Origin of the sequence: uncultured Nocardioides sp., assembly GCF_947488025.1 — a bacterium.
GTDB lineage: Bacteria > Actinomycetota > Actinomycetes > Propionibacteriales > Nocardioidaceae > Nocardioides.
Map to the genome: position 1 here is coordinate 54,427 of NZ_CANKYS010000008.1, position 56,963 is coordinate 111,389.

The 56,963-nt window shown below is 71.4% G+C and carries 50 protein-coding genes (2 of these 50 only partly in view); 16 read left to right on the top strand and 34 right to left on the bottom strand.

Features of this window, described 5'->3' with window-relative positions:
* Positions 1 to 877, bottom strand: the 5' end (the start) of a protein-coding gene (locus tag Q1B24_RS14015; RefSeq protein ID WP_299929726.1) for a DNA topoisomerase IV subunit B. Its footprint begins 1,262 nt before the window's first position; the window shows 877 of its 2,139 coding nt (coding positions 1–877); it begins with the start codon at positions 875 to 877; its stop codon lies beyond the left edge, outside the window.
* A gap of 170 nt (positions 878 to 1,047) precedes the next feature.
* On the opposite strand from Q1B24_RS14015, the gene Q1B24_RS14020 reads away from it, so the two are divergent.
* Both Q1B24_RS14020 and Q1B24_RS14025 read left to right on the top strand, forming a co-directional pair.
* The gene (locus tag Q1B24_RS14020; RefSeq protein WP_299929729.1) at positions 1,048 to 1,293 is read left to right on the top strand and encodes a hypothetical protein; all 246 of its coding nucleotides are present in this window, start codon (positions 1,048 to 1,050) and stop codon (positions 1,291 to 1,293) included.
* A 96-nt stretch (positions 1,294 to 1,389) separates the two neighbouring features.
* Positions 1,390 to 1,866, top strand: a complete 477-nt coding sequence (locus tag Q1B24_RS14025) for a DUF456 domain-containing protein (protein ID WP_299929732.1) — start codon at positions 1,390 to 1,392, stop codon at positions 1,864 to 1,866.
* Between the two features lie 30 nt (positions 1,867 to 1,896).
* Here the strand turns inward: Q1B24_RS14025 and Q1B24_RS14030 are convergent, their stop codons facing one another.
* Positions 1,897 to 2,442 (bottom strand): hypothetical protein, encoded by a 546-nt coding sequence (locus Q1B24_RS14030; protein WP_299929735.1) that lies wholly within the window; start codon positions 2,440 to 2,442, stop codon positions 1,897 to 1,899.
* An 81-nt stretch (positions 2,443 to 2,523) separates the two neighbouring features.
* Here Q1B24_RS14030 and Q1B24_RS14035 point away from each other — a divergent pair, with 81 nt between their 5' ends.
* Positions 2,524 to 3,657: a CapA family protein gene (locus tag Q1B24_RS14035; RefSeq protein WP_299929738.1), complete on the top strand. Its 1,134-nt coding sequence runs from the start codon at positions 2,524 to 2,526 to the stop codon at positions 3,655 to 3,657.
* A 6-nt stretch (positions 3,658 to 3,663) separates the two neighbouring features.
* On the opposite strand, the gene Q1B24_RS14040 is transcribed toward Q1B24_RS14035, so the two are convergent.
* The 4 genes from Q1B24_RS14040 to Q1B24_RS14055 form a co-directional block, all read right to left on the bottom strand.
* Positions 3,664 to 4,668 (bottom strand): M28 family peptidase, encoded by a 1,005-nt coding sequence (locus Q1B24_RS14040; protein WP_299929741.1) that lies wholly within the window; start codon positions 4,666 to 4,668, stop codon positions 3,664 to 3,666.
* Positions 4,669 to 4,803: 135 nt separating this feature from the next.
* A complete protein-coding gene (locus Q1B24_RS14045) occupies positions 4,804 to 6,081 on the bottom strand; it encodes an RNA polymerase sigma factor (protein ID WP_299930203.1) in 1,278 nt (425 codons plus the stop codon).
* A 367-nt stretch (positions 6,082 to 6,448) separates the two neighbouring features.
* Positions 6,449 to 7,015, bottom strand: coding sequence for an HhH-GPD-type base excision DNA repair protein (locus Q1B24_RS14050; protein WP_299929744.1), 567 nt, complete (start codon positions 7,013 to 7,015; stop codon positions 6,449 to 6,451).
* A gap of 73 nt (positions 7,016 to 7,088) precedes the next feature.
* The gene (locus tag Q1B24_RS14055) at positions 7,089 to 7,490 is read right to left on the bottom strand and encodes a universal stress protein (protein WP_299929747.1); all 402 of its coding nucleotides are present in this window, start codon (positions 7,488 to 7,490) and stop codon (positions 7,089 to 7,091) included.
* A 124-nt stretch (positions 7,491 to 7,614) separates the two neighbouring features.
* Between Q1B24_RS14055 and Q1B24_RS14060 the strand changes: the two genes are divergently transcribed.
* Positions 7,615 to 8,070 (top strand): hypothetical protein, encoded by a 456-nt coding sequence (locus Q1B24_RS14060; RefSeq protein ID WP_299929749.1) that lies wholly within the window; start codon positions 7,615 to 7,617, stop codon positions 8,068 to 8,070.
* Positions 8,071 to 8,088: 18 nt separating this feature from the next.
* Here Q1B24_RS14060 and Q1B24_RS14065 read toward each other — a convergent pair whose 3' ends face one another.
* Both Q1B24_RS14065 and Q1B24_RS14070 read right to left on the bottom strand, forming a co-directional pair.
* Positions 8,089 to 9,552 (bottom strand): glutamate-cysteine ligase family protein, encoded by a 1,464-nt coding sequence (locus Q1B24_RS14065; protein WP_299929752.1) that lies wholly within the window; start codon positions 9,550 to 9,552, stop codon positions 8,089 to 8,091.
* A 53-nt stretch (positions 9,553 to 9,605) separates the two neighbouring features.
* Entirely contained in the window at positions 9,606 to 10,610 is a 1,005-nt protein-coding gene (locus Q1B24_RS14070; protein WP_299929755.1) for a DUF4192 domain-containing protein, read from the bottom strand.
* A gap of 191 nt (positions 10,611 to 10,801) precedes the next feature.
* Between Q1B24_RS14070 and Q1B24_RS14075 the strand changes: the two genes are divergently transcribed.
* On the top strand, positions 10,802 to 12,103 hold the full coding sequence (locus tag Q1B24_RS14075) for a DNA polymerase IV (protein ID WP_299929758.1): 1,302 nt from the start codon (positions 10,802 to 10,804) through the stop codon (positions 12,101 to 12,103).
* A 660-nt stretch (positions 12,104 to 12,763) separates the two neighbouring features.
* On the top strand, positions 12,764 to 13,726 hold the full coding sequence (locus Q1B24_RS14080) for a sigma-70 family RNA polymerase sigma factor (protein ID WP_299929760.1): 963 nt from the start codon (positions 12,764 to 12,766) through the stop codon (positions 13,724 to 13,726).
* Between the two features lie 265 nt (positions 13,727 to 13,991).
* On the opposite strand, the gene Q1B24_RS14085 is transcribed toward Q1B24_RS14080, so the two are convergent.
* The 3 genes from Q1B24_RS14085 to Q1B24_RS14095 are packed head-to-tail and all read right to left on the bottom strand — an operon-like array spanning position 13,992 to position 16,379.
* Positions 13,992 to 15,314, bottom strand: a complete 1,323-nt coding sequence (locus tag Q1B24_RS14085; protein ID WP_299929763.1) for a glycoside hydrolase family 3 N-terminal domain-containing protein — start codon at positions 15,312 to 15,314, stop codon at positions 13,992 to 13,994.
* 40 nt (positions 15,315 to 15,354) lie between these two features.
* Entirely contained in the window at positions 15,355 to 15,945 is a 591-nt protein-coding gene (coaE, locus tag Q1B24_RS14090; RefSeq protein WP_299930206.1) for a dephospho-CoA kinase, read from the bottom strand.
* Between the two features lie 2 nt (positions 15,946 to 15,947).
* A complete protein-coding gene (locus tag Q1B24_RS14095) occupies positions 15,948 to 16,379 on the bottom strand; it encodes a MarR family transcriptional regulator (protein WP_299929766.1) in 432 nt (143 codons plus the stop codon).
* Between the two features lie 83 nt (positions 16,380 to 16,462).
* On the opposite strand from Q1B24_RS14095, the gene Q1B24_RS14100 reads away from it, so the two are divergent.
* On the top strand, positions 16,463 to 18,307 hold the full coding sequence (locus Q1B24_RS14100) for an ABC transporter ATP-binding protein (RefSeq protein ID WP_299929769.1): 1,845 nt from the start codon (positions 16,463 to 16,465) through the stop codon (positions 18,305 to 18,307).
* A gap of 56 nt (positions 18,308 to 18,363) precedes the next feature.
* On the opposite strand, the gene Q1B24_RS14105 is transcribed toward Q1B24_RS14100, so the two are convergent.
* Both Q1B24_RS14105 and Q1B24_RS14110 read right to left on the bottom strand, forming a co-directional pair.
* Positions 18,364 to 19,647: an aminotransferase class I/II-fold pyridoxal phosphate-dependent enzyme gene (locus tag Q1B24_RS14105; RefSeq protein WP_299929772.1), complete on the bottom strand. Its 1,284-nt coding sequence runs from the start codon at positions 19,645 to 19,647 to the stop codon at positions 18,364 to 18,366.
* Positions 19,648 to 19,719: 72 nt separating this feature from the next.
* The gene (locus Q1B24_RS14110) at positions 19,720 to 20,670 is read right to left on the bottom strand and encodes a helix-turn-helix domain-containing protein (protein WP_299929775.1); all 951 of its coding nucleotides are present in this window, start codon (positions 20,668 to 20,670) and stop codon (positions 19,720 to 19,722) included.
* 94 nt (positions 20,671 to 20,764) lie between these two features.
* On the opposite strand from Q1B24_RS14110, the gene Q1B24_RS14115 reads away from it, so the two are divergent.
* Positions 20,765 to 20,923, top strand: a complete 159-nt coding sequence (locus tag Q1B24_RS14115) for a hypothetical protein (RefSeq protein WP_299929778.1) — start codon at positions 20,765 to 20,767, stop codon at positions 20,921 to 20,923.
* A gap of 37 nt (positions 20,924 to 20,960) precedes the next feature.
* A complete protein-coding gene (locus Q1B24_RS14120; RefSeq protein ID WP_299929781.1) occupies positions 20,961 to 22,235 on the top strand; it encodes a class I adenylate-forming enzyme family protein in 1,275 nt (424 codons plus the stop codon).
* 4 nt (positions 22,236 to 22,239) lie between these two features.
* Here Q1B24_RS14120 and Q1B24_RS14125 read toward each other — a convergent pair whose 3' ends face one another.
* The 3 genes from Q1B24_RS14125 to Q1B24_RS14135 form a co-directional block, all read right to left on the bottom strand.
* The gene (locus Q1B24_RS14125; RefSeq protein WP_299929785.1) at positions 22,240 to 23,082 is read right to left on the bottom strand and encodes a patatin-like phospholipase family protein; all 843 of its coding nucleotides are present in this window, start codon (positions 23,080 to 23,082) and stop codon (positions 22,240 to 22,242) included.
* Positions 23,083 to 23,198: 116 nt separating this feature from the next.
* Entirely contained in the window at positions 23,199 to 24,686 is a 1,488-nt protein-coding gene (gene rpsA / locus Q1B24_RS14130) for a 30S ribosomal protein S1 (RefSeq protein ID WP_299929788.1), read from the bottom strand.
* 218 nt (positions 24,687 to 24,904) lie between these two features.
* Entirely contained in the window at positions 24,905 to 25,807 is a 903-nt protein-coding gene (locus Q1B24_RS14135; RefSeq protein ID WP_299929791.1) for an aminoglycoside phosphotransferase family protein, read from the bottom strand.
* 59 nt (positions 25,808 to 25,866) lie between these two features.
* On the opposite strand from Q1B24_RS14135, the gene Q1B24_RS14140 reads away from it, so the two are divergent.
* Positions 25,867 to 26,685 (top strand): class I SAM-dependent methyltransferase, encoded by an 819-nt coding sequence (locus Q1B24_RS14140; RefSeq protein WP_299929794.1) that lies wholly within the window; start codon positions 25,867 to 25,869, stop codon positions 26,683 to 26,685.
* Here Q1B24_RS14140 and Q1B24_RS14145 read toward each other — a convergent pair.
* Genes Q1B24_RS14145 through Q1B24_RS14160 form a run of 4 tightly spaced genes read right to left on the bottom strand, consistent with a single transcriptional unit; the run spans position 26,623 to position 31,892 of the window.
* Positions 26,623 to 28,824 carry a transglutaminase-like domain-containing protein gene (locus Q1B24_RS14145; RefSeq protein ID WP_299929797.1) on the bottom strand — a complete coding sequence of 734 codons (2,202 nt, stop codon included), beginning with the start codon at positions 28,822 to 28,824 and terminating at the stop codon, positions 26,623 to 26,625. The genes Q1B24_RS14140 and Q1B24_RS14145 overlap by 63 nt on opposite strands.
* Positions 28,821 to 30,002: a DUF58 domain-containing protein gene (locus Q1B24_RS14150; RefSeq protein ID WP_299929799.1), complete on the bottom strand. Its 1,182-nt coding sequence runs from the start codon at positions 30,000 to 30,002 to the stop codon at positions 28,821 to 28,823. Before Q1B24_RS14150 ends, Q1B24_RS14145 begins: the two co-directional genes overlap by 4 nt.
* Positions 29,999 to 30,976 carry a MoxR family ATPase gene (locus Q1B24_RS14155; RefSeq protein ID WP_299929802.1) on the bottom strand — a complete coding sequence of 326 codons (978 nt, stop codon included), beginning with the start codon at positions 30,974 to 30,976 and terminating at the stop codon, positions 29,999 to 30,001. The genes Q1B24_RS14150 and Q1B24_RS14155 overlap by 4 nt, the downstream gene beginning before the upstream one ends.
* A gap of 25 nt (positions 30,977 to 31,001) precedes the next feature.
* A complete protein-coding gene (locus Q1B24_RS14160; RefSeq protein ID WP_299929805.1) occupies positions 31,002 to 31,892 on the bottom strand; it encodes a DUF3068 domain-containing protein in 891 nt (296 codons plus the stop codon).
* Between the two features lie 148 nt (positions 31,893 to 32,040).
* Here Q1B24_RS14160 and Q1B24_RS14165 point away from each other — a divergent pair, with 148 nt between their 5' ends.
* Positions 32,041 to 32,718 carry a class I SAM-dependent methyltransferase gene (locus Q1B24_RS14165; protein WP_299929807.1) on the top strand — a complete coding sequence of 226 codons (678 nt, stop codon included), beginning with the start codon at positions 32,041 to 32,043 and terminating at the stop codon, positions 32,716 to 32,718.
* A gap of 4 nt (positions 32,719 to 32,722) precedes the next feature.
* Here the strand turns inward: Q1B24_RS14165 and Q1B24_RS14170 are convergent, their stop codons facing one another.
* Genes Q1B24_RS14170 through Q1B24_RS14180 form a run of 3 tightly spaced genes read right to left on the bottom strand, consistent with a single transcriptional unit; the run spans position 32,723 to position 35,702 of the window.
* Entirely contained in the window at positions 32,723 to 33,745 is a 1,023-nt protein-coding gene (locus Q1B24_RS14170; RefSeq protein ID WP_299929810.1) for an NAD(P)-dependent oxidoreductase, read from the bottom strand.
* Positions 33,742 to 34,512 carry a glycosyltransferase family 2 protein gene (locus Q1B24_RS14175; RefSeq protein ID WP_299929813.1) on the bottom strand — a complete coding sequence of 257 codons (771 nt, stop codon included), beginning with the start codon at positions 34,510 to 34,512 and terminating at the stop codon, positions 33,742 to 33,744. The genes Q1B24_RS14170 and Q1B24_RS14175 overlap by 4 nt, the downstream gene beginning before the upstream one ends.
* Positions 34,509 to 35,702 carry a nucleotide sugar dehydrogenase gene (locus Q1B24_RS14180; protein WP_299929816.1) on the bottom strand — a complete coding sequence of 398 codons (1,194 nt, stop codon included), beginning with the start codon at positions 35,700 to 35,702 and terminating at the stop codon, positions 34,509 to 34,511. The genes Q1B24_RS14175 and Q1B24_RS14180 overlap by 4 nt, the downstream gene beginning before the upstream one ends.
* A 133-nt stretch (positions 35,703 to 35,835) precedes the next feature.
* On the opposite strand from Q1B24_RS14180, the gene Q1B24_RS14185 reads away from it, so the two are divergent.
* Positions 35,836 to 37,692, top strand: a complete 1,857-nt coding sequence (locus Q1B24_RS14185; protein ID WP_299929819.1) for a hypothetical protein — start codon at positions 35,836 to 35,838, stop codon at positions 37,690 to 37,692.
* A complete protein-coding gene (locus tag Q1B24_RS14190; protein WP_299929822.1) occupies positions 37,689 to 38,897 on the top strand; it encodes an acyltransferase in 1,209 nt (402 codons plus the stop codon). Before Q1B24_RS14185 ends, Q1B24_RS14190 begins: the two co-directional genes overlap by 4 nt.
* Here Q1B24_RS14190 and Q1B24_RS14195 read toward each other — a convergent pair.
* Entirely contained in the window at positions 38,786 to 42,829 is a 4,044-nt protein-coding gene (locus tag Q1B24_RS14195; RefSeq protein WP_299929825.1) for an alpha-(1->3)-arabinofuranosyltransferase, read from the bottom strand. The genes Q1B24_RS14190 and Q1B24_RS14195 overlap by 112 nt on opposite strands.
* Positions 42,830 to 42,870: 41 nt before the next feature.
* Complete coding sequence (locus Q1B24_RS14200) at positions 42,871 to 43,611, bottom strand: class I SAM-dependent methyltransferase (protein ID WP_299929828.1); 741 nt, start codon at positions 43,609 to 43,611, stop codon at positions 42,871 to 42,873.
* Between the two features lie 46 nt (positions 43,612 to 43,657).
* Here Q1B24_RS14200 and Q1B24_RS14205 point away from each other — a divergent pair, with 46 nt between their 5' ends.
* A complete protein-coding gene (locus Q1B24_RS14205; protein WP_299929831.1) occupies positions 43,658 to 44,815 on the top strand; it encodes a glycosyltransferase family 4 protein in 1,158 nt (385 codons plus the stop codon).
* A gap of 31 nt (positions 44,816 to 44,846) precedes the next feature.
* On the opposite strand, the gene Q1B24_RS14210 is transcribed toward Q1B24_RS14205, so the two are convergent.
* Together Q1B24_RS14210 and Q1B24_RS14215 are read right to left on the bottom strand one after the other, a co-directional pair.
* Entirely contained in the window at positions 44,847 to 45,002 is a 156-nt protein-coding gene (locus tag Q1B24_RS14210; RefSeq protein ID WP_299929834.1) for a hypothetical protein, read from the bottom strand.
* A 61-nt stretch (positions 45,003 to 45,063) separates the two neighbouring features.
* A complete protein-coding gene (locus Q1B24_RS14215; protein ID WP_299929836.1) occupies positions 45,064 to 46,737 on the bottom strand; it encodes a hypothetical protein in 1,674 nt (557 codons plus the stop codon).
* 58 nt (positions 46,738 to 46,795) lie between these two features.
* On the opposite strand from Q1B24_RS14215, the gene Q1B24_RS14220 reads away from it, so the two are divergent.
* Entirely contained in the window at positions 46,796 to 48,064 is a 1,269-nt protein-coding gene (locus Q1B24_RS14220; protein WP_299929839.1) for a polysaccharide biosynthesis protein, read from the top strand.
* Here the strand turns inward: Q1B24_RS14220 and polA are convergent.
* Positions 48,058 to 50,760, bottom strand: a complete 2,703-nt coding sequence (gene polA / locus Q1B24_RS14225) for a DNA polymerase I (protein WP_299929842.1) — start codon at positions 50,758 to 50,760, stop codon at positions 48,058 to 48,060. The two genes, Q1B24_RS14220 and polA, sit on opposite strands and share 7 nt — an antisense overlap.
* Positions 50,761 to 50,802: 42 nt before the next feature.
* Between polA and Q1B24_RS14230 the strand changes: the two genes are divergently transcribed.
* The gene (locus tag Q1B24_RS14230) at positions 50,803 to 51,243 is read left to right on the top strand and encodes a hotdog fold thioesterase (protein ID WP_299929844.1); all 441 of its coding nucleotides are present in this window, start codon (positions 50,803 to 50,805) and stop codon (positions 51,241 to 51,243) included.
* A 22-nt stretch (positions 51,244 to 51,265) separates the two neighbouring features.
* On the opposite strand, the gene Q1B24_RS14235 is transcribed toward Q1B24_RS14230, so the two are convergent.
* The 6 genes from Q1B24_RS14235 to Q1B24_RS14260 all read right to left on the bottom strand — a co-directional run.
* Positions 51,266 to 51,835, bottom strand: a complete 570-nt coding sequence (locus Q1B24_RS14235; protein WP_299929847.1) for a GNAT family N-acetyltransferase — start codon at positions 51,833 to 51,835, stop codon at positions 51,266 to 51,268.
* Between the two features lie 91 nt (positions 51,836 to 51,926).
* On the bottom strand, positions 51,927 to 52,634 hold the full coding sequence (locus Q1B24_RS14240) for an ABC transporter ATP-binding protein (RefSeq protein WP_366916511.1): 708 nt from the start codon (positions 52,632 to 52,634) through the stop codon (positions 51,927 to 51,929).
* The gene (locus tag Q1B24_RS14245) at positions 52,627 to 53,580 is read right to left on the bottom strand and encodes an ABC transporter ATP-binding protein (RefSeq protein WP_299929853.1); all 954 of its coding nucleotides are present in this window, start codon (positions 53,578 to 53,580) and stop codon (positions 52,627 to 52,629) included. Before Q1B24_RS14245 ends, Q1B24_RS14240 begins: the two co-directional genes overlap by 8 nt.
* Positions 53,573 to 54,712: a branched-chain amino acid ABC transporter permease gene (locus Q1B24_RS14250; protein WP_299929855.1), complete on the bottom strand. Its 1,140-nt coding sequence runs from the start codon at positions 54,710 to 54,712 to the stop codon at positions 53,573 to 53,575. Before Q1B24_RS14250 ends, Q1B24_RS14245 begins: the two co-directional genes overlap by 8 nt.
* Before the next feature lie 61 nt (positions 54,713 to 54,773).
* Entirely contained in the window at positions 54,774 to 55,745 is a 972-nt protein-coding gene (locus Q1B24_RS14255; RefSeq protein ID WP_299929857.1) for a branched-chain amino acid ABC transporter permease, read from the bottom strand.
* Between the two features lie 105 nt (positions 55,746 to 55,850).
* Positions 55,851 to 56,963, bottom strand: the 3' portion of a protein-coding gene (locus Q1B24_RS14260) for a branched-chain amino acid ABC transporter substrate-binding protein (protein ID WP_299929859.1). 36 nt of this gene lie beyond the right edge of the window; 1,113 of the gene's 1,149 nt are visible here — the last part of the coding sequence; its start codon lies beyond the right edge, outside the window — the gene reads right to left on this strand; its stop codon occupies positions 55,851 to 55,853.

Sequence of the window (56,963 nt, forward strand, 5' to 3'; positions counted from 1 at the left end):
CGGTGAAGGTGTCGGTGCCCTGCAGGCGCAGGATGTCGGTGACCGGCTCGCCGTGCGAGAGGAACTCGACGAACTCCGCGATGCCACCGTCGTGGCGGAACTTCTCCTCGACCATCTCCTCGGTGCGCTGGTCGCGGATGACGAGCTCGAGGCCGGGGACGATGTAGGACGTCTGGCGGGCGCGCCCGATCAGGCCGTCCATCTCGAACCGTGCGTCCTTGGTGAAGATCTGCCGGTCGGGCCAGAAGCGGATCCGGGTGCCGGTCTTCCCCTTGGCGACCCGCTTGCCCTTGCGGGACAGGCCGGACTGCGGCGTGAACGACGCACCGGGCCCGTCGCCGTCGAAGACGCCGGGCACGCCCCGTTGGAAGGACAGGCCCTGCTGGCAGGGCGAGCGGTCGACGTCGATGTCCATCCGGGCAGACAGCGCGTTGACCACCGAGAGGCCCACGCCGTGCAGGCCACCCGTGGCGACGTAGGAACCGCCGCCGAACTTGCCGCCGGCGTGGAGCTTGGTGGCGACCACCTCGACGCCCGACAGGCCTGTCTTGGGCTCCTTGTCGGTCGGGATGCCGCGCCCGTCGTCGTACACCTCGACGGAGCCGTCGTCGTGGAGCGTGACCTCGACGCGGTGCGCGACCCCGGCCAGGGCCTCGTCCACGCCGTTGTCGATGATCTCCCAGAGGCAGTGCATCAGCCCGCGCGTGTCGGTCGAGCCGATGTACATGCCCGGTCGCTTGCGGACCGCGTCGAGCCCCTCGAGGACGAGGAGGTGTGCGGCGTTGTAGGTGTTGTCTGCCGGTGCTGCCACAAGGGAAGAACCTACCTGCGACACGCCGGACGCCGACGGAGGCACGCCTTGCCCAGAGCCGTGCATGCACAGGTCTAGCGTGGGGCACCGGACAGGTATCACTTCCGCAACGGCTCGTCCACGCTTGAGGACAACGCCAGCGAGGGAGAGTGTGACGTGATTGACTTGATGAGTTCTCGTACCTGAAACAGCAGCAGGGAATCTTTGCCCCACTGGCTACGTTGGGCCAGACACCGATGAACAGAAATGAGGCTGACGTGACCACTGCCACCGCACCCACCCAGGCCGTCCTGACGGCTGGTGACCGCTGCGACCGCTGCGGCGCCCAGGCCTACCTGCGGGTGGAGCTCCAGACCGGCGGCGAGCTGCTGTTCTGCGCCCACCACGCTCGTGAGCACGGCGAGAAGCTCCGCGAGGTCGCTGCGACCGTCCACGACGAGACGCACAAGCTCGACACCCCGTCCGCGGGTAGCGAGGCCTGAGGCACCACCGACTCCCGAACGGCCCCGGACACGCTCTCCGGGGCCGTTCTGCGTCCCCGCCCGTCCCCGCGTACGCCGTCTGGGAGGCTGTGCCCCGTGAGCGCCCTCGAGATCCTCGTCGCCCTCGCGATCGCCGTCGGCATCGCAGGCATCATCGTCCCCGTCCTGCCGGGCACGATCCTGGTGCTCGGCGCGATCCTGGTGTGGGCCCTCGAGATCGGTACGTCGACCGGCTGGGCGGTGTTCGCCGTCGCCACGCTGTTCCTCGTCGTCGGGTCGGTCGTGAAGTACCTCGTCCCCGGACGTCACCTCAAGGCCGCCGGCGTGCCGACGCGGACGCTCGTCGCGGGGGGCGTGCTGGCCTTCGTCGGCTTCTTCGTCGTCCCGGTCATCGGGATGTTCATCGGGTTCGTCCTCGGCGTCTACGTCGCGGAGCGGGCGCGCGTCGGCGGCGCGCTGGCGTGGCCCTCGACCAAGGGGGCGCTGCGCGCCGTGGGCGTGTCGATCATGATCGAGCTCGTCGCGGCCTTCCTCGCCGCGGTCGCGTGGGCGGCCGGCGTCGCCGCCACCTGAGGGCCGGGGCGCGGCCGCCGGTCCTCGCGATCAGACGCCGAGGCCCGACTCGATCGGCAGGCTCCACCTGCGGCGTTCGGGGGACCAGTCGACGACCGGGTGGGAGCCATCAGCCTGGTCGATCATCTTGACCGACACCCGCACCGAGTCGGGCTTGTCCAGGCACTCCCGGCTGATGCGCACGCGGAACGTGTTCTTGGCGCCCCACCGCAGCCGCGCGTCGTAGGGGCAGTCGACCCGCTCGTCGCTTCCGCGCCACCCTCGCGCTTCGGTGAGGACGTAGTCGGTGCCGTCGTTGAGCCCGCTGCTGAGGACGTACTCAGGACCCTTGGTGCCGCGGTCGGTGTCGAGGAAGACCGACACCGCTGCAGCGCTCGAGCGCGTCAGGTCGCGGAAGCGCACCTTGACCAGCACGTTGGCGGCTCCGTGCTTCGCACGCAGCGCACGGATGTCGGTGAGCGAGGCACTCGCGTCGGCCGGGTCGCTGGTGCTGTAGTACTCCGCGTGCGCCGGAGCGGCCGTCAGGGCGCCGAGCGCGAGGGCAGGGACGGCGATGAGTGAGATCCGAGTTCTCATGCATCGAGTGTGTCACCGTCCACCCCTGTCGCGTCCACCTACTTCCGGAGGTGGCCGGGTCTCCGGTGGCACGATGGCACCATGATCGCGGCCGGGCGCAGGAGCGTACGCCGCTCCGGCACGGTGCTGGTGCTCCTCGCGTGCTCCGTCCTCGCGGGCTGCAGCCGATCGGAGGCACCGCCCCCGCCGCCGCAGTCCCGGGCCCCGACGGGATCGGCTCCCGAGACCTCGACCGCTCCGACCCCGCGCGAGCGGCGTCCCTCCCCGGTGCGCCTCGCGGTCGCCGGCGACATCCACTTCGAGGGGGTGCTCGCCCCGCGCCTGCGCGACCCGGCCACCGCTCTGGCGCCCGCGTCCCCGGCGCTGGCCGAGGCGGACCTGGCGATCGTCAACCTCGAGACCTCCGTCGGCTCGGGCGGGCGTCCCGAAGCGGGGAAGCGGTTCACGTTCTCCGCCGGTGCGTCGGCGTTCACGGCCCTCGCCGCAGCAGGCATCGACGTGGCGAGCATGGCCAACAACCACGCGGTCGACTTCGGCCGGGACCGGCTTGCCTCGACGCTGCGGGCGGCCCGTCGCGCAGCCGCCGCGGACCCGCCGCTGGCCGTGGTCGGGATCGGTGCCGACGAGGACGAGGCCTTCACCCCGGCGGTCACCGACGTGGACGGCACGCGGGTGGCCGTCCTGGCCGCGTCAGCGGCCGACCAGGACCCGACCGCGGACCCCACTGCTGGATGGAATGCAGGTCCGGACACGTCCGGCGTCGCCGGTGCGCTGGACCCCCGACGCCTGCTTCGCGAGGTCCGCCGGGCCGACCGCACCGCCGACGTCGTGGTCGTCCACCTCCACTGGGGCGTGCAGGGCGAGCGGTGCCCGTCCGCCGACCAGCGCCTGCTGGCGCGTCGGCTCGTCGGGGCCGGCGCCGACGTCGTGGCGGGCAGCCATGCCCACGAGCTCCAGGGCGACGGTCGGCTCGGACCCGGCTACGTCGCCTACGGGCTGGGCAACTTCGCCTGGTACTCCCCCGGGCCCACGGGCGTGCTCACCCTCACGGTCCGTCCGCCGCGCGCGCCGGCAGGACGGGCGGAGGTCACCGCATCCCGCTGGTGGCCCGCGACCATCGGCGCGGACGGGCTCGCCGCGCCCGACAGCGGTGCGGCAGCGGCGGCGTCACGCGATCAGCGGGTGGCGCTGCGGGAGTGCGCCGGGCTGGGCTGACGGGCCTCAGCGCGGAGCCAGCCACGCAGCGACGATCCGGCCCACCCGCTCGAGCTGCGCCGCTGACACGACCGCGGGCACGTCGCCGGCCGAGTGGTAGCCGGCGTACGGCGTCGACCCGAGCCGCGCGCCCGGCAGGCCGGCACGGACGAAGGACCAGTGGTCGCTGCTGCGCTGGCCGCCCTCCGCCACGGTCGCGGCGCCCGCACGGCGGGCCGCTGCCAGCAGCGCCTGCTGCACCGGGTCGGTGTCGTACGCGGAGCCGACGGGGACCCGGTCGCCCACACCGACCCGGTCCAGCGACACCATGGCCCGCACCGCGCGACGCTCGGCGGGCTGCATCGCGGCGACGTAGCGCCGCGACCCGTAGTGGTGGTCCTCCGGAGCGCCGCGAGGCTCCTCGGCACCGAAGGCGACGTACACCGTCGGGAGGCGGGTGGTGCGCTGCGAGGCCGCCTCGGCGACTGAGAGCATCGCCCCGACACCCGAGGCGTTGTCCTCCGCACCCGGCGCCTGCGGCACCGTGTCGAGGTGGGCGCCGACGACGAGGTGCGGCTCGGTCGGGTCGAAGCCGGGCGGGGTGGCGACCACGTTGACCGAACGCCCGGCCGGGACGGCGACGCCCCACGACTCCCCCGCCGGCACGTCCACCCGCTGCTGCTCGACCTCGTAGCCGAGCCGCGACAGCTCCGCGGAGACCCAGCGGGCAGCTCGCGCGTACGCCTCCCCCGTTGCCTCGCGCGGACCGATCCGCCCGGCGAGGTGGCGCACCGCCCGCACCGCGACCGTCCGGTCGACGTCGTCCGCGGACAGCGGCTCGTCTGCGGTCTCCTCGGGCGTCTCCGGCGCCGACGGGGGCGATCCGGTCGGCTCCTCACCTGGCTCGTCGGCCGGCTCCTCGGGCGGCGTGGTCCCCCCGCCCGCGCCGTCGGCCGCCGCTCCGGGCTCCTCAGGCTCCGGCTGCTCCGTCGAGCACCCGCCCGTCACCAGCAGCGCGAAGGCTGCAGCCACCGCCCACCGTCGACCAGCGCGCCCCGTCGTCACGCCCCCACCCTGCCAGCCCGGCCACGGCCGGCGACGTCGAAATGACGAGCAGCGCCGCCCCGGAGGGCGACGCTGCTCGTGACGTGCGAGGTGAGCGAGCGCTCAGTCGAGGTAGTCGCGCAGGACCTGCGACCGGCTCGGGTGGCGCAGCTTGGACATCGTCTTCGACTCGATCTGACGGATCCGCTCGCGGGTCACGCCGTAGACCTTGCCGATCTCGTCGAGGGTCTTCGGCTGGCCGTCGGTGAGGCCGAACCGCATCGAGACCACGCCGGCCTCGCGCTCGGAGAGGGTGTCGAGCACCGCGTGCAGCTGCTCCTGGAGCAGCGTGAACGACACCGCGTCCGCGGGGACGATGGCCTCGGAGTCCTCGATGAGGTCACCGAACTCGGAGTCCCCGTCCTCGCCGAGCGGGGTGTGGAGCGAGATCGGCTCACGGCCGTACTTCTGGACCTCGATGACCTTCTCGGGGGTCATGTCGAGCTCCTTGGCGAGCTCCTCCGGGGTGGGCTCACGGCCCAGGTCCTGGAGCATCTGCCGCTGGACGCGAGCGAGCTTGTTGATGACCTCGACCATGTGCACCGGGATGCGGATGGTGCGGGCCTGGTCGGCCATCGCGCGGGTGATGGCCTGACGGATCCACCACGTCGCGTAGGTCGAGAACTTGTAGCCCTTGGTGTAGTCGAACTTCTCGACCGCACGGATCAGGCCGAGGTTGCCCTCCTGGATCAGGTCGAGGAAGAGCATGCCGCGACCGGTGTAGCGCTTGGCCAGCGAGACGACGAGTCGCAGGTTGGCCTCGAGCAGGTGGTTCTTCGCCCGGCGCCCGTCCTCGGCGATCCACTCGTACTCCTCGAGCATCTTCGGGCTGATCCGGCCGCCCTTGGCGAGCTTCTCCTCCGAGAACAGGCCGGCCTCGATCCGCTTGGCGAGCTCGACCTCCATCTCGGCGTTGAGGAGCGGGACCTTGCCGATCTGCTTGAGGTAGTCCTTGACCGGGTCGGCGGTCGCACCGGCGACCATGACCTGCTGCTCCGGCTCGTCGGTCTCGTCGGCCGCGGAGACGGTGAAGGCCTGCTTCTCGTCCTCCTTGATCGTCGGGTCCTTGGCGACGTCCTTCTCGAACTCGGCGTCGGGGATGTCGGGCAGGACCTTCTTGCCGTCCGGGCCGATCACCGGTGCCTCGACGGTGCCGAGGTCGACGACCTCGTCGCCGGTGGACGACGCAGCCTTCTTGGCAGCCGCCTTCTTCGCCGGTGCCGCGGTCTTGGCGGCGGCGGGAGCGGCGGTGGCCTTCTTGGCGGCCGCCTTCTTCGCCGGGGCCTTCTTCGCAGCGGACGACGTCGCGGCCCGCTTGCTCGTGGCGGCGACCGCGCGCATGCCTGCGGCGTCGATCTGCACCGAGATCCCGAGGCCGCTGAGGTGCACCAGCAGCGCCTTCAGGTGCCGGGGCTCGACCCCGGCCTCCTCACTGGCGCGCCGTACGTCCTCGGGGGACACGGTGCCGGTGGGGGCAGCGCCGGCGACCAGGGCAGCGATGGAGGGGTGCGTGAGCACCTCTGCGGGGAGCAACTTGCGTGCGTGTGAGGACACGAACACCTCTCGTCGAACAGCTTCGGGGCGCGGCGAGGCCCGGTGACGTCAAGAGCCGCGCGGTCATTCTGCCACGGCCGTCCAGATGGTCCGACATCCGGCTCCCCTCGGCGCGTGTCCACGACCGTCGGCACGCCCGGGCGACACCTCGAGGTCAGTCCGTGGCCTTCGCGGCGGCCTTCTTGGCCTTCTTGAAGTCGCGCACCTTCTGCAGCGACTCGGCGTCCACGACGTCGGCGACGGAGCGGTGCCCCTCGAGGGCATAGTCACCGACCACGGCCTCCCAACCCTCGGGACGTACGTCGAGCTGCTTGGCGAGGAGAGCGACGAAGATCTGCGCCTTCTGCTTGCCGAACCCCGGCAGCGCCATCACCCGCTTGAGCAGGTCCTTGCCGTCGGCGGCCTCGGTCCAGAGCCGCGACGCGTCGCCGCCGTAGGTCTCCTCCACGATGCGAGCCAGCTCCTGCAGCCGCGCCGCCATGGAGCCCGGGAAGCGGTGGATCGCCGGCGGGGTGGAGGCCATGGCCGCGAACTCCTCGGGGTCAGCCGCCGCGATCGCCTCGGGCTCGACCGTGCCGAAGCGGTCCAGGACCTTGGCCGGCCCGCGGAAGGCGTGCTCCATCGGGTACTGCTGGTCGAGCATCATGCCCGCCAGCAGCGCGAACGCGGAGTCGTCGAGAACCTTGTCGGCGGCGGGGTCGCCCGTGATCTGGAAGCCCATGGGGCCATCCTGCCCGACGGACGCCGCGCCGCGCCTCGCGCACGCGCGCGAACCGCTCGAGGTCAGGGAGCTGCTACTGCGCCTTGACCGCCAGGACCGGGCACGGGGCGTCGAGGAGAACACGCTGGGCGTTGCTGCCCAGGATGAGCTTGCCGACGGGCGAGCGGCGTCGCAGGCCGATCACGAGCAGCTCCGCACCGTTGGCCTCGGCGATGCTGATCAGGTCCTCGGCAGGCTCGAAGCCCCGCACGAGCTGGCGCACGTCGTGCTCGACGCCGGCCTCCTGGAGCCGCTTCTGGATCCCGGTCAGGTCGTCCTCGGAGGAGCGGGCAGCCGAACCGTCGAACTCCTGTCCTCCCCGGTGGGAGTTCACCACGACCAGCTTGCTGCCGCGCAGCTTCGCCTCGTTGATGCCGGCTTCGAGAGCCGCTTCACCCTCCGGCTTGGGGACGTACCCGACGACGACGGTGCCCATGGTGTCTCCTCTCGTGGCCACGACGCCTCGCCGCTGGCCTGCTGGCACCGTAACGGAAACCACAGTCCTTGGGCAGCCTGTGGAGGGGTGGGTCGGACGCTCCGCACTGGGGCAGGCTGGAGGGGTGGCCCCACCGCTCGCGCCCCAACCCTCACTTCAGGCGCCCGTCGACCAGCACACGCACGCCGTCCTGCGAGCGGCCACGCTCGAGCTGGTCGAGAGCGAGGACCGTCGCCGCTTCCCGGTCGCGGTCCACGCCGGGGTCCCGGGACGCAGCGTCCGGCACGTCGAGGACCCGCCCCTGCCCGACGCCGGGCTGCGGGCCGACGTCGTCCTCGCGCTGCTGCGGGCCTCGTCCGCCCTCGTCCCCCGCCCCGCGTTGTGGCTGACCCGTCCGGGCCAGCTCAGCCCGCACGACGACGACCTGCGCTGGCTCGGGCCCGCCGCCTGGGCCGCTCGCGCGCTGGGGATGCCCGTCGGCCTGGTCGTCGTGACCCGGCGCGGGTGGTTCGACCCGGTCAGCGACGTACGCCGGGAGTGGCGCCGGCTGCGACCCCGACCGGTGGGGTCCCGCACCTGACAGCGCAGGACGTGGCGGTCAGTCCCAGGTGTGGACGGGCTCGTTGGTGTGCATGCGCTCGCGGTAGTCGAGGAGCGTGGCCCGGAGGGCGTCGTAGCGGTCCGCTCCCCCACGCTCGCGGACGCGGTCGACGAACCACCCCGCACCGCTGGCCTCGGTCTGGCAGCGCTGCTCGATGATGCCGAGGTAGCGGTCGCTCTCCTCGGACGGGACACCCCAGGAGTCGAGGCCGGCGCGCGCCATGGGGAGCAGCCGTCGCAGCACCAGCTCGGTGGCCCGGACCTGTCCGAGGCCCGGCCAGTAGACCTGCGCGTCGACTCCCATCTGGGCGGCGACGTGGAAGTTCTCCTCGGCTGCGGAGAACGACATCTGCGACCACAGCGGGCGCTCGCTCTCGACGAGATAGCGGACCAGTCCGAACCAGAGTGCCGCGTTGGCGATCGTGTCGGCGACGGTCGGGCCGGCGGCGAGGAGCCGGTTCTCCACGCGCAGGTGGGGAATGCCCTGCGAGATGTCGTAGACCGGACGGTTCCAGCGGTAGATCGTGCCGTTGTGGAGCTTGAGCTCGTGGAGGGCGGGCGTGCCGCCGGACTCGAGCACCTCCAGCGGGTCCTCGTCGTCGGTCACGGGGAGCAGTGCGGGGAAGTAGCGGACGTTCTCCTCGAACAGGTCGAACACCGAGGTGATCCACCGCTCGCCGAACCACACCCGCGGCCGGACGCCCTGGGCCTTGAGCTCCTCGCTGCGGGTGTCGGTGGCCTGCTCGAACAGCGGGATGCGGGTCTCGCGCCAGAGCTCCTTGCCGAGCAGGTAGGGCGAGTTGGCCGACACCGCCAGCTGCACGCCCGCGATCGCCTGCGCGGCGTTCCAGTGGGCGGCGAACTGGTCGGGCGAGGTCTGCACGTGGAACTGGGTGCTGGTGCAGGCGGCCTCCGGGACGATCGAGTCCGCGGTCGTGGTGAGGCGCTCCTTGCCGGAGATGCTGATCGTGATGTCCTCGCCCCGGGCGGCGAGGATCTGCTCCGAGAGCAGCTTGTAGCGCGGGTTGGAGCTGAGGGAGGACACGTTCATGTGGCCCTCGGCGAGGGTCGGGAGGATCCCGATCATCACCTGGTGCGCTCCGACCTTCGAACCCTTCTCCTCGGCGTAGTTGAGCGAGCGACGCAGGCTGTCCTCGAACTTCGACAGACCACCCTCGCGCAGCTTGGCCGGGGCCACGTTGATCTCGATGTTGAACTGGCCGAGCTCGGTCTGGAAGTCGGGATCGGCGATGGCCTCGAGGACCTCGGCGTTCTTCAGGGCCGGGTCGCCCGCGTCGTCGATGAGGTTGAGCTCCATCTCGAGGCCGGTCATCGGGTCGTCGGTCTCGAACGCAGCCTCGCGCAGCATGCGGGCGAACACGTCGAGGTTGCGGCGCACCTTCTCGCGGTGGCGCGTCCGGTCGGCTCGGCTGAACTCCTGCTGGTCGACCTCTTCACCCATGACGGCACCCTAGTCACGGCGGCACCGCGCGGGAACCGTCCGGAGGGCTGGTCTCACGCCGCCGGGTCGCCGCTCGCGTCGAGCCCGGGCTGCAGCGTCGCCCACGCGTCCGGCGGGGTCGCCGAGTCCAGCAGCTGGGCCACGAGGCCGGCCAGCGAGTGGGCCGGCTCGCTCGTACGGCACCGGTCGACGGCACACCACGACAGCGCGCCGTCCCCGACGAGCCACGCCGCGAACGCCAGGACGGCAGCGGGACCGGCGACGTGGGTCGCGGGCAGCCGGCGCACCGCGTCGGACCAGAGCTCCACGGCACCGCGGGCGTCCGCGCGGTCGAGCCACACCCACGCCTCGTCGCGGCGCTCGCCCGTGCGCACCGTCACCGCGACGGACGCCAGCTCGGGGGACGAGAAGGTGGTCCGGTCGCCGAGGTGGCGACGTACCAGTGCCCGCAGGCCACCCGCGGGCAGCGGCGTCGCGTCCGCCAGGAGGGGCCCGCTCCGTCCCACCGCCGCCAGGTCGGGCGCGAGGGTCTCGCGCAGCGCCTCGCGGCTGGCGTGGGTCACCCGCCCCTCGAACACCGCCTGCGCCGTGAACGGGTGCTCGGCGAGCGTGAACGGGACGCCCCGGTAGGCGGCGAGCGGGGCGCCCGGCAGCACGGCGTACCAGTGGTCGTCGTGGACGCGCAGCACCTCGCGCACGGCGATCCCAGCCGCGGTGAACTCCTCGTGGACCGACCAGGCCGCCTCGTCGGCGACTGTCGTGTCGTCGTCGTAGACCACGACGACGACGTCGCGCACACCGTTGCGCCTGGCCGGCCGCAGGAGCGCCTCGACCACGTCGTCGACGTCGTCGGGGTCGTGGGGCAGGTCGACGCGGGCGTGCATGCCGCCGGAGACACCGACGCTCACGACGACGACCGAACGCTGCGGCACGAAGCCCATCGCCAAGGGCACGAAGGCGGCGACGTCGCCCGGCGTGCGCACGCGCAGCGTGGTGGGGCCGCCGGACGGCGAGGGCGAGGTGGACGGGGGGACGGGGACGAGCTCGTGGGGTTCCATGACCACGACGCTTCCCGGCAGCACCGACCCTTCACGCTAGGCCAGGCCTCCGCCTGTGGAGAAGCGGCGGTTGGGGTCGCCTGTGGACGGTTCGTGGCGTGCGGCCGGGGTGGAGCGCTCCCCGGCCACCCACCCCCGATGCGGGAGGATGGGGCCGTGACGCTGCTGCCCGCTCCCGGCCCGACCGGCTGATGCGCGACACCGCGTCGATCCTCCACCTGGACCTGGACGCCTTCTTCGCCGCCGTCGAGCAGCGCGACAAGCCGTCGCTGCGGGGCAAGCCGGTGATCGTCGGGGGCACCGGCGGCCGGGGCGTGGTGTCCACGGCGTCGTACGAGGCGCGCCGCTACGGCGTGGGGTCCGCGATGTCCGGGCGCGAGGCGCGGGCGCGCTGCCCGCACGCGGCGTTCCTGAGCGGGCGTTTCCACGCCTACCGCGCGACCAGCAAGCAGGTCATGCAGGTGCTCCGAGACCTCTCCCCCCTCGTCGAGCCGCTCTCGCTGGACGAGGCGTTCGTCGACCTCGCCGCCGCCGGCCTGCCCGACCTCGAGGTCGACACCGTCACCGCGGCCGGTGCCGAGCTGCGGCGGCGCGTGCAGGAGGTCACGGGCGGGCTCACCGCGACGGTCGGCATCGCGTCGTCGAAGTTCCTCGCCAAGGTCGCCAGCGAGCTCGACAAGCCCGACGGCATGACCGTGGTTCCTCCCGGCACCGAGCTCGACCTGCTCCGGCCGATGAAGGTGAAGGTGATCCCCGGCGTCGGTCCCGCCACCGCCGAGCGCCTGCGTCGTGCCGGCATCCACACCGTCGCCGAGCTCGAGGCGGTCAGCGAGGACGAGCTGGTGCGACTGCTCGGCCAGGCACAGGGGCACGGGCTGTGGCAGCTGGCACGGGCCCAGGACTCGCGCCCGGTCGTCGCCGAGCGGGAGGCGAAGTCGATCAGCGTCGAGGGCACCTATGACTCCGACCTCACCGACCGGAGGCTGATGGAGGGCCTGCTGACGCGGCAGGCGCGCGAGGTGGGCACGCGCATGCGCAAGAACGGACACTCCGGTCGGACCGTCACCATCAAGGTCCGCCTCTACGACTTCACCACGCTCAGCCGGTCGAGCACGCTCACGAGCCCGACCGACGACGGCGCGACCATCGCCCGGGTCGCCCGAGCGCTGCTGGCGGACCTCGACACCACGGGCGGCGTACGGCTCCTGGGCGTCGGCGTGTCCGGGCTGGCGGACTGGGTCCAGGAGGACCTCTTCGGCGAGAGCGGAGAGGACGAGGGGGTCGAGGTGGTGATCCCCGAGCCACCGCGACGCACCTGGCCACCGGGCGCCGACGTCGTGCACGACGAGATGGGTGCGGGCTGGGTGTGGGGCTCCGGCGCCGGGGTCGTGACCGTGCGCTTCGAGACCGCCGACACCCCTCCCGGCCCGGTGCGCAGCTTCCGCGCCGACGACCCGGCGCTGCACCGCTACGAGCCACCGGCCGAGGACTGACGCACGCCGTACGCCGTCTCGTCGACCACCGGCCACCGGCCCGTCGACCCGCGGGAGTTGCGACCGCTCCCCGACCTTTGGCAGCCTCGTGGGCGCACACAGGTGAGGGGCTCCCGATGGTATGAGCATCAGGAGCCCCTCGATGTGATCGGGGTGGTGACGTCCGATCCACCGGACCGGCCTCCCGGCTCCCACAGTCCCCGCCACCGGGCCTGCGCGGCGAGCAAGTCGCCGTCTGGAGCTGTTCGTCCGATCCGATCCCCGACCCCGCCGGAGCGGGATCGGTAGGAGAGTTCTATGTCCTCCGGCCGATCGCACGCAAGGGTTCCGCTGGACAAACCTCCAGTCCCACAGGGTTCCCCACAGAAGTCGTGCACTGCTCCACAACCCGGGTGCGTCCCTCCACAGCTGGAGGCCCGGGCTGTGGAGGACCCGCGCGTTCACGTCGGCACCGGGCCGACGGGGGCCCTGCGCGGACGCGGTCCTCAGGGCTGACCCCTGAGAAGTCCCTGAGAGTTGGACGAACATGCAACTCCGGTGGGTACTGGCTCGTCAAGGCAGGTGAAGGCACCACATCCGAGGCGGGGAATCCCGCGACGGACACCGGCGTTGGAACAGATGTGCGACACAGGGGTGGTCGCACGAGAGCAGGAGGACGACATGAGCACCGCACAGGCCAAGCGCACCACCACCACTCGTGAGATCGAGGGCCGCGACAGCGTCGGCCTCTACCTCGACGAGATCGCTCGCACCCCGCTCCTCGACGCCGAGACCGAGGTCGAGCTGTCCAAGACCATCGAGGCGGGCCTGCTGGCCCAGCACCTCCTCGACACCGGTCGCGTCGGTCGCCGCAAGGGCGGTGCGCCGATGAGCGCCAACGAGGCCGAGCTCGAGTGGCTCGCCGAGCAGGGCCGGCTCGCGGTCGACCGCTTCATCGAGGCCAACCTCCGCCTGGTCGTCTCCATCGCGCGCAAGTACGGCCGCTCGCAGATGCCGATGCTCGACCTCATCCAGGAGGGCAACACCGGCCTGATCCGTGCGGTCGAGAAGTTCGACTACACCAAGGGCTACAAGTTCTCGACCTACGCCACGTGGTGGGTCCGCCAGGCCATCACGCGCGGCATCGCGCAGCAGGCGCGCGTCGTACGCCTCCCCGTGCACGTCGTCGAGGAGCTCAACCAGGTCGGCAGCGCCCGGCGCACGCTCGAGCGCCAGCTCGGCCGCGACCCGGAGCCGCAGGAGATCGCCACCGAGCTCGGGATGGACCTCGACCGGGTGCTCGACCTGATGAGCTGGGGCCGCGACCACGTCTCGCTGGACACGCCCGTCGACGAGGACGGCGACACCTCCCTGGGTGACCTGATGGCGCAGGAGACGGCGCCCGGACCGGACCTCAACGTCCTCGACGCGGAGGCCCGCCAGCGGCTCGACGACCTCGTCGCGATCCTCGACGAGCGCTCCGCCGACATCGTCCGCGCCCGCTACGGCCTGGCGGACGGTCGCCAGCACAAGCTCGCCGACATCGGTGCCCGCCACGGCATCTCCGCCGAGCGGGTCCGCCAGCTCGAGCGCGAGGCGCTGCAGAAGCTCCGCCGCGCGGGCGACCCCGACCTGGCTGCCTGACCCCGGGCGCCCAGCGCGCCACCTCGAGACCGCCGGGCCACGCCCGGCGGTCTTGTCGTATCCCCCGGGCGATCCCCGACGAAGCCTGCCGCGCCCCGCCCCACCCCCGAGCGGTGCGTGAGACACCTTCCGAGCGCCCAGGACCTGCGTCACGCACCGCTCCCCGGACGCTCCTCACCCGAGCGGTGCGTGAGACACCTTCCGAGTGGCCAGGACCTGCGTCACGCACCGCCCGGCGCTGACCGGGTGCGCTGCCTGAGACCGATCAGTACGCCGCGGACTCCAGGTCCGCGCTCGCGGCCTGTGCGCGCTCGACCACGTCGGCGGGGACGGGCCGTCGTGCTGCCACCCGCGCCTGCCACATCTGGACCGCCACCACCCGGGCAGCTGCCTCCTCGACGCGGGCGCGGGAGACCAGTCCGGAGTCGATGGCGTCGACGACTATCTGGTGGGTGGTCGCGGTGTCGACCGGCATCAGGAGCAGGTCCGCACCGGCCTGCAGCGCCTGGAGGGCCGGCGTGGGCCGGCCGCCGACGGCGCCCATGCCGAGCGAGTCGGTGATGGTGACGCCCTCGAAGCCGAGGTCGTCGCGCAGCAGGTCGTACACCTCGGGCGCCATGCTGGCCGGCACTCCCGGCGCGATCTCGGTCAGGTTGAGGTGGCTCAGCATCACCGCCGGCGCTTGCTGGCGGAACGCGGACTCGAAGGGCGGCAGGTCCTGCGCCTCGAGCTCGGCGAGCGTCGAGTCGAGCACCGGGAGGGTGTCGTGGCTGTCGCTGGTCGCGCCGCCGTGGCCGGGGAAGTGCTTGACCGTCGACACGACACCCGCGTCGTCGTAGCCCTTGATCGCGGCACCGACCGCCTGCGAGGCCAGGCGTGGGTCCTGCGAGGGCGACCGCGCCCCGATGGTGGGGTCGGCGGCGCCGATGGTGACGTCGGCGACGGGGGCGAAGACCCAGGTGAAGCCGAGGTCGCGCAGCTCGAGGCCGGTCGCGAGGGCCGCGGCGCGGGTGACCCGGCGGCCGGCGCGGGCATCCGCAGCGATGGCGAGCCCGGCCGACTGGAAGTGCGGGAAGTCGGTGGCGATGCCGCGCAGGTGTGAGACGTAGCCGCCCTCCTGGTCGACGCCGATGACCGGTGGGTGGTCGCGGCCGTCGGCGCGAGCGGCCTCGGTGATCGCCGCGGTCATCGCCAGCACCTGGTCGCGGTCGAGGACGTTGGCGCCGGTCACCGAGACGCCCGCGAGGTGCAGGTCGCGCATCATGCGGGCCGGCTCCTCCGGGTCGGTGCCGTGGAAGCGTCCGACGATGACTCCTCCGGCGAGCTGCTCGGAGCTCCAGCCGGCGACGAGCTCCTGGGCCTGCGCGAGCTCGCCCGTCGTCGGGCCCCACGACGTCGGCGCGTCGGGGTCCTCGGTCGCCTCTGCCTCCGGCTCGGCCGGCTCGGCGGACTGCGTCGTCGACGCCGAGGACGACGGGCTGGACGTGGCCGGCTCGGTGTCGTCGGGCGCCTGGCCGAGACCGGCACACCCGCTCACCAGCAGGACACCGGACGCGATCACGGCCAGGCGGGGTCGGATCGAGAGCACGTGGGGAGGTTACCCGGCGGAGGCCCGCGAGCCGGAAACGTCAGGCCCGGCGGGCGAGCTCCTCGTGGATCGCCTCCACCTGCTGGCGCAGGTCGTCGAGCGAGCCGGTGTTGTCGACCACGTGCGTGGCGATCGCCCGTCGCTGCTCGCGGGTCGCCTGCGCCGCGATGCGGGACTCGGCCTCCTCGCGGGTCCAGCCCCGGTCCTCGACCATCCGCTGCACCTGCAGCTCCGTGGGGGCGTCGACCACGACGACCGCGTCGAAGGACCCGGCCCGCCCGACCTCGGCCAGCAGGGGGATGTCGTGGACCACGACCGCGTGCTCCGGTGCATCCGCCTCCAGCTCGGCGCTGCGCCGGTGCACCAGCGGGTGGATGATCGCCTCGAGCCGGCGGCGCGCGTCGGGGTCGGCGAAGACGAGGGCGCCCATGGCGGCCCGGTCGAGGTCGCCGTCCGGCGTGAGGACCTCCGGACCGAACTCCGCGACCACGGCGACCAGACCCGGCGTCCCGCGCGCCACGACCTCGCGGGCGATCAGGTCGGCGTCGATGACGACGGCGCCCAGCTCGGCGAGGATCACCGAGACCGTGCTCTTGCCCGAGGCGATGCCGCCGGTCAGGCCGACACGAATGGTCACAGGTCCTCCCCCACGACGACGGCCAGGATCTCGTGGAGCGTACGACGCTGGGCGGGCGTGAGCACGTCGAGGACCCGCTGCGACGCGTCGCGGCGTACGTCGTCGACCTGCGCCAGCAGCCGGCGCCCGTCCTCGGTGGGCACCAGCCGGGTGGCCCGGCGGTCGGTGGGGTCGGGCTCGCGCCGCACCCAACCCCGCTCCTCGAGCGCGTCGGCGACCTCGGTCGCGGAGCGGGGAGCGATCCGCAGAGCCTCGGCGAGGGCCGAGGGTCGCATCGCGTCGGCACCGCCCAGCACGCGCAGCGCCCTCGCCTGCGACGGGGTGACGTCCCACGCGGCGAGCGCCTCGACGTGGGCACGTCGCACCCGACGGGCCAGCGCCATGACCAGGTCGCCGGTCGTCGGCTCGGGCCCCCTCGTCCGGTCCACGGGAATACCTCCGCCTGCCTCTCGGTTGCAGCCTCATAGTGAGGCTACCTCACTACCTTCGCACACCGAGAGGAGCTGGTCGGATGACTGACCACCCCGACTCCCGTCCGGACTCCCGGGGCAGACGCTCCCGCGGCGGTCGCCCCGATCCTGCCGACCTGCGGCAGCTCGCGGACTCCCCCGTGTCCCTGCGCCGCATCGCCGGCCTCTTCACCCCGCACCGCGCGACCCTGACCGTCGTGGTCGCGCTCATCGTGCTGAGCTCGCTCGTCGGGCTCGCCCAGCCGTTCCTCGTCCGGCACGTCATCGACGAGGCACTCCCCCACCAGGACGTGAGCCTGCTGCTGCTCCTGGTCGGCGCCATGATCGGCGTCGCCGTCGCGACCGCCGTGATCGGCGTCGTGCAGACCTGGCTGTCCACCGCGGTGGGGCAGCGCGTCATGCACCGCCTGCGGAGCGACCTGTTCGCCCACCTCCAACGACAGTCGCTCGACTTCTTCACCCGTACCCGCGGCGGTGAGGTGCAGTCGCGCCTGGTCAACGACATCGGCAGCATGCAGGGCGTCGTCACCCAGACGGCGACGTCGATCGCCGCCAACGTCACCGTGGTCGTCGGCACGGCCGTCGCCATGGTCGCGCTGAGCTGGCGCCTCGCCCTGATCTCGCTCGTGGTGCTGCCACCTGCCGTCCTGCTCACCCGGCAGGTCGCCCGGATGCGGCACCGGATCACCGGCGAGCGCCAGCGGCGCCTCGCCGACCTCCACGTCCAGATCGAGGAGGGTCTCTCAGTCAGCGGCGTGCTGCTCACCAAGACCCTCGGCGCCTCACCGCGCCTGACCGCGCGGTTCGAGGAGACCTCCGCCGACCTCGTCGGCCTCGAGATCCGCTCCCGTCTCGCCGGTCGCTGGCGGATGGCGACGATGAACGTCGTCTTCGCCGCCGTCCCGGCCGCGATCTACCTCGCCGCCGGCTTTCCGGCCACCTCGGGCGGGATGACGATCGGCACGCTCGTCGCCTTCGTCGCGCTGCAGGGCACGCTGTTCCGTCCGCTCATGGGGCTGCTCAACGTCGGGGTCGACCTCACCGCCTCGCTGGCGCTCTTCAGCCGGATCTTCGAGTACGCGGACCTCCCCGTCGACATCGGCGAGCCCGACGTGCCGGTCCGGATCGACCGGCACCGCGTGCGCGGCGAGGTCCGCTTCGAGCGGGTCGGCTTCTCGTACGACGGCGAGCGCGCCGTGCTGTCCGAGGTCGACCTCGTCGTGCCCGCGGGCGGCACGCTCGCCCTGGTGGGCGAGACCGGCAGCGGCAAGTCGACCCTCGCCGCACTCGTGCCCCGGCTGCACGACGTGACGTCGGGCCGGGTGCTCGTGGACGGGGTCGACGTCCGCGACCTCGCCGCCGGCGACCTGGCCGCCGTCGTCGGCGTGGTCACCCAGGAGACCTACCTGATGCATGCGAGTGTCCGGGACAACCTGCGCCATGCCCACCCGGAGGCCACCGATGCCGAGATCGAGCAGGCCTGCCGCACGGCACGCATCCACGACCTGATCGCCTCTCTTCCCGACGGCTACGACACCGTCGTGGGCTCACGCGGGCACCGGTTCTCCGGCGGCGAGCAGCAACGGCTGGCCATCGCCCGCACCCTGCTGCGCGACCCGGCCGTGCTCGTCCTCGACGAGGCCACGAGTGCGCTCGACAACGAGACCGAGCGCGCCATCCTGGCCACGCTCGACGAGGTGACCCGGAGCCGTACGACGATCACGATCGCCCACCGTCTGTCCACCGTCCGCGACGCCGACCAGATCGCGGTGCTCCACGCGGGGCGCGTCGTCGAGCTCGGCACCCACGAGGAGCTGCTGCTGCAGGGCGGCCGCTACGCCGACCTCGTCCGCGGCGGGCTCGGCGCAGAGCCCGCGGCCGCCTGACCCCGGACGGGCAGGAAGCGCCCGGTCGCCGACCCGGGCGGGCAGGAAGCGCCCGGTCAGCGGTCGGCGGCCGCCTTCTCCGCTGCCGCGAGCAGCACGCAGGTCGCCACGGCCACCATGGCCTGGGTGACCTCGCCGAGCGGCGGCATCGTGGGCGCCAGCCGGATGTTCGTGTCGTCCGGGTCCTGCTTGTAGGGGAACGACGACCCGGCGGGCGTCAGCGCGATGCCGGCCTCCTTGGCGAGGGCGACGACGCGGCTCGCGGTGCCGGGCACCACGTCGAGGTTCACGAAGTAGCCACCGGTCGGGGAGTTCCAGGTCGCGACACCGCGCCCGCCGAGCCGCTCCGTCAGCACCCGGTCCACCTCGGCGAACTTGGGCGCGATGATCGCCCGGTGCTTGGCCATGTGGTCGCGCACGCCCTGCGGAGAGCCGAAGAACTCCGCGTGCCGCAGGTGGTTGACCTTGTCCGGCCCGATCGAGCCGTTGCCGAGGTGCTGGAGGTACCAGCCGACGTTGCCGGCGGAGGCGGCCAGGAAGGCCACGCCCGCGCCTGCGTAGCTGATCTTGGAGGTCGACGCGAACATGATCGGCCGGTCCGGGTGCCCCGCGGCGGACGCCAGGGTGAGGATGTCGGCACTCTTGGCCTCGTCCTCGGTGAGGTGGTGCAGGGCGTAGGCGTTGTCCCAGAAGATCTTGAAGTCCGGCGCGGCGGTCGGCATCGCTGCGAGCCGGGCGGCGACGTCCTGGCTGCAGACAGCACCCGTGGGGTTGGCGTAGGTCGGGACGATCCACATCCCCTTGATGCTCGGGTCGTCGGCGACGAGCGCAGCGACGGCCCCGACGTCGGGGCCGTCGTCGTTCATCGGCACGGTCACCATCTCGATGCCGAGGCTCTCGAGCAGGGTGAAGTGGCGGTCGTAGCCCGGCACCGGGCACACGAAGCGGACCTTCTCCTCCTTGCCCCACGGCCGCTCGGAGTCGGTCGCGCCGAAGAGCATCATCCAGACCAGGCAGTCGCGCATGATGGACAGGCTCGAGTTGCCGCCGGCGACCACCTGGTCGGGCTCGACCCACAGCAGCTCGGCGAACATCTCCCGCAGCTCGCGCAGACCCTCGAGGCCGCCGTAGTTGCGGACGTCGACGCCACTGGCGTCCTTGGTCGACGTCGGCAGCCGGAGCAGGTCGTCGGCGAGGTCGAGCTGCTGGGACGACGGCTTGCCGCGCGTGAGGTCGAGCCTGAGACCCTGCGCCTTGAGCTGCTCGTAGGCTGCCCGCTGCTCGTCGAGCAGGACGGCGAGGTCGTCGGCGGACAGGTCGGCCAGCGCAGTCGCGTTCACGGCTCCAGCCTAGAGGTCGCCCGGCCGTGCCCTCACGGCCGTTCCGCCCGTGGAACGTCCCGCCGCTCGGACTCAGGCCGTCAGTCGGAAGCTGCGCCGGTACTCCTGCGGACTGACCCCGCGGGAGCGGCCGAAGTGGTGGCGAAGCGTCGCGGCGTTGCCGAAGCCGACCTCGGAAGCCACCCAGTCGATCGAGTGGTCGGTCTGCTCGAGCAGCTCCTGGGCGGCGCGCACCCGCTCGCCGAGGATCCAGCTGTAGGGCGTCGTGCCGGTCTCCTCCTTGAACCGTCGCGCGAAGGTCCGGGCCGACATGTGCATCTGCCGGGCCAGCGTCTCCACATCGAGCTCCTCGGCGAGGTGGGAGCTGATCCACGCCAGCAGCGGCGCGAGGGCCTCGGACTCACACACCGGGACGGGGCGGGCGATGTACTGCGCCTGGCCGCCGTCGCGGTGCGGCGGGACGACCATGCGCCGCGCCGTCGTGGCGGCGACCTTCGCGCCGAACTGCTGGCGCATCACGTGGAGCGCGGCGTCGAGCACGGCCGCGGAGCCCGCGCCGGTCACGATCGAGCCGTCCTGCACGTAGAGGACGTCGGGGTCGACGACCGCCTGGGGGAACCGAGCCGCCAGCTCGGCGGCGTAGCGCCAGTGGGTCGTGCAGCGACGGCCGTCGAGCAGCCCCGCATCGCCCAGCATGAAGGTCGCCGAGCAGTGGGCGAAGAGCATTGCGCCGCGCGCGTGCGCGGACCGCAGCAGCTCGGACACCTCCGGCGACGTGCCGCGGTGGTCGCTCTTGGGCGCCAGGCAGATGAGGTCCGCGTCGGCAGCCGCGTCCAGCCCGTGCTCGACGTGCAGGTCGAACCCCGCGCGGGTGTGCAGCCGCCCGGGCCGCGGCGTGACGACCGTGAAGTCGAAGACGGGGTTGTCGTCCTCGGGGTGGTAGGGCTCGGCCCAGACCTCGCACAGCGCCCCGAGCCCGAACGGCTCCGGCTGCTCCTGCACCACCACGGCGACCTTTTGCATCTCAGCAGCGTGCCACGAGTCGTGGCAGGAAATCAACCCACATTGTCATTCCTGCCACTGGTGGCAGGAAGCAGATGGGCGAATGATTGCTGCCATGGACACCATCATCGCCTTCCTGGTCCTGGCCACCGCCATCGCGCTCCTGGTCAGCTACGCCCGCCACGACCGGTTCGCCGGCCACGCGTCCACTACCCACCCGGTCGACGACCTCGGTCCTGTCGAGGAGCGCTTCCACCTCGTCCCACGCGGCTGACTGCCTCGGCCTGCACGCACGCGGGCACAATGCCCCCATGGACGGACCAGGCACCGCTGACGCCCTCGCCGCAGGCGCCCGGGTGGCCCTGCTGGTCCCCGGCTCGCCGCCGTACGTCGACCTGGTCCTGGCGCTGCTGGCCGACGGGATCTTTCCCGTGCCGCTCGATCCTGCGCTCACGCAGGCGGAGCGCGACCGGATCCTCGATCCGATCGCCCCCGACCTCGTCGTCACCTCGCAGGCGCAGGTGGAGCAGCTGCTGGCCGCCCGGCGCGGCCGGTCCCGGTCGCTGCCGCTCGGCCGGCCGATCCACTGCACCAGCGGGACGACCGGCACACCGAAGGGCGTGTGGTCCGGGCTCCTCCCCGAGACCGAGGCAGCCGCCCTGGTCGGCGAGGAGCGCGACCTGTGGGGCTTCGCCGCGGGCGACGTCAACCTGGTGCTGAGCCCGCTCCACCACTCCGCCCCGCTCCGCTTCGCTACCGGCACCCTGCTCGCCGGCGGCCGGATCGTGGTGCCGGGGAAGTTCGACCCGGCCGTGGTGACGGCGGCGATCGAGCGCGATCGGCCGACGACGATGTTCTGCGTGCCGACGCACCTGCAGCGGCTCCTCGCCCACTGGGACACCGCGGGCGTCCCGGACCTGTCGTCCTTCCGGCTCGTCGCCCATGCGGGCGCCCCCTGCCCGCCGCAGGTCAAGCACCGGCTGGTCGAGCTGTTCCCCGACGGCTCGACGTGGGAGTTCTACGGCTCGACCGAGGGCCAGTTCACCGCGTGCCGCTCCGAGGAGTGGCTGGCGAACCCCGGCACGGTGGGGCGGGCCCGCCCCGGCCGCACCCTGACCACCGACGACGACGGCCGGATCTGGTGCGCCGTGCCGCAGCACGCCCGGTTCACCTACCTCGGTGCCCCCGAGCAGACGGCGGCGGCCTGGCGCGACACCCCGCACGGGCCGGCGTTCACCGTCGGTGACGTCGGGAGGATCGACCCCGACGGCTACCTCCACCTCGAGGGCCGGCGCACCGACCTGATCATCACCGGCGGCGTCAACGTCTACCCGCTCGAGGTCGAGAACGCCCTGCGCGAGGTCGAGGGAGTCGACGACGTCGCCGTCTTCGGCGTGCCCGACGACCGGTGGGGCCAGCGGGTGTGCGCCGCCGTGGTGGGTGACGTCACGACGGACGCCCTCGACGCCCATGCCCGCCTGGTCCTGGCGCCGGCCAAGCGTCCCAAGGACTACCTCGGCGTCGCCGGCCTGCCGATGACGGCCACCGGCAAGGTGCGGCGCGACGCGCTCGCCGACCTCCTCTGAGGCCTCAGGCCGCCCACACCGGACCCACCTGGTCGACGAGGTCGCGGGACTGGCGCAGCCCGGCCTCGGCCGCGACGGCGCGCTTGGCGGGGTCGAGCAGGTTGCGGCCGAAGGCGGCCAGCGCCTCCGGGTCCGGCGTCACCACCGACCAGGCACGCGGTGCGACGCGCTCGAGCTGGGCCCGGATGGACACCTTCTTGCTCACCGACCGCGGCAGGGGCGCCAGCACGATGACGCGCTCGGCTCCGCGGGCCACGTCGACGTTGGCCGTGGACCGCATGCCGCCGTCCATGTAGGTGCGCCCGCCGATCTCCACGGGCGGCCACACGGTCGGGACGGCACAGCTGGCAGCGACGGCCGCGACCAGGTCGACGCCCGAGTCCGGGCCGAAGACGGTGAACTCACCGCTGGTGGCGTCGACCGCAGTGATGCGCAGGTCGCGGTCGGGCCAGTCGTGGACCGGCAACCGGGCGCGGATCACGCCCTCGCGGTCCACGCTCCCGGGGGCGTGGGACGCGTGGGCGACCCGTCCGACGCGGGCGAGCTTGTCGCGGCCGCTCCCGGGCAGCACGTAGGGCGGGACGAGCTTGAGCGCCGCGATGCGGGAGAGCCGACCCCCCAGCTCGGCGTCGGCCGGCTCGAGCTGGGCGGCGTACAGCTCTTCGAGCGGGACGCTGTTGGTCACCTGCGCACCCACGACCGATCCGGCGGAGGTGCCGACGACGGTGTCGGCGTCGGCGAGGTCCACACCCGCCCGCGCCAGGCCGGTGAGGATCCCGAGCTGCCAGGCGATCCCGGTGATGCCCCCGCCGCCGAGCACCAGGGCTGACGTTCCGCTTCCTGTCATGGGGCCAGTTCTAGCGGATCGCCCCTGACGACGGCACCCACCCGGCAGACGACGACGGCCCGCCGGGTCTCCCCGGCGGGCCGTCGTGGTGGTGCTCAGATCAGTGGATCAGCCGATCAGGCCTGGCCACCGGTCAGCTTCTCGCGGAGCGCCTGCAGCGCCTCGTCGGAGGCGAGCGAGCCGCCGGTGTCGCCACCGGACTCGCCGTCCTCGACGACGTCGCCGCCCGAGGAGTACGAGGTGGCCTCGCCGGCCTCGGCCTCGGCAACCTTCGCGTCGGCCTGCTGCTTGACGTGCTGCTCCCAGCGCGCGTGCGCCTTGGCGTACTGGTCCTCCCAGACCGCACGCTGCTCGTCGAAGCCCTCGAGCCACTCGCCCGTCTCGGGGTCGAAGCCCTCGGGGTAGACGTAGTTGCCCTGCTCGTCGTAGGTCGCGGTCATGCCGTAGAGCGTGGGGTCGAACTCCTCCACGTCGGCAGCAGCGGCGGTCTCGTTGGCCTGCTTGAGCGACAGCGAGATCCGGCGACGCTCGAGGTCGATGTCGATGATCTTGACCATGACGTCGTCGTTGACCTGGACGACCTGCTCGGGGATCTCGACGTGACGCTCGGCAAGCTCGGAGATGTGCACCAGGCCCTCGATGCCCTCCTCGACACGGACGAACGAGCCGAAGGGCACCAGCTTGGTGACCTTGCCGGGCACGATCTGTCCGATCTGGTGGGTCCGGGCGAAGTGCTGCCACGGGTCCTCCTGCGTCGCCTTCAGCGACAGGGAGACACGCTCGCGGTCCATGTCGACGTCGAGGACCTCGACGGTGACCTCGTCGCCCACGGCGACGACCTCGGACGGGTGGTCGATGTGCTTCCAGGAGAGCTCGGAGACGTGGACGAGGCCGTCGACGCCGCCGAGGTCCACGAACGCACCGAAGTTGACGATCGAGGAGACGACACCCTTGCGGATCTGGCCCTTCTGGAGCTGGGTCAGGAAGCCGTGGCGGACCTCGGACTGGGTCTGCTCGAGCCAGGCGCGACGCGACAGGACCACGTTGTTGCGGTTCTTGTCGAGCTCGATGATCTTCGCCTCGAGCGTCTGGCCGACGTAGGGCTGCAGGTCGCGGACGCGACGCATCTCCACCAGCGAGGCGGGCAGGAAGCCGCGGAGACCGATGTCGAGGATGAGGCCACCCTTGACGACCTCGATGACGGTGCCCTCGACGACGCCGTCCTCCTCCTTGACCTGCTCGATGGTGCCCCAGGCACGCTCGTACTGAGCACGCTTCTTGGACAGGATCAGGCGACCCTCCTTGTCCTCCTTCTGAAGGACCAGGGCCTCGACCTTGTCGCCCACGGAAACGACCTCGTTGGGGTCGACGTCGTGCTTGATGGACAGCTCACGCGAGGGGATGACGCCCTCGGTCTTGTAGCCGATGTCGAGGAGGACCTCGTCACGGTCCACCTTGACGATGGTGCCGTCGACGATGTCGCCGTCGTTGAAGTACTTGATGGTCGCGTCGATCGCCGCGAGGAAGTCCTCTTCGGACCCGATGTCGTTGACAGCCACCTGAGGGGCGTCGTAGTCCGGAAGAGTGGAGAGCGTGCTCGTCATATGGAAGGAATTTCCTTGGATGGATGGAGTCGTGCGGACGCGTGCAGCTGCCTGTTTCACTGCTCCCCGACGATGACTGGTCACGGACGGTGGTGCGGCGAGCCCGGGTTCGCTCGGTATGGAAGCCGGGCAGACGACTGGCGCAACACCCAAGACTACGCGCGCGCCACGCTCGGCGTCCAACCGGCAGGCACGCTCAGTCCACGCTCAGAGCGGTGTCACGCCTCGCGCGGCCACGCGTGCACGTCTCCCGCCTCCGCGACGGCACGGAGCAGCACCGTGGACCGGTCGGCGACGGGGTTCTCGCCTTCTCGGGCAGCGAGGTCGACGAGGGCCCAGAGGTCGGCTGACCGCGCCCCGTCGAGCAGCGCGTCGGCAGCACCGCCGTGCCGCGACGCCCATGCGCTGAGCACACCGTCCACGTAGGCGGGGTCCCGGTCGAACCGCAGCAGGTTGCCGAGGTCGGTCCACGGGTGCCCGGCGTGGGCGAACTCCCAGTCGAGCACGCCCGTCACCTCGAGGGTGTCGGGGTCGACGAGCAGGTTCTTCGGGTTGAGGTCGCTGTGCACCAGGCAGACCCGTTGCACCGTGTCGAGCAGGTCCTGCGCGTCCCGGGCCACCTCCGCCAGCGGAGCGCGGTCGGCCTCGGGCCAGTGCGCCAGGCGGGAGGCGACCCACTCGTCGAGGCCACCGTCGGGGAAGGCGCCGACGGTCAGCTCGGCGTCGACGAACGGGCCGGGCCGCAGCTCGGGCATCGCGGCCAGCGCGGCGGCCACCCCGCCCGTGCTGGTCCCGAGCCGGCGGAGCCCGTCGGTGTCGCCGGCTGCGGCGAGCCGCTCCACGACGAGGTCGCCCCGCTCCCCCGGTAGCCACGACGTCACCAGCAGGCCCGGCCGGCCGGTCGACGCGTCGCCCCGGCGCCCCTCGAGCACCTCGGGGACCGGCAGCAGGCCCCGCACCAGGCGCAGCACCGCCTGGTCGACCTCCGGAGCCGCGTCCCCGCGGGGGTCCCCGGGTGGATAGAGGCGTACGACGGCGCGATCGCCGGCGACCTCCCCGAGGAACGTGCGCCCGGAGTGACCGCCGGCCAGCGGCTGCAGCGTGGGTCCGAGGTCGCTCATCCGAGCGATCGTGGCACACGCCGGCGAGGTTCGCCCGCACCCCCACTAGGCTTCCGAGGGTGGAGGATCACCTGCCGCAGTCGGTGCGTGTCGAGCGGCGTCCCGTCTCCGAGCACGAGTCGCGCAGTGCCAACGGACCCGACTGGGACCGCTACGCCGACGAGTACCAGGCCACCCACGGCAACTTCCTGGGTGACGCCGGATTCGTCTGGGGGCCCGAGGGCCACACCGAGGACGAGCTCGGGATCCTCGGCGACGTGGCCGGTCTCGACGTCCTCGAGGTGGGCAGCGGCGCCGGGCAGTGCTCGCGCTGGGTGCGCACGCACGGCGGCCGGGGTTTCGGCCTCGACCTGTCGCACCGCCAGCTGCAGCACTCGCTCCGCCTCGACGCGGAGACGGGCGTCGCCGTGCCGTCCGTGCGCGGCACCGCCACCGCCCTGCCCTTCTCCCCCGACAGCTTCGACGTCGTCTTCTGCTCCTTCGGCGCCCTGCAGTTCGTCAGCGACATCGACGTCGCGGTCCGCGAGGTGGCCCGCGTGCTCCGACCCGGCGGCCGGTTCGCCTTCTCGGTCACCCACCCGACGCGGTGGATGTTCCCCGACGACCCGGGCGAGGCCGGCCTCACCGCGACCCAGTCCTACTGGGACCGCACCCCCTACGTGGAGGTCGACGACGCTACCGGCGTGGTGTCGTACGTCGAGCACCACCGCACCCTGGGCGACTGGGTGCGCCTGCTCGCGGGGCACGACTTCAGGCTGGTCGACCTCGTCGAGCCCGAGTGGCCCGAGCACCACGACCGGGTCTGGGGAGGCTGGTCACGCACCCGCGGGATGCTGACGCCCGGGACCGCGATCTTCGTGGCGCGCCTGGCGGCCTGATCGGCTCCGGCGGGCCCAGCCGGCCACCAGCGACGCCGGGTCGAGGTGTGCCCGCAGCCGCCGGCGCAGTCCTCCCTGCATGACGAGCTCACGACGCACCCGCTGGCACGCGTCCCAGAACGCGCGCCCCTCCGCCTCGTCCGGGGGTCCGGGCGCGAACACTGCCGCGTCAGCCTCCCGGGCCAGGTCAGCGCCCACGCCCAGGCCGGCCGCCTGCGCGAAGCGGCTCCACCCGTCGGGCACGGGGGTGCCGCAGTCGCGGGCAGCGTCGAGCACCTCCTGCCAGCCGTTGACGTAGAGGCCGGACCACGACGACGTACGCCGTCGGCGGGCGCGACGCACCACCTTCGCCAGGGGCACGAGCAGCAACGCGGCGAGACCGAGCGTGACGATCACGGCGACGACCGCCAGGGCCACCTGCCGCGCTGGACGCGGCTCCGCCTCGTCGCGGGGCGGACCGATCTCCCGGTCCTTCCCCTTCGACGCCTGGTCGAGCTGCTGCTGGACGAAGTCCTCGGGGTCGGGCGCCGGCACCGGCTCCGTGCCCTCCTCCAGCACGCGCGAGCCCAGGTATCGCTCCAGGTCGAGCGGGCGCCAGGTGCCGTCCTCGAACTGCAGCTCGACCCAGGATGTGAGGTCGCCGTAGTCGACGAGCCCGCGGCGGCCCGGCGCCGCACCGGTGACCAGGCGCGCGGGAACGCCGAGGCGGGAGGCCCCGAGCGCCATGAGGGCGCTGTACTGGAAGGCGGTGCCGGTCATCCGCTGCGACCCGAGCATGCGGCGCCCGAGCATGTCGGGTGACTGGTCGAAGGCCTCGGTGGTCCGCACCGTGCCCTGCGTCCGGAGGTAGCGGGCCAGCAGCAGGACCCGCTCCAGTGGGAGCAGCTCCCGGCGGTCGAACGGCTCCAGGTGCTCGTCGAGGAACTCACCGTCCGGCTGGCGCTGCTCGTCGGTCGGCTCGCGCGTCCGGTCGCGACGGGCGAAGCCCACCTTTCCCACCACCGACTCGAAGCGGTACTCGTCGCGCACGTCGACCCCGCCGAGCACGAGGGCACTCGCCGTGGCCTGGTTGTAGCGCACGTCGCCGACATCGGTCCTGCCGGGGTTGAAGTCGAAGTCGAGGCTGGTCAGCTCACCGAGCATCGGCAGCCAGTCGCTGGAGTAGCCGGGCCGGAACTTCACGCGCACCACCGCCGTGGTCCCGGGATGGAGGGCGGCCACCGCGGACCCGACCCGCTTGAACGTCCCGTAGCCGTCGGACCCCGGCGATTCCTCCGCGGGGATCCAGGCCGTGCCTTCGTAGAGGTCGAGCACGGCCAGCCGCAACCGATGGCCGTCGGGGACCCCCCTCGCCGTGAACAACCTGATGTCGTCGGTCCTCGGCACGGGCAGTGCCGGCGTCTCGGCGACGCGCGGAGTGTCGTTCCTGCCGCTGAGCAGCACGCGGTCGGACACGTCCGAGTCGGGCACCACGAGCACGGCGAAGGCGGACACGAGCACCACGGTCAGGACGGCCGCCGCGGCGGCCGCGCTAGCCCCGCGGGTGGCGCTCACGGTGGTCTCGCGTCGCCGCGCCCGCACCGCGGCCCAGGCGAGGAGCATGCCCCCGACGAGGATCCCCCGGGTCACCATCAGGGTCGGCGCCAGCACCCCGAGCGGAATCGTCGCCGCGAGGGCCGCCAGCAAGGGCACCACCGGCGCGAACGGGCGCGTGGTCGCGACCGCGAACCACGCCGCGGGGAACGCCGCGAGGAACCCGATGAGGAACGGCACCAGCATGACCTGTCCGCTCGGCTCCACCGGGGGAACCGTGCTGACCAACGTCAGGGGTGCGTCGACGGACCCCGTCAGGACCCGGCCGACCGTGCGGAACGTCGGGAACACCCACGGCCCCGGCTCACGCAGCGCGGCCCACGCCGCGACCGGGACGAAGCCCGCCAGCCCGGCGAGAGAGTACCACCAGCCCCCCTCGTGCAGACGACGGGTGGCCAGGGCGAGGCCGACGAGCAGCGCGACGGGGACCAGGCCTGCGACGAGGTAGGTGCGGTCCGCGAAGCTGTCGTCGAGGATCGACAGGATCATCGCCAGGGCGACGACGACCACCACCCCGTCGGCGACGCTGCCCTGTTGGCGCGTCACCGCATCCCCCGCGCCATCAGCTCGTGGAGGCGGGCCAGGTCGGGCACGGAGAGCTCGCGCAGCGATCCGCTGTCACGCACCAGCGTCTTGCCCTCGCTGTCCGCACGTACGACGATCCAGTCCGCTCCGCGACCGAGCTGCGCAGCAGCTGCGTCGAGGTCGGCGATCGCCCGGGCCGCTCCCGTGACCTGGACGACGAGCCCGGTCCCGGCGACGGCCCCGGCCGCGTCCATGGCCTGGGCCAGGTGACCGTCGTCGTCCTCGAGGGCGAACCGGCACGCCGCGTCGGTCATCGCGACGGGGTGGCGGCTGTGCGCGACATGAGGTCCGCACCGCAGGTAGGTGTCGAAGTCGTCGCGCACGGAGCGCAGCGCGATCGAGGTGGCCACCGACGTCGCGAGCTCGAAGTCGCGCAGCCGCGGGTAGGACGACCTCGCGCAGTCGACCAGCACCGTGACATGACCGCGCCGGGTCTCGTGGAACTGCCGGACGAGCAGCTGACCCGCCTTGGCCGACGACCGCCAGTGCACGTGCCGCAGGTCGTCCCCGGGGACGTACTCGCGCAGTGCGTGGAAGGCCAGGTCGCTCATCGACAGCTGTCGGCTCGTCGCCCCGTCGAGGTCGTTGGACAGGCCTCCGGCGAAGACGTCCACGTCGGTCACCTGCGGCGACACCAGGAGCTCGATCGCCTCACCGACCGCGTGCGGGCGACTCACCAGGCCCACGGGGTCCGTCTTCTCGTAGGTGACCGGCCCGACGACGTGCACGCCCCGGGGCAGCTCGGGGAGCGCGACCGCCTCCTCGTGCCGCGAGAAGGGACGGAGGAACGGAAGTCGGAGCCGCACGCTCCGACTTCCCACGGGCACCACCACGCGCGGGAACAGCATCGGAAGAGGACCTGCCTCGACCACGAGGAGCACGTCAGGCGGGGGTGCGCCCACGACGGTGCGCTGCTGCTTCAGGACCAGCGTCGCTGCAGGGGCACCGGGAAGGACCTGCCAGGCCAGCGCCACCAGCAGCAGCCCGAGGGCGACAGCGGCCACCAGCGCGAACTCCTGCCAGTTCAACCGCACGGCGAGGACGGTCGCGACGACGGCCGTGGCCAGCACACCGCGGCCGAGCGGCGTCAGCAGGCGCAGCGGGGCGAGCCACCGTGTGGCGCCGGCCCGCTCGCTCACGCGCGGTCGCGGGGGGCGGGCACCTGCGCGAGCAGGTCGTCGATGACCTCGTCGGACGTCGTGCCGCCGTAGGCCGCTGCGGAGCCCATCAACAGGCGGTGCCCCAGCACCGGGTGCGCGAGCGTCGCGACGTCCTCGGGCACCACGTGCCCGCGCCGTTCGGCGAGGGCCCACGCCTTCGCGGCACGGATCCACGCCAGGCAGCCACGGGTGGACAGGCCGATCCTGACCTCGGGCACCTCCCGCGACGCCTCCGCCAGGCGGCGTACGTAGGCGATGACGGCCGGGTCGACGTGCACCGCGTCGGCCAACCTTCCCATCTGCTCGATCTCCCGCCCCGTGACGACCGGCAGGAGGTCAGCCGCACGGTCGCGGATGCGCGACTCGGCCAGCAGGGCCTCGGTGGACTCCGCGTCGGGGTGCCCGACGCTGGTGCGCATCAGGAAGCGGTCGAGCTGCGCCTCCGGAAGCTGGTAGGTGCCCGCCTGCTCGATCGGGTTCTGCGTCGCGATCACCATGAACGGCCGGCGGACCTCGTGGGTCTTCCCGTCGACGGTGACGTGTCCCTCCTCCATCACCTCGAGCAACGCGGACTGCGTCTTGGGCGAGGCGCGGTTGATCTCGTCGGCCAGCACCAGGCTGTGGAAGAGGGGCCCCGGGTGGAAGGAGAACTCGCCGTGCGCCTGGTCGTAGACCGTGACGCCGGTGATGTCGGACGGCAGCAGGTCGGGCGTGAACTGGATGCGCGCGAAGGAGCAGTCGAGCGACTTCGCCAGCGCGCGGGCCAGCATCGTCTTGCCCGTCCCGGGGAGGTCCTCCAGCAGGAGGTGACCCTCCGAGACGAGGCAGGTCAGCCCGAGTCGTACGACGTGTCGCTTGCCGAGGACGGCCGTCTCCACGTTGTGCTGGATCCGCTCGAACGTGTCGGCGTACCACCGCACGTCGTCGGGCTGGACTGTCGCGAGCTCGGACATGCGTCAGGACCTGGTCGGTCCCGCCTCAGGCAGCAGTCGTGTCGCGGCGCCCGCGCAGGAACAGGAACAGCCCGGCGAGCAAGGCGATCGCACCACCGATGAAGCCGACCAGCGGCAGGGTCTTGGTGAGGAGGTCCAGCGACTGGCCGCTGTCCTTGGCGTCGGCGACGTTGCCCTCGACCTGCTCGTCGGTGAAGGCGAGCTGCATGTCGAGCAGCGGGGAGCCGTCCTCGAGCTCGCGCACCTCGTGCTGGGTCTGGTTGACGATGGATCCCGTCGTCGGGTCGACCCAGATGTACTTGTCCTGGGAGTAGACGCCGTCGACGTCCTCGACGACCTCGGCCGCCTCCTCCTCGACGAGCACGTGGTACTTGTAGGTCTCCAGACCCTCGATCGTCTCGGTGCCGTCGTAGGTGGCGTCGACCGCCTCGCCGAGCATGCTGTCCCAGTACATGTAGTCCTTCTTCTCCGCGTCGAAGGGCCACTTGTTCACGAGGCCGGACTTCTCCTCAGCGCTCGGCGGGACGTACTGGGGGTCGTTGACCGCCTCGGCCGTCTGCCGATCGGTCGCGAACACGTCGCTGCTGGCGCTGACCAGCCGCTCGTCGGAGTCGTCGACGCACTGGGGGGTGTCACCCTCGTCGATCACGAGGCACGTCGTGTTGACGAAGACGACGACGTCGTCGCTGGAGAGCTCGGCGTCGGCCTTGGTCACGCTGGTGGCCTTGACCTGGAGCGACTCCACCTCGCCCGTGCCGGGGTTGAGCTTGTCGGCCGTGCCGGACAGGTTGGTCACCGAGTCGGTGTCGAGCGGCGTCTTCTTGACGGCGTCGCCGCCCCAGAGGACGACCGTGAGCGCGGCAACGAGCAGGAACGAACCAAGGCCGAGCAACACGCCGGCGATGACCTTGCGCACGTGAATCCTCCCAGGGGGATCGATGAAGTCGCCGAAGGCTACCAGCAAGTAGATGTGCCGGGTAGGGAATCGAGTGCAACATCCCGCGCAGGGGTGAAGCGCCCGTTTCGCCCCGTGTCGCCGGCGTGTGACTGGCATAGTCACGCCCGTGTCCCACGACGATGCCACCCGGGAGAGCGAGGGCCTCCGCACGCTCTACGCCCACCGCTTCGACCGCGAGGCGAAGCAACGAGCCGACCTCTGGCGCACCCTGTGCAGCTCCTACTTCCAGCGCTGGGTCCCGCGCGACGCCGTGGTGCTCGACGTGGCTGCCGGCCACTGCGAGTTCATCAACAACATCGGCGCCGAGCGCCGGATCGCCGTCGACCTCAACCCGGCGGTGCGAGACCACGCCGCCGTCGGCGTCGAGGCCCATGTCTGTCGTTCCACGGACCTGCACATGGTGGGCGACGCCACGATCGACCGCGTGTTCATCAGCAACTTCTTCGAGCACATCACGCGCGACGACATCCTCGCCACGCTGGAGGAGGTGCGTCGGGTGCTGCGTCCCGACGGGAAGCTGCTGGTCCTGCAGCCCAACATCCGCTACTGCGCACGCGACTACTGGATGTTCTTCGACCACATCACGCCGGTCGACGACCGAGCCCTGGCTGAGGCCTTCGCCTCGACCGGCTTCCGTGTCGAGCTGAACCACCCGCGGTTCCTGCCCTACACCACCAAGAGCCGACTGCCGTCGGGTGATGCACTCGTCCGCCTCTACCTCAGGTCGCCCTGGGCGTGGAGGCTGCTGGGCGCGCAGGCCTTCATGGTCGCCGTCCCTGCCTGACGGGTCAGATCACACCGTCGGCCATCGCCTGCCGTACCCACGGGATCACCACGTCGAGCATCTCGCTCAGCGAGGTGGTCGCCTCGAAGCCCAGCACGTCGCGCGCCTTGGCCACGTCCGGGACACGACGCTGCACGTCGTGCTCGAACGCCGCATCGTGGTGCAGCGACAGCGGACGGTCGCCGTTGATCTTGGTCCAGATCAGCTCGGCGAGCTCTCGCACCGTCGTGGACTCGGCCGTCGAGAGGTTGAAGTCGTCGTTGAGCGCCGCCGGTGACGACATCGCCTCGACGATGCCGCGAGCCAGGTCGGCGCCGTAGGTGTAGTGCCGCACCTGTTCGCCGTCGCCGAGGACGTGGAGGGGGTCCTGGCCCTTGAGCACCTTCTGGATCAGGTCGGGCACCACGTGGCTCATCGCGAGCTTGACGTTGCCGCTGGGAATCTCGACGTCGCCGAGCGCGCGCCCCTCCCCCACGCCGACGCAGTTGAAGGGCCGCACGATCGTGAACGGCACCTCGTACTGGTCCCACGCCGCACGCGCGAAGTACTCCACGGCGAGCTTCTGGAACCCGTAGGACGAGAGCGGGGGCGGGATCTGCCGCTCGTCGCCCTCCTTGGACGGCCAGTGGGTCGTCGACTCGAACACCATCGACGAGGAGAGGTAGGTGACCTTGTCGAGGGTGCCGGTGGCGCGGGCCTTGATCGCCGCGTCGCACGTGGCCGCGATGATCCGTTCGTTGGCGGCGAGCAGGTCGTAGGGGTAGGTGTGGAAGTAGGAGATGCCGCCGATGAGGGCGGCGCCCGCCACCAGGTGCTCGCACCCGTCCAGAAGCCGTTCGACGAGCGCCACGTCGCGCACGTCGCCCTCGACGAAGGTGTAGCCCGGGTGGTCGTCGTAGGACTTCGTCACGGGTCCGTACTTGGAGTAGTTGTCCACTCCGACGACCTCGTGGCCGCGTCCGAGGAGCTCCTCGACGACGTAGCCGCCGATGAAGCCCGCCGACCCGGTGACCAGGACTCGACTCATGACTGACCCTCCTTCTGGTTCTTCTGCGCGATCGCCGCTGCCTGACGCCGTACGTCGTCCACCGACAGCTCCGGACCGAAGGCGAAGCGGTACCACCGCAGGTACTTCGGGATCCAGGCCCTGAGGTCGAACTGGGACTGTCCCACCGCCCGGTCCAGCCAGATGGTGGGCAGCTCGGCCACCGGGCGGCGTAGACGGCGCGCCTTGGCGGTGAGCTCCAGCCCGATCTCGAAGCCGCTGCGGCTGTCGATGCCCACCTCACGCACGAAGGCCGTGTCGTAGGCCTTGAAGCTGTTGGTGGCGTCATCGGTCCCGACCCGTGCGAGGACGCCGAGCGAGCGACCCGCGGCGCGGGAGAGCGTGGACTTGAGCAGCGGCCCGCCCACCTGCTGACCGCCCGGGGAGTAGCGGGACGCGGCGGCGACCACGACGCCTCGTTCGACGAGCCGGGCCATCGGGTCGATCAGACGCGGGTCGTCGGACCCGTCGGCCATCGTCACCACCACGACGGGGTGGACAGCGTGGTCGATGCCGTAGCGGATCGCGTTGGCCGGCCCGCGTCCGTAGGTGCTCACGAGGGTGCGGACCCGGGCGTCTCCACCCATGTGCTCCGCCACGGCTGCGACGGTCCGGTCGTCCGGGAAGTCCACGACGACCAGGACCTCGAAGTCCAGGGTGATCGCGTCGACGATACGGTCCAGCACGGGCCGGATCGCCTCGTCCTCCTGGTAGGCGGGGATGACCACCGACACCGCGGTCGCGGTCACGTCAGGGACCCTTCGCCGCGCAGGTTCCACACGTCGACGACCTCGCAGCCGATCGCCAGGTCGCGGTACTGCTCGTGGGGCGCGCCGATGACGACGAGGTCCGCCGCAGCGAGGACCTCGTCCAGCGGAAGGAGCTCGGGGTCGTCACGCACGAAGGGGTCGGTGGTGAGCACGCGCTCCGCTCGGAACCGCAGCACGCGCTTGAGCCGGTAGGACAGGCTCGATCGCCGGTCATCGCTCTCGGCCTTGAACGCCATCCCGAGGATGGCGACCGTCATCGATGAGAGGTCGTGGCGCGCCTCGATCCGCTTGGCGAGGTAGTCGGGAAGGCCTTCGTTGACCAGCATGGCCGAGTGCCCGAGGGGGAACGACCCGCCCGTCACCGAGGCCAGCTGCATGGTGTCCTTGAACAGGCACGGCCCGGCAGCCAGCCCGGCACCGGGCAGGTCTGCCGCGCGCGGGTAGTCCTCGATCATGGCGGCGCGGATCCGCGAGAAGTCCAGCCCGAGGTCGTTGGCCATCATGAAGTACTGGTTGGCGGCGGCGAACTTGATGTAGCGCCAGGAGTTGGTGAACAGCTTGGCGAGCTCGGCCTCCTCCGGCTCGAGCTCGACGATCGAGTCGGTGAGGTGGCCGAACAGGTCGGCAGCGCGCTTGGTAGCGCGCGGCGTACGGGCAGCGACGATCTGGGGCAGCTCGAACAGCTCCGTCATCGCGCGCCCCTCAGCGATCCGCTCCGGGCAGAAGGCGAGGTCGACACCTTCGCGCGCGCCGAGCAGCTGCTCCACGCGGCGGGTCACGCCGGGGAACACCGTGCTCCGCAGCACGACGAGCTGCCCGGGCCGCAGGTGCTCCACGAGCTCTCCCACGGCTCGGGGCACCGCTTCCGGGTCCGGGCTGAGGTACTGGTCGACGGGAGTACCCACCACCACGATCACGACCTCGGAACGCTCCAGCAGCGTCACGTCGTTGTCCGCCACCAGCGCCCCGGAGGCCAACACCCGGGCCAGGGGCTCGTCGACGCCCGGCTCGAGGAACGGCGCGACGCCGCCACGGATGGACGCCACCGCGTCGTCGTTGATGTCGTGGATCGCGACCCGCAAACCCCGGGAGGCCAGGGCGACCGCGAGCGGGAAGCCGACATGACCGGCTCCACCCACGACGCACACGTCGATGTCGAAGGCCCCCACACCCATCTCCTCGTCCTCAGCGATGCGCCCAACCTACCGCTCCGTAGCCCATGCTCGTGGCAGGGTGGCGCATCCCGCGGCGCCCCGCACGGCACCCTGCCCAGACGTCCTACGCGCGAGTAGGTCGTGTGACATGATCCCCACCCGTGGGGGACCGATGAAGCACCGTGGCTGGGCATCCCAGCTCTCCGTCGCACGGCACCGGTCCTCGGTCGTCGCCGTCTGCCTGCTGCTCATCGCGGGCCAGTTGGTCCTGCGCGCGTGGGCGGTCTTCCCCAGCTTCTTCTACGCCGACGACTACGTCCTGCTGGCCGACGCCCGGGACCGCGGGGCGTCGGGAGCGGCCGGCTACTACCTGGCCGACTTCAACAGCAACCTGATCCCCGGGGTGAGGCTGCTCGCGGTCGCGGTCGAGCAGGCGGGGACCCTCGAGTGGACCCTGGCTGCATCCATAGCACTCGCACTCCAGGCCGCAGCCAGCCTCGCCGCGCTCGCCATGCTGCTCAGCCTGCACGGCCGGCGCTGGGGCATCGTCCCGCCGCTGCTGCTCTACCTCTTCTCCGCGGTGACCGTGCCGTCCTACATGTGGTGGATCGCCGCGCTGTGCCAGCTCCCGCTGCAGATCTGCTTCTTCCTCGGCGTGCTCACCTGGGTCGCCTACCTGCGGACCCGGTCCCTGCGCTGGCTCGCCGCGTGCGTGACGCTCGTCGTCGTCGGGCTCGCGTTCTACACCAAGTCCGCCCTCATCGCGCCGGTACTCGCCTTCCTCGCAGTCGGCTACTTCGCCCGAGGTCGCCTCCTCGAGCGGGTCCGCTCCACCGTCGCCGCCTACTGGCCCGCCCTGGTCGTCTTCACCCTCCTGCTCGGCGGCTACACCGCCTACTACCGGGTGACCGTCCCCCAGCCGTTCACGGACGAGGACGGCGCCCAGATGGGCCAGGTGCTCTCGTCGATGCTGGGCACCAGCCTGCCGACGTCGCTGGTCGGTGGTCCGTGGAGGTGGTGGGACACCACTCCCCCCGTCGTGCTCGCCCAGCCCCCCATCTGGGCCATCAGCCTCAGCAGTGTCGCCCTCGTGGTCCTGGCCTGCTACGGCTTCCTGCGGCGCACCCGCACGCTGCGAGCCTGGGCCATGCTGGCGGCGTACGCCGTGGCGCTCGCGGTCCTGCTCGGCGGCAGCCGCGGCCAGATCTACGGTGCGATCTCCGGTCTCGAGTTCCGCTACCTCACCGACGTGGTGTGCGCAGCGACGCTCGCCCTCGGTCTGGTCTTCCTTCCGCTCAAGGGCGCGGTCGAGTCCTCGGAGGAGCGGACTGCACCCCTGCTGCTGTGGCACGCACCGCGGTGGGTCACGGTCGCCGCATGCGTCGCGGTGACGGTGGGGGGCGTGGTCAGCACCGTCGGATACGTCGGCTTCTGGCACCACGACAACGCGTCCGCGTCCTTCGTCGAGCGCCTGCGCGCCGACGTCGATCGGCTCGGCCCGGTCGACCTCGTCCCCCAGACGCTTCCCGACTCGGTGATGCCCGCCTACACCTCACCGATGAACCAGAGCCCCGACTTCGTCGACCTGCTCGACCTCCCGGTGACCTATCCCGACAGCAGCGACAGGATCGGGATGATCGACGATGATGGATCGGTGCACGGGATGACCATCGGACCCGGACCGAGGACGGCTCCCGGTCCGTCCGAGGGCTGCGGGTGGCGCATCGGCGAGCGCGGCCGCTCGCTCCGCCTCGACGGCACACCGGGATCGCAGATCGCCCCCAACTGGATGCGCATCGCCTACCTATCCAGCCAGGCGTCGGTCGCGCAAGTCACCCTCGACGGGACGACACGACAGGAGTCCGTGCGCCCGGGGCTCAACAACCTCTACCTGCGCGCGGAGGGTGACCCCGGCACGGTCAGGATCGACGGGCTCGAGCCGGGCACCACGCTCTGCATCGACGTCGTGGAGGTCGGCCCCCAGGTGTTGGGACCGGCCTGGTGAGCACGGTCGACCTGCGGCACCAGTTCCCGGTCCTCGACACCTGGCGCGCGGTCGGAGCGCTCGCGGTGCTGACCACCCACACCACCTTCCAGACCGGGACCTACCTGGGCAACGGGATCTGGGGAACGCTGCTGGCTCGGCTCGACGTGGGTGTGGCGATCTTCTTCGTCCTGTCGGGCTTCCTGCTGTCGCGACCGTGGTTCGCGAGGGCAGCGCTCGGGCTGCCGGCCCCCGACCGGAGCCGCTACTTCCTCAAGCGGTTCCTGCGCATCTACCCCGTGTACCTCGTCACGGTCGTGCTCGCCCTCACCGTCCTGGAGGAGAACGACGGCACCAGTGCGTCCACGTGGGTCGCCAACCTCCTGGTCGCCGACACCTACGTCCACGACCAGCTGCCACACGCCCTCACACACATGTGGAGCCTCACGGTCGAGGTCGGGTTCTACCTGCTGCTCCCCCTCCTGATGGCACTCTGCGTCGGCGCTCGACGCCCGACCCTCCATCGGCTGCGGACCCATCTGGTCCTGCTCTCCATGGTCGCGACGGCCGTCCTGTGGCACACAGTCCTGGTGGAGCAGCTCGACCCCCGCGTCGGCGGTGCCCCCGGGCTCTGGCTGCCGGGCTACCTGGGGTGGTTCGCCGCCGGGATCTGGCTGGCGCTGGCGCACGTGGACCTCCAGCAGGGGCGTTCGGGCCTTGTGCTCGACCAGGTCGCGCGGCTCGGCGCGCTGCCCGGGACCTGCTGGGTGATGGTCGCCGGGCTCATGCTGGTCGCGGCCACCCCCATCGCGGGCCCTGTCATGTTCGTCGCGGGCACGCCGGCGCAGACCCTCGTCAAGAACCTGCTCTACACCGCCATCGGAGCGCTGATCGTCCTCTCGGGCGTGCTGGCCCACCCGGAGCGCGGTTTCAGCAGGTTCTTGGCCTCGCGCCCGCTGCGACACCTCGGACACATCTCGTACTCGATGTTCTGCATCCACCTCTTCGTGCTCGCCCTCGTGTTCGAGCTCACGGCATACGACGTGTTCAGCGGCTCCGGGCTCCAGGTCTGGACGCTGACCCTGCTCGTCACGTTGGTCGCCTCGGAGCTGCTCTACAGGTTCGTGGAGAAGCCCTTCATGCGGCTCGCGGTGCGGCGCGCACCTGACACCTCGAGCGCCGCCAGTGCACACCCGGTCGAGAGGGCGACGACGCAGAGGAGCTGAGGCCAGGCGAGCTCGCCCGCCCATCCCTCGCTGGAGCCCCACGGCCGAGCGACGTACGCCATCCCGGACACCACCAGCGGAGCGGTCAGCACGAGCGGCGCGGCGCCGGGCAGGTATCTCCTGCCTGCCAGGGCCAGCAGCACGCCGAGCACCGCCGCCCCGACGCCCGGCCATCCGGCGACCACGCCCGACGTCACGACAACGGCGCCCGTCCACGCGGCGAGCCCCGGTCGTCGCCCCGCCACCGGACGCAACCTCCCCACCGGAGCCCGGCTCGGGAGCACCGCCGTGACCACCAGGAGCAGGAAGGTCAGCAGCCCGAGTCCGAGCGCGGCGCGGTAGGCCAGATCGGGCGCGAAGTGGATGCGCAGGGCTCCCGCGCCGGGAGCGTCCCATCCTTGGCGCCACCCGTCGAACGTCAGGGGCTCGGCCGCTCGTCCGCCCCGTACGCCGTCCCAGCCGGCGTTGGTGTTCTCGCGCGTGGCGACGGCGGCGTCCCCGTCGTCGAGCGCGACCGTGCGGGAGGTGTCCTCGGTCATCGTCGTCGCGACGGGTGTCCCGAGATCCGTCTCGGTCCTGCCGAGCACCAAGGAGTCAGGGACGAACGTCGACGAGGCCCGCATCTCGATCTCGTTGCGGCCTGCCCGCAGGTCGACCTCCTCGGCTCCGCACAGCTCCGCCTCGGCAGCGCCGGCGGCCGCGAGCGACCTGGGATCGACGCGCACCCGGGTCTTGTAGGTGCGGCTGTTGATCCGGAGGCTCGGCCCCACGCCGCAGTCGGACATGCGCGACGCGGCAGGAAGCCGCACTGGCAGGTAAGGCAGCCCCTCGAGCCGCAGCTCGGTGACACCCACCGGCACCGGCGTGGCCGTCCCGTCGAACGACAGGTCGGTCGCCGCCTCGGCCTCGACCACCTCGAGATTCAGCTCGGTCGTCCTGATGGCCGGAAAGCTGGCCCGGCCAGACTCCAGCTCAACGGCTCGCGACCCACCCGGCCACGTGAGGAGGAGGGACTGCGGCTCACGAGCAGCGACCTCGCGTGCGACGTCAAGGGCGACTCCCGTGATGCGTTGCTTCCCCAGCCATCGCACCCGCAGCTGCGGATTGACCTCGTCAGGGCCGGCGACCCACGTCGTCCCCGCGTCCCCGTCGATGGCAGCGAGCGAGCCGGCGCGAACATCCCGGACGGCGGCGCTGGATGTCGTGATCGCGACCGGCTGGTCCTTCAGCAGGAGCTCGTCGAGCTCCGGACCCGCGATCGGCGACACATCGATCCGGGGGAGGTGGGAGACCGCGTCCGGCAGCGTGACGACGCGCGAGAAGCCCCTCGGCTCCTCCTCGTCCGACGCCTTCTGCGGGGAGCAACGGACGTCACCCTCGACGACGGCGCACCCGGTCCGTGCGTCAGCGAGACGCCGCAGCACGACAGTGTCCGGACCATCCCACGACGGCGGCAGCGAGGGGGCGACCAGGTCCCGGCGCGTCTCGATCCCGAGGTCCACCTCAGCGAGCACGGTCTGGTGGAAGGGGCGCTCCGAGATGTCGTCGACACGGAGGTGGGAGACGCGTCCGGGAACGGCCACGGTGACCGTCTCTCCGGCGTCGATCCGCAGCGTCCCGCTGGACCAGTCCCCCGTCGACACGCGCAGCACCTCGTCGCTGCGCTCCCCCACGGTGATGGTCACCGTCCCCGGCTCGCGGGGGGTGTCCAGGTCGACACGCCACCAGGCCGGGTCACTGGTGCGTCCCGACCGCCACGCGGAACCGGCGAACCCGTCGATGGCCGCATAGGGCATCGCAGCGGGCTCGATCGCGCCGCCGGCGTCGACGTCGGACTGTGAGATCGACGCCGTGACACCCTCGACACCGGCCAGGGCGGATCGCGTCATCCACGACGCCGAGCCGTCGAGCATGTAGTCAGGGAAGCGGGCGACGCTGCGACGTGGCGCGTTCTCGCCCAGGACCTCGGACGTGGCGTCGTGCAGACGTCCGAAGGATCGCTCGACGCTGCGCAGCCCGTCGGTGAGGACGACCGGTCCCGGCGGCTCGGCGTCACCGAGGTCGGTGGCGAGTCGCACCGGGGCGTCGGTCACGACGCCGAGGTCCGCGAGGTCGACGAGGTCCTCGGGCCCGCCGACGACGGTGGTGGGCCGGCTGGGTGCCAACGTGGCGAACGTCGACGGGTCTGACACCTCGAAGACCTCGACGGCGGGGATCCTCGCCTGCCAGCCGCTACTGATCACGGCCTTGCCGATCTCGCCGTCGATCTCCGCGTCGCCACCCACCTCCGGGCCGAACGAGGCCACCCGCGTGAGACCAGGGCTCGAGGCGATGGCCTGGCGGACCAGCACCGGGTCCGGGATGTCCGAGGACCGGACGAGGTCGTTGCGGAGGACGAGGTGGCTCACCCCGGCGCGACGCAGGTGGTCGGTCAGTCCCGTACTGCCGTTGCCCTCGTTGAGGCGCCGCTCGACCTCGTCGAGCATGCGGATGTTGCCGGTGGGCGCGAGCGGGACTGCGTTGCGAACTGCCCACGGTGCGCCGGCAAGAGCCTGCAACGGCTCGTCGCGCGGGGTTCCCCAGACGTATGTCCCGAAGGAGCTGCCCGGCACCAGGAGGGCGACGCCGGCGTCCTGGCTCTCCGCGAGGAACGTCGCCGTGTCCGACCAGTACTGGGGGATCTCGCCGAATCCGCCCGACGGCGTGAGGCGACCGAGAGCCACCGGCGCGGCGGCCCCTGCGACCGCGATGACGAGGGTGCCGGCCAGGATCCGCCGATTGACGGGCGTCAGGACCTCGGCGCCGGCAGGTCGTACGCGCCGCGACCGGAGCTCGTCGATGACGAACGCCAGCCCGACCACCATCGGAAGCCGGATCACCGGGTCGAACTTGTGGACGTTGCGGAGCGGTGCGAGCGCGCCGTCGAGCCAGTCGCCGACGGGCTGGGCGAACCATCCCTGCACGGCGCCGAGGTGACCCATCGTCACGAGGACGAGGCCGACGCCGATGCCCGACCACAGGAACGTCTTGTGGTGGTTGCGCGGCAGAGCCAGACCGACGAGGCCGGCCACCATCAGGACGACGGAGTTCAGCACGAGGTAGGACTGGGTGATCAGGTCGTTGCCGGCGCGCGACCCCGCGTCGATGAACGGGATCCAGTTGGAGGTCCCCCGCACCGCGTCGAAGACCGTCGTCGGGAACGTGGTGATCGGCGCGGACTCGATGTAGTCGAGGAAGGGCGGGCTGAAGGAGCCCATGAGGAACAGCGGGACCAGCCACCACACCGTGCCCAGGAGGGTGGCGATCGGCCACCACGTCATGAGCTGCCGGCGTCGTGGCCCGCGCTCACGGGTCAGGAGCCAGATCGCACCGAGGGGGATCACGGCGAAGGTCGCCGCAGCGTTGACCCCACCCACCATCGCGACCGCCAGCCCGGCCAGGGCTGCTGCGCGCCGTGGCGATCCCCGGGTCGCGCCGATGACCAGCGGGAGGAGCACCCAGGGGGCGAGTGCACTCGGCCAGGCCTCGATGGAGATCGGTCCCAGGACGGTGAGCATCCGGGGAGAGAGCGCGTAGGCGAAGCCTGCCGTGATCGCAGCCAGGTCGGACCGGACGCCGAGGACGCGGACCAGCAGCGCCGCGCCCACCATCGCCACACACATGACCAGCGCTACCCACAGTCGCTGGACCACCCAGCCGGGCAGGCCGAGCACGTCCCCCAGGAGGAAGAAAGGACCCATGGGCCACAGGTAGCCGTAGGCCTGGTTCTGCAGCTGGCCGAAGGCTCCCTGCGCGTCCCACAGGTGGCTCGCCCGGGCCAGGAAGTCGGCCGGGGCGACGGCGAGGTCCAGCTTGGTGTCGGGCACCAGGAGCCCTGCCGACTGGGTCAGCGCCAGGCCGACGAGCACGACGCACGCGCCGACGAGCCGCACGCCGAAGGGAGACCGATCACGTTGAGACCCGCCCGTGGCGTTCACCGCTTGCGCAGCACGAGCACCAGGTTCCACGTGACGACCTCTCTCACTCCCGGGACGTGCAGCAGCCAACGACTCCACCAGGGGTTGTAGCGCGGCAGCACGTGCACCACGTCTGCTTCCTGCTGGGTGCGCGCCCATCGCAAGCCGTCCGCGACCGAGACTGCGAACAACGACTCACCGAACTTGTTCTTGGGTTCGTGACCGTGGCGTCGGGCGTAGCGACGCCGGGCCCGGCGCCCGCCCAGGTAGTGCCAGGGCGCCGTCTCGTGGCCGCCCCACGGACCCCACCAGGTGGTGTAGCTGATGAAGACCAGTCCACCCGGCCGGGTGACGCGCACCATCTCGGCCGCCATCCGCCACGGGTGTTCGACGTGCTCCAGGACGTTGGACGAGTAGCAGACGTCGACCGCCGCGTCGCGGAACGGCAGCTGCATGCCGCTGCCGAGGACGGTGCGGGCGTCGATCGAGCCGGCGCCGGCGAGCTCTCCCACGTCGGCGTCGAGGGCGACGTACGACGCGCCTGCCGCCTCGAACGCCTCCCGGAAGTAGCCGGGACCGCCACCCACGTCGAGCATCAGCTGGCCCGACAGGTCGTGGTACTGCGACACCTGATCGGCGGAGTCGCGGGCGAGGGCGGTGTAGAACCGGGCCGGGTCGGACTGCTCGTGACCGAACTCCCGGAACAGCCGTAGCGACCGGGAGAGGTCGGCGCGCCACGGCGGGGTCCTCGTCAGCACCCGCAGACCCTAACCGACAAGTGACTCGGCGGTAGGGTTCTCGCCGATGACCGACCGACACGAGCTCGCGGGGCGCCACGTCGCCTTCTTCAGCTGGCGCGACACCCACAACCCCGAGGGCGGCGGCGCCGAGCGCTACCTCGAGAAGATGGCGCGCGGGCTGGTCGAGCGCGGCGTCCGCGTCACCATCTTCTGCGCCGCGCACGCGGCCGCGCCCCCGGAAGAGGTCGTCGACGGCATCCGGTTCGTCCGGCGCGGGTCCAAGCTCACCGTCTACTCGGAGGGGTTCACGGCGCTCGCGCGAGGCAGGCTCGGTCCGGTCGACCTGGTGGTCGACGTCCAGAACGGCCTGCCGTTCTTCACCCGTGCCGCCACGAAGGCACCCGTCGTCGTGCTCGTGCACCACGTGCACCGTGAGCAGTGGCCCGTCGTCTACCCCGGGCTCGTCGGCAAGGTCGGCTGGGCGGTCGAGCACGCTCTCGCTCCCCGGCTCTACCGCTCGTGCCAGTACGTCGCGGTGTCGCGCGCCACCCGTGACGAGCTGGTCCCCCTCGGCGTCGACCGCCGACGCATCGCTGTCGTGCACAACGGCACCGACCCGATCGTCGCGGCGGGGGTCGGGAAGTCAGCCCACCCGACGATCGCGGTGGTCGGACGGCTGGTGCCGCACAAGCAGGTCGAGCACGCGATCGATGCGGCCCTCACCCTGCGCCACGACCACCCCGACCTGCGCCTCCACGTGGTGGGCAGCGGGTGGTGGGAGGCCGAGCTGCACCGCTACGCCACCGAGCGCGGCGCGGGCGACACCGTGGTGTTCGAGGGCCACGTCGACGAGACCCGCAAGCACGAGGTCTACGCGCAGGCGTGGGCGCTGGCCCTCCCGTCCCTCAAGGAGGGCTGGGGGCTCGTCGTCGGCGAGGCAGGCATGCACCGGACACCGACCGTGGCCTACGGGTCAGCGGGCGGCACCCGGGAGTCGATCGCCCACGACGTGTCGGGGCTGCTGGTCGACCAGCCGCAGGAGCTCGTCGACGCGCTGCGCGACCTGCTCGACGACGCCGGGCTGCGAGGCCGACTCGGCGACGGAGCACTCGAGATGAGCCACCGGTTCACGTGGGAGCACGCCCAGGAGTCGTTCGCCCACGTCGTGGCCGCCGTCCTGCGCGGGGAGCGCGTCGACGCCCAGGATCCCGACGCCGGGTGACCCCGCGTGGCGGAGGCCGGTCAGGCAGCCGTCACTCGGTTGCGCCGTAGTTGAACTCCGGCGTGTTGATCGTGCCGGGCGACTGCTCCGGCGCACTGGTCTGGCTCGTGACGACACCGGTGAGCGTGGCGACGGCGAGACCGCCACCGACGAGGATGCTGACGATCGGCGCAATGATTGAACCCATGACTCCGGTGACCTCCTAGGCGATGCCTGCAAGGTACCAGCCAGTAGCCAGTTCTGCGCAACTATCGCGTCGCCCGCCGGCGACGATCCCGCATCCACTGCACGAAGGCGATGACCGCGAGGCCGATCCAGCCGCCCCACGCCAGTGACATCACGGCCATCCACGCGGCAGGCGCGCGGGGCTCCGGCGCCGCGGGCCCGAGGTCGATCAGGATCAACCCGGCGAGCTGCCGGACGACGTCGCCCTCGACGTCAGGCACGTCCACGTCCGGGAGCTGCTCGGCGAGGACATACCGGATGCCCGCATCGCGCAGCCCGGCAGCCCGCTGGCGTTCGTCCGGTGCCTCCAGGGCGCGTCGTACGTCAGCGGCCCTCGGGTCCTCCCCGGCGAGCGGACGACCGTCGACGACCAGCCGGTCCTCGACGACGACGCGGCGGGACAGGTAGCGGCCGAGCGGCGCCAGCACCGGCCGACCGTCGTTGTTCCAGGACGGGGCGCGATAGCTCTGGAAAGGCAGCAGGACGACATCGCCCTGCGGGAGCGACCGGAGCTCAGCGGCCAGGTCTGCGTACGGCTCCGGGTAGTCCACGGCCGCCACGCGTCCGGAGAGACCGAGCGCCGCGTCCGGCAGGAGCGCGACCGGGAACAGGACGCAGGCCATCGCGATCATGGCGCGGGAGAACGCGTCCGGGAGCGCGTGCACCAGGACCTCGGCGCCGCGCCCCGCCAGCACGGCGGTCAGCGGCGCCGCCAGGGCGAGCATGCGGGAGCCGTCCCGGAGAAGCCCCGCTCCCGGAACCGTGCTGGCCAGCCACCCCGTGACACCCGGCAGCGCCCAGGTCGCCACGGTCAGGCTCAGACCCACGACCCAGCACGCCACCAGCGGGCGCCGCAGCCCGGCCGGTACCTGCGACCACCCCCGGCGGACGGCCAGCACCGCGAGCACCGCCAGGACGACCGTCATGACGACGCCCAGCGCGCCGGACCGCGATGGGAGCACCACCTGGGCGTTCCAGGTCCCGCCGAGCGACAGGAAGGCCAGCGGTCCCGGGAGGAGCCCCCCGCCGCTCGGCGCGAAGACGTCCGCGCCGTCGGCGCTCGATGTCGCGCTGCCGGCGTGGAGCAGCCCGGAGGCCAGCCAGGGCAGGTTGGCCAGCACGAGCATCCCCGCCAGGGCGAGCCAGCGACGACGACCCCGTTGCGCGGCAGCCGCGCACGCGGCGATCGCCGTGACGATCCCGGTCGACGCGCTCAGGCTTCCGAGGATCAGGAGGACCGGGAGCCTCGCCGGGAGCACGCCTGACCGGCGCCACTCGGCGCCCGCCAGCAGCACCCACGGCAGGACTCCGTAGCCCACCAGCACCGGCCAGTGTCCGATGGCCAGCCGCTCCACCACGAACGGGTTCCATACAGCGACCGACGTCGCCACCAGACGTGCCACGACGCCGGGGCCGACCAGGGCGGCCGCGCCCGAACCTGCTGCCACCAGCGGCACCACCAGCACCAGCTTCTGCAGGAGCATGCCCCCGAGCGCCTCGTCGAGGACGGCCACCACGGCATCGGAGGGGACGGCTCTCGGGAGCGCGGTGCCGAGCCCGAGGGCATCCGCGCCGAGGCGGAGGTCCGGCACCCACACCATGTCGTAGCTCAGGACGTAGCCGGGACCGAGCGCGCCGCCGAGCAGCAGCACCGCGAGGACGGTTGCCCAGACCGTCGGCAACAGCAGCCCACGCATGCGTGGTGTCGCCCCATCGACCCGTGGTCCCACGGTGGGACACCTTAGGGTGTGCCGCATGCCCACACGACCCCACGACCGGTCGCGCGACCTGGCCGGTCCTCGTGGGGGACCCCGCGGCCTGCTGGCCGGGAGTGGGCAGATCGCGGTCGCAATGATGCTCATGAACGTCGCCACCTACGGGTTCACGATGGCAGCGGCCCGGATCATCGGTCCCGTCCCCTACGGCGCCTTCTTCGCGCTGATGAACCTCGTGATGATCCTCAGCGTCGTCATGCTCGGGCTCCAGGCGACCGCCGCGCGACGCATCAGTGCCGACCCCGCTCACGTCGGTCAGATCGAGCGCGAGATCCTGCGCTTGGCGTCACGCGCGTCGCTGGCACTGGGCGCCGTGCTGCTCCTCGGTGCCCCGCTCGTCAACCACCTGCTCGACCTGGACAGCATGCCGACGGCCGCGCTGGCCGCCGTCGCGGCCGTGCCGATGACGATGGCGGGTGCGCAGATGGGCATCCTGCAGGGCGAGAGGCGCTGGCGCGAGCTCGCGACCATGTACGTGCTCTCGGGAGTCCCCCGGCTCGTCATCGGTCTCGCACTGATCCTCTGGCGGCCCACGGAGTTCATGGCGTTCCTGGGGGTCGCGCTGGGCTTCTACGCACCGTTCCTCTACGGCCTCGTCGTCCTGCGGCACGCCCGCGAGGCCGGTGACGTCCACGCGCGTCACGGACTGCTCCCCGTCATCAGGGAAGCCGTCCTCAACTCGCAGGCGCTGTTCGCCTACCTGGCGCTGACCAACATCGACATGCTCGTCGGCCGTTCGGTGCTGGACTCGCACGACTCGGGCCTCTACGCCGCCGGCCTCATCGTCTCCCGCGCCGTGATGTTCCTTCCCCAGTTCGTCGTCGTCGTCGCGTTCCCGTCGATGTCGACGGGCCGCAACTCGTCACGCGCGCTGTCCGGCAGCCTGCTGGTCGTCGGCGGGCTGGGCGGGGCGTGCGTGCTCGCGACAGCCCTGTTCCCCGACCTCGTGCTCGTGTTCGCCGGCGGTCAGGAGTACGACGAGGTGAGCGGCCTGCTCTGGGTCTTCGCCGTGCTGGGCACGTGCATGTCGCTCCTGCACCTGCTGGTCTACTCGGTGCTCGCCCGCCAGGGCACGGTGTCGATGGCGCTGATCTGGGTGGCGCTGGGAGTGGTCGTCGCCCTGGCCACGACCATGGTCTCCACCGTCGGCGAGCTCCTCGCCGTCGTGCTCACCGTCGATCTCGCGCTCCTCGTGGTGCTGCTCCCCATCAGCTTCGTCAAGCTGAAGGAGCGCTCAACCGTTCAGTGAGCGGCGTCGTGCCAGCTCCGCCCGGTGCCGATGGAGACGTCGAGCGGCACGGCGAGGTCGGCGGCACCGCCCATCTCGGCGCGGACGAGCGCGGCGAGCGCTTCCTCCTCCCCCGGCGCCACCTCGAGGACGAGCTCGTCGTGGACCTGGAGCAGCATGCGCGAGCGCAGCCCCTGCTCGGCCAGCGCCTGCTCGACGCCGAGCATGGCGACCTTGACGAGGTCGGCGGCCGAGCCCTGGATCGGTGCATTGAGCGCCATCCGCTCCGCGGTCTCGCGGCGCTGGCGGTTGTCGCTGGTGAGGTCGGGGAGGTAGCGGCGGCGGCCCAGGATGGTCTCGGTGAATCCCGAGCGCCGGGCCTCGTCGACGATGCCGCCGAGGTAGTCGCGCACGCCGCCGAAGGTCTCGAAGTACTCGTCCATGAGGCCCTTGGCCTCCGAGGTGGAGATGCGCAGCTGCTGGGAGAGGCCGAACGCGGACAGGCCGTAGGCGAGGCCGTAGTTCATCGCCTTGATCTTGGCGCGCTGCTCGACGCTGACGTCCTCGGCGGCGACGCCGAACACGCGGGCGGCGGTGATGGAGTGGAAGTCCTGGCCGGAGCGGAACGCCTCGATGAGCAGCGCATCCTCGGAAAGGTGCGCCATGATCCGCATCTCGACCTGGCTGTAGTCGGCGGTCATCAGCGACTCGCCGGCCTCGCCGACCACGAAGCCCTCGCGGATGCGGCGACCGGCCTCGGTGCGGATCGGGATGTTCTGCAGGTTCGGGTCGGTGCTCGAGAGCCGGCCCGTCGCCGCGATGATCTGGTTGTAGGTGGTGTGGATGCGGCCGTCGGAGGCGACGGTCTTGAGCAGGCCCTCGACGGTCTGGCGGAGCCGAATCACGTCGCGGTGGCGGAGCAGGTGCTGCAGGAAGGGGTGCTCGGTCTTCTCGAAGAGCTGCTGCAGCGCGTCGGCGTCGGTGGTGTAACCGGTCTTGGTGCGCTTGGTCTTGGGCATGTCGAGCTCGTCGAAGAGCACCACCTGCAGCTGCTTGGGAGAGCCGAGGTTGATCTCCTTGCCGATCACGTCGTAGGCGTCGGTCGCCGCAGCACGCACCTGGTCGCCGAACTCGGACTCCAGGCCCTCGAGGTAGTCGATGTCGACGGCGATGCCCACCTGCTCCATGCGCGCGAGGGTCGCGATGAGCGGGAGCTCGACCTCGCGCAGGAGGCGGGTGCCGCCGTGCTCCTCGACCGCGTCGTCGAGCGCGTCCGCGAGGTCGAGGACCGCCCGCGCGGTCAGCATCGCGGTGTCGCTGGCCGTCGTGTCGTCCATCGCGTCGAAGCTGAGCTGGTCGGCGTCGACCGTGTCCTGGCGCAGCTCGCGCTTGAGGTAGCGCAGGGTCAGGTCGGCGAGGTCGTAGGAGCGCTGGTCGGGCTGGACGAGGTAGGCCGCGAGGGCGGTGTCGACCTCGAGACCGGCGAGCCCCCACCCGCGCGCGGCGAGGGCCAGGCTCGGCCCCTTGGCATCGTGGATCGCCTTGGGACGCTCCGGGTCGGCCAGCCACGCCGCGACGGCCGCGTCGTCGTCGGTGCTGATGTCGGTCACGTCGACCCAGGCGGCGTCGCCCTCGCGCGTCGCCACGGCGAGCGAGACGACCTCGCCCGTGCCGGCGCGCCAGCTGCCCTGCACGGACACCCCCACCCGCGTGCCGACGGGCGCGTGCTCCTCGAGCCAGGCGGCGGCCTCACCGGCACCCAGGCGGCGACCGTCGAGCTCGAAGCCGGACTCGGCCTCGACCGCGTCGCCCGGGTCGGGGTCGATCGTGTCGAGCAGCCGGGTGCGCAGCTCACCGCGGAACTCCAGCTCGTCGAGGAGCTCGAGGCCGGCGGTGCGGTCCCACTGCTGGCGGGCCATCCCCTCGGGGCGCACCGGCAGGGTCAGGTCGCGCACGAGCGCGTTGAGCCGACGGTTGCGGATGACGTCGCCGAGGTGGGCGCGCAGCGCCTCGCCCTTCTTGCCGGTGATCTCGTCGGCATGGGCGATCACGTTGTCGAGGCCGTCGTACTGGTTGATCCACCGCGCCGCGAAGCCCGGACCCACGCCGGGGACGCCGGGGAGGTTGTCGGAGGTCTCCCCCACGATGGCCGCGAGCTCGGGGTAGCGGTGCGGCGGGACGCCGTACTTGTCCTCGACGTAGGCCGGGGTCATCCGGGCCAGGTTGCTCACCCCCTGCATGGGGTAGAGCACGGTGGAGGAATCGGTGACGAGCTGGATCGAGTCGCGGTCTCCGGTGAGGATCAGCACCTCCATCCCGTCGGCGAGCGCCTCGGTCACGAGCGTGGCGATGATGTCGTCGGCCTCGTAGCCGTCCATCGACAGGTGCTGGATGTGCAGCGCGTCGAGGACGCGTCGGATCAACGGCAGCTGGCTGCTGAACTCGTCGGGGGTCTTGTTGCGCTTGGCCTTGTAGTCGCTGTATTCCTCCAGGCGGAAGGTCTGGCGCGACTTGTCGAACGCCACGGCCACGTGGGTGGGCACCTCGTCGCGCAGCACGTTGACGAGCATCGAGGTGAAGCCGTAGACCGCGTTGGTGTGCTGCCCGGAGGCGGTCGCGAAGTTCTCCACCGGCAGCGCGAAGAACGCCCGGTAGGCCAGTGAGTGGCCGTCCAGCAGCAGGAGGCGGGGGCGGGGCGTCTCGCTCGTCTCAGGCACCCGCCGACTCTATCCGTCACGACCGACAGCAGAATGGGCGCCATGACGACTCCACAGACTCTGGCCGGGATGAGCGTCGAGGAGCTGGTCGCGTTCCTCCCCCAGGGCAACGGCAGGCTCAACGACAAGATGGGCGTCCAGCTCGTCGAGGTGGCTGCCGAGCGGGTCGTGGCGACCATGCCGGTGGAGGGCAACACGCAGCCCTTCGGCCTCCTGCACGGCGGGGCGTCGGTCGTGCTCGCCGAGACCCTCGGCTCGATCGGGTCCGCCATCCACGCCTACCCCGCCAAGATCGCCGTCGGGGTGGACATCAACGCCACCCACCACCGCGCGGCCACCTCGGGCACCGTCACCGGCGTCGCGACGGCCATCCACCTCGGCCGGTCCTCGACGTCGTACGACATCGTCATCACCGACGAGCAGGGCCGGCGCGTGTGCACCTCGCGCATCACCTGCGCGCTGCTGGACGCTCCGACCGCCTGACGGGCGACCGGCGTCGTCGGTCTCAGCCCGGGACGCGCTCGCGGCGGATCCGGCGGGCGGCCAGCACGCGGTCGATCCGCTGCCGGCTCGTCGCCGCCTGGGTCACCTGGCGCGACTGCGGCAGGCGGGCGCGTACGGCACTGGTGGTGGCCGCGCGCAGCGTCGCCTGCGGCGTGAACGACAGTCGCGCCATGAACCGGTTGGCGTCACGCGCCTCAGCGGCCGCGGCCGTCTGGACGTGGCCGATGCCGTGCTGGTCGGCGAAGCGGCAGGCCGCCTCCATCAGCGCGCTGCCCACGCCCTTGCGGCGGAACCGGGTGAACACGTGCGGTGAGACCGCGAGGACGGCCGGCTCCAGGTTGAGGGGGGTGAAGGTCGTCGCCTCGAGGTAGACCGCACCGGCGACCTCGCCGTCGACCTCGGCCACGACGACGCACTGGTCGTCGCGGGAGTCGGCGGTGGCCACGATCCCGGCCACGTCGGCGAGCTGCTCGTCGAGCGCACCCCGGCGCAGGATGTCACTCCACAGCTCACGCAGGGAGGGGACGTCCGTGGCCTCGGCCACGCGTACGGTCACCGGCGTCCGACTCATCGACCCACCACTTCCTCGAGCATCCCACCGTGGCCCCCAGCCGCCCTCTCGCGGCACCACGCCGGGACAGACCCTATCCCCGTTGCCGGGATCAGGCTACGCCGAGGTAGGCCTCACGCACCGAGGGATCGTCGAGGAGCTCCGTGCCCGTGCCGGTCTTGACGATCTTGCCGGTCTCCAGCACGTAGGCGCGGTCGCTGCGGGTGAGCGCCTGCTTGGCGTTCTGCTCGACGACGAGGATCGTGGTGCCCTGCTGGGAGATCTCGGTGATGATGTCGAAGATCTGCTGGATCAGCATGGGCGCCAGGCCCATCGACGGCTCGTCGAGCATCAGCAGCTTGGGTCGCGACATGAGCGCGCGCCCGATGGCCAGCATCTGCTGCTCGCCGCCGGACATGGTGCCCGCGACCTGCTTCTTGCGCTCGAGGAGGCGGGGGAAGAGGTCGAAGACGCGGTCGTAGTCCTCGTCGAGGGCGTCCTTGTCCTTGCGGGTGTAGGCGCCCATGTTGAGGTTCTCGGTGACCGTCATGCCGGGGAAGATCCCCCGACCCTCGGGGCACAGCACGAGCCCCTTGCGCAGGCGCTGGTCGGCGCGGAGCCTGGTGACGTCCTCGCCGTTGAAGACGACCGACCCCGAGTGCAGCCCTCGTACGCCGGACAGCGCACGCATCGTCGACGTCTTGCCGGCACCGTTGGCCCCGATGAGGGAGACCACCTCGCCCTCCGCGACCTCCACGCTGATGCCGTGGAGGGCCTGGATCTTGCCGTAGCTGAGGACGGCGTCTTTCATCTCAAGCAGCATCGTCGGGCTCTCCCAGGTAGGCGGCGATGACCTTCGGGTTGCGGGCGACCTCGTCTGGCGTGCCCTCGGCGATCTTCTGGCCGAACTCGAGGACGATGATCCGGTCGGTGACCCCGAGGACCAGCTTCATGTCGTGCTCGATGACCAGCACCGTGTGGCCCAGGTCGCGGATGCGGCGGATGAGGTCCATGAGGTCCTCTTTCTCCGCGGGGTTGAAGCCGGCGGCCGGCTCGTCGAGGCAGAGCAGCTCCGGCTCGGTGGCCAGCGCCCGGGCGATCTCGAGGCGCCGCTGGTAGCCGTAGGGCAGGTTGCGCGACAGCTCGTGGGCCCGGTCGGCGATGCCGACGAACTTCAGCAGCTCCATGGCCCGGATGCGTCCACCGCGCTCCTCCAGGACGTGCCGGCTCATGCCGAACACCTTGGCGAAGGCGCGCTTGAACCCGTTGTCCGGGAGCTGGTCCTCCGTCGGCCTGACGCGGTAGGCGCGGAACAGCACGCCCAGCACGCTGGTCTTGTGGCGGGCGTCGCAGCCGACCAGCACGTTCTCGAGCGCCGACATCTCCGGGAAGAGCCGGATGTTCTGGAAGGTCCGAGCGATGCCGAGCTGGTTGATCTTGTGCGGCTTGGTGCCACTGATCACCTTGCCGTTGAAGCGCACCTCGCCGGAGGTGGGGGTGTAGACCCCGGTCATGACGTTGAAGCACGTCGTCTTGCCGGCACCGTTGGGGCCGATCAGGCCGAGGATCTCGCCCCGCTTGATCGAGAAGTCGACGTCGTTGAGCGCGACCACGCCGCCGAAGCGCAGCGTGACGTGGTCGATCTCGAGGAGGGTCTCCCCCTGGGGCCCGGCGTGGATGCTCAGCGCATCGTGGTCGGACGTGTCGGGGGCCACCTGGGCACCGGGGACGCTCGCCGTCCCGCCCTGCATCGTCTGGTCAGACATCGGCAGCAGCCTCCTCGGCCTCGACCTTGCGGTCCTCGAATTCTCGCGCCCTGCGTCTGCTCGGCACCAGTCCCTGCGGACGCAGGATCATGACGACGACGAGCGCGACGCCGAACGCGAACGGGCGCCACTCCTGGAACTCGCGGAACCGCTCCGGCAGGTAGGTGAGCAGGAACGCTCCGAGCAGCACGCCGTAGATGTTGCCCGACCCGCCGATGACGACCATCGCCACGAACAGGAACGACAGGTTGACCATGAACGCGTTGGGCTCGACGTACTGTTGCTTGCTGCCGAACAGCAAGCCGGCGAGACCACCGACCGAGGCGCCGATGGCGAACGCCCACAGCTTGAACTTGAAGGCAGCCACGCCCATGATCGCGGCGGCGTCCTCGTCCTCGCGGATGGCGAGCCAGGCCCGGCCCACCCGGCTGTGCTCGAGGCGGAAGGCCAGCCAGATGATGATGATGAGGATGGTCAGCGCCAGCCAGTACCACCGCTCGGCGTCGACGGTGTTGAAGAAGGCACGGCCGTCGGTCTCCGGACCGGGTGGGGTGGGGACGTTGGTGATGCCGGTCGCGCCGTTGGTGACGTTGTCCAGGTTGCGGGCGGTGATGCGGATGATCTCGCCGAAGCCCAGGGTGACGATGGCGAGGTAGTCGCCACGCAGGCGCAGCGTGGGCGCACCGAGGATCACGCCGGCGATGAGTGACATCGCGATCGCGATGGGGATGCACATCGCGAACGGCACGGCCCACGTCTCGGAGAGGCCGAACCTGTTCTGCAGTGCCTCCACCACCGGCGAGGACGGCGATCCGAACAAGGCGATCGAGTAGGCGCCCAACGCGTAGAAGCCGACGTAGCCGAGGTCGAGCAGTCCCGCGAAGCCGATCACGACGTTGAGCCCGACGGCCACGATCATGTAGACGACGACCAGGAACAGCACGCTGGCCCAGTCGGAGCCCCTCGAGGTGAGGTCGGTGCGGACGTAGGCGAACGGCAGGATGTTGAGGAACGGCAGGTAGAACGCGAATGCGATCACCAGCAGCATGCCGACCTTGCGTGCCCAGTTGGGAGCCTGAGCGATGCGGTCGCGAATGCTGAAACCGCGGATGGTGTCGAAGATCTGGCTCATGCGGGGTCCCCGTGGCGTTGTTCGGAGGAGCGAAGCGGAGGAGAAGAACGTCGTGGGGTGTTCATGCGCGTGCCTTTCCGAGCGACTCGCCCAGCAGACCGGTCGGGCGGAACATCAGGACCACGACGAGGACGACGAACGCCGTCACGTTGGCCCATTCGGAGCTCCAGATGGTCGACGCATAGACCTCGGCGATCCCGAGCAGCAGGCCGCCCACGAGGGCACCTCGCAGGTTGCCGATGCCGCCGAGGACCGCGGCCGTGAAGGCCTTCAGACCGATGATGAAGCCGATGTCGAACTTCGTGATGTCGTACTGGATCGTGTAGAGCAGCGCGGCCACGCCGGCCATCGCGCCACCGAGGACGAAGACCAGCATGATCACGCGGTTCTGGTTGACGCCCATGAGCGAGGCGGTGTCGGGGTCCTGCGCGACGGCGCGGACGCCGCGACCGAGGCGGCTCTTGTTCACGAACGTGTCGAGCGCGAGCATCATCAAGACGGCGCCCACGATGATGATGACGCGCGTGTTGGTGATGGTGAGGTCGATGCCCGGGATGGTGAACAGCTCCTTCGTCTCGAGAACGGAGGGGATGTTGACCGTGACTCGGCCGAACGGAGGGCCGAAGAACACCTCGAACACCTGGCCGAAGAGCTCCACGAGGACCATGGAGCACCCGATGCCGGTGATCAGGAAGATCAGGGGTGGCGCGCCCTTCTTGCGAAGTGGCCGGTAGGCGATGCGCTCGACCGCGAGCGCTGTGCCTGCCGATGCGACCATGGCCCCGACGAGTGCCAGGAGGGTGGCCGCGATGACGATCCCCAGTGACTCGCCGGCCCCCACGCCGAGGACGGTGTAGACGCCGAGGACCGCCCAGGTGCCCACCATGAACACCTCGGAGTGGGCGAAGTTGATCAGCTTCATCACGCCGTACACCATCGTGTAGCCGAGCGCGACGAGCGCGTAGATGGATCCGCGGGTGATGCCGTCCAGTGTGTGACGGTCCAACCCGCTGATCAGGGCATCGAAGTCCAACTCAGGGCCCTCCCTGGTCTGGGCCCGGTCCGGGCCATGGATCGGGGGCGGTCAGGCAAGCAAGCCCGACCGCCCCCGTCGTACTACATGGTCAACCCGTGCGGATCAGGGCGTGACTTCGACCTCGGGAACGAGGGTGCCACCCTCGTTCTTGTAGGCCCAGTAGGAGACGTTCTCCTGCGGGACGTCGCCGTTCTCGTCGAACGCGATCTCCTTCGACAGACCCTCGCCGGTGTAGTCGTCGACGAACGCCTCGACGTCCTCGCGGGTGCGCGCACCGTCGTCGAGGGCGGCCAGGAAGACGCTCATCGCGTCGTAGCCCTCGGCGGCGTAGGCGCCGGGGGCGGACCCGAACTCCTCCTCGTAGTCGGCAGCGAAGGTGCTGTCCTCCTCGATGGGGGCGCAGGGGCACATCACGACGGCGCCCTCGCCGGCCGCGCCGACCGCGTTGCCGAAGTCGGCACCGTAGAGACCGTCACCACCGACGAACGGAGCCTCGATGCCGGCGTCCCGGATCTGCTTGAGCAGCGGCGCCGCCTCCGCGATGTAACCGCCGTAGAAGATGGCGTCGGGCTCTGCGGACTCCATCTTGGAGATGGTGGGCGCGAAGTCGGTCTGGCCGACCTCGGTCTTGTCGCGCTGGACCATCGCGTCGCCGAGGGTCTCCTCGACGCGGTCGGCCAGCGGCTCGCCGTAGGCCTCGGAGTTGTCGACGACGAACACCTTGCTCGCGCCGACCTCGTCGGTGAGGTAGTTGGCGATCGCCGCACCCTGGTAGTCGTCGTAGGGGACGAGGCGGTGGAAGACCTCCACCGGGTCCTCCTGGGTGAGGTCGGTCGCGGTGGCCGACTGGCTGACCATGGTCACGCCGGCGTCGTTGTAGATGCTCTTGGTTGCTCGGGTCTCACCGGAGAACGCGCCGCCGATGACGCCGATGAAGGTGTCGTCGCCCGCGATCTGGGTCGCGACCGGCGTCGCCTTGGCGGGGTCGCCCTCGGTGTCGAACTTCTCGAGGGTCACCTCGCATTCGTCGTTCTCCCACTGGTTGAGCGCGAGCTCGGCGCCGTCGACGGACGGGAGGACGATGCTGGCGTTGGCGCCCGAGAGAGCTCCCATCACGCCGATCTTGAAGTTGCAGTCCTCGCCGGACGCGTCGCCGCCACCATCGGTGTCGGTCGTTCCGCATGCGCTGAGCACCAGACCGGCAACAGACGCCAT

What these genes read in the sequence shown, in the direction of transcription:
- Q1B24_RS14020 (WP_299929729.1), top strand. Translation starts at nt 1,048, where the DNA reads ATGAACAGAAATGAGGCTGACGTGACCACTGCCACCGCACCCACCCAG.
- Q1B24_RS14030 (WP_299929735.1), bottom strand. Translation starts at nt 2,442, where the DNA reads ATGAGAACTCGGATCTCACTCATCGCCGTCCCTGCCCTCGCGCTCGGC.
- Q1B24_RS14035 (WP_299929738.1), top strand. Translation starts at nt 2,524, where the DNA reads ATGATCGCGGCCGGGCGCAGGAGCGTACGCCGCTCCGGCACGGTGCTG.
- Q1B24_RS14045 (WP_299930203.1), bottom strand. Translation starts at nt 6,081, where the DNA reads ATGCGCGCGGTCGCCGCCACGAGCAAGCGGGCCGCGACGTCGTCCGCT.
- Q1B24_RS14050 (WP_299929744.1), bottom strand. Translation starts at nt 7,015, where the DNA reads ATGGGCTTCCAGATCACGGGCGACCCCGCCGCCGACAAGGTTCTCGAC.
- Q1B24_RS14055 (WP_299929747.1), bottom strand. Translation starts at nt 7,490, where the DNA reads ATGGGCACCGTCGTCGTCGGGTACGTCCCCAAGCCGGAGGGTGAAGCG.
- Q1B24_RS14065 (WP_299929752.1), bottom strand. Translation starts at nt 9,552, where the DNA reads ATGGGTGAAGAGGTCGACCAGCAGGAGTTCAGCCGAGCCGACCGGACG.
- Q1B24_RS14070 (WP_299929755.1), bottom strand. Translation starts at nt 10,610, where the DNA reads ATGGAACCCCACGAGCTCGTCCCCGTCCCCCCGTCCACCTCGCCCTCG.
- Q1B24_RS14075 (WP_299929758.1), top strand. Translation starts at nt 10,802, where the DNA reads ATGCGCGACACCGCGTCGATCCTCCACCTGGACCTGGACGCCTTCTTC.
- Q1B24_RS14080 (WP_299929760.1), top strand. Translation starts at nt 12,764, where the DNA reads ATGAGCACCGCACAGGCCAAGCGCACCACCACCACTCGTGAGATCGAG.
- Q1B24_RS14100 (WP_299929769.1), top strand. Translation starts at nt 16,463, where the DNA reads ATGACTGACCACCCCGACTCCCGTCCGGACTCCCGGGGCAGACGCTCC.
- Q1B24_RS14110 (WP_299929775.1), bottom strand. Translation starts at nt 20,670, where the DNA reads ATGCAAAAGGTCGCCGTGGTGGTGCAGGAGCAGCCGGAGCCGTTCGGG.
- Q1B24_RS14115 (WP_299929778.1), top strand. Translation starts at nt 20,765, where the DNA reads ATGGACACCATCATCGCCTTCCTGGTCCTGGCCACCGCCATCGCGCTC.
- Q1B24_RS14120 (WP_299929781.1), top strand. Translation starts at nt 20,961, where the DNA reads ATGGACGGACCAGGCACCGCTGACGCCCTCGCCGCAGGCGCCCGGGTG.
- Q1B24_RS14125 (WP_299929785.1), bottom strand. Translation starts at nt 23,082, where the DNA reads ATGACAGGAAGCGGAACGTCAGCCCTGGTGCTCGGCGGCGGGGGCATC.
- rpsA (WP_299929788.1), bottom strand. Translation starts at nt 24,686, where the DNA reads ATGACGAGCACGCTCTCCACTCTTCCGGACTACGACGCCCCTCAGGTG.
- Q1B24_RS14135 (WP_299929791.1), bottom strand. Translation starts at nt 25,807, where the DNA reads ATGAGCGACCTCGGACCCACGCTGCAGCCGCTGGCCGGCGGTCACTCC.
- Q1B24_RS14155 (WP_299929802.1), bottom strand. Translation starts at nt 30,976, where the DNA reads ATGTCCGAGCTCGCGACAGTCCAGCCCGACGACGTGCGGTGGTACGCC.
- Q1B24_RS14170 (WP_299929810.1), bottom strand. Translation starts at nt 33,745, where the DNA reads ATGAGTCGAGTCCTGGTCACCGGGTCGGCGGGCTTCATCGGCGGCTAC.
- Q1B24_RS14185 (WP_299929819.1), top strand. Translation starts at nt 35,836, where the DNA reads ATGATCCCCACCCGTGGGGGACCGATGAAGCACCGTGGCTGGGCATCC.
- Q1B24_RS14205 (WP_299929831.1), top strand. Translation starts at nt 43,658, where the DNA reads ATGACCGACCGACACGAGCTCGCGGGGCGCCACGTCGCCTTCTTCAGC.
- Q1B24_RS14210 (WP_299929834.1), bottom strand. Translation starts at nt 45,002, where the DNA reads ATGGGTTCAATCATTGCGCCGATCGTCAGCATCCTCGTCGGTGGCGGT.
- Q1B24_RS14215 (WP_299929836.1), bottom strand. Translation starts at nt 46,737, where the DNA reads ATGCGTGGGCTGCTGTTGCCGACGGTCTGGGCAACCGTCCTCGCGGTG.
- Q1B24_RS14220 (WP_299929839.1), top strand. Translation starts at nt 46,796, where the DNA reads ATGCCCACACGACCCCACGACCGGTCGCGCGACCTGGCCGGTCCTCGT.
- Q1B24_RS14230 (WP_299929844.1), top strand. Translation starts at nt 50,803, where the DNA reads ATGACGACTCCACAGACTCTGGCCGGGATGAGCGTCGAGGAGCTGGTC.
- Q1B24_RS14235 (WP_299929847.1), bottom strand. Translation starts at nt 51,835, where the DNA reads ATGAGTCGGACGCCGGTGACCGTACGCGTGGCCGAGGCCACGGACGTC.
- Q1B24_RS14245 (WP_299929853.1), bottom strand. Translation starts at nt 53,580, where the DNA reads ATGTCTGACCAGACGATGCAGGGCGGGACGGCGAGCGTCCCCGGTGCC.
- Q1B24_RS14250 (WP_299929855.1), bottom strand. Translation starts at nt 54,712, where the DNA reads ATGAGCCAGATCTTCGACACCATCCGCGGTTTCAGCATTCGCGACCGC.